This window comes from Streptomyces sp. NPDC059002 (assembly GCF_042740435.1).
Taxonomy (GTDB): domain Bacteria; phylum Actinomycetota; class Actinomycetes; order Streptomycetales; family Streptomycetaceae; genus Streptomyces.
Window position 1 is genome coordinate 118843 of the sequence record NZ_JBHYJI010000012.1, and the last position, 55140, is coordinate 173982.

Sequence of the window (55140 nt, forward strand, 5' to 3'; positions counted from 1 at the left end):
TGGCCCTGGGCGAGGACGACGGCGTCGAGCCCCTCGATGAGCGTGCCGTCGTCCAGCAGGACGCTCTGCGTGCCGCACCCCGCACCCTCCTGGCCCTTCGTACCGCCGGGCTCGTCCTCCAGGGCCATCGCGCGCGCCTTGTGCACGACGGTGGTCAGACGGCTCGGCGCGGTCTTCGCGACCCGCTGGAAGACCCACTCCAGGTAGTGGCCGTAGAAGGCGCGCGAGGGGTAGGAGTCGGGTCCGAGCGTGCGGGCCTCGGCGAGCACGTGCTCGCCGTACTGCCGGTCGTCCATCGGGCCGATCAGGACGAGGAAGCGCGCCCATTCGTACAGGCTCGGCCCCGGCGCGAGTTCCCCCTGGACCGCCACGCTTTCGTCGGTGAACATCGTGACCTGCGAGGCCACCGTGTTCATCAGCAGGTGTGCGGACTGGTCGCTGCGCCACACCTGACCGGCACCCGGCGGAAACGGGTCGACCACATGCACGGTGATCGCCGTCTCCGCCGGGGCCGACGCGGCGTTCGCGCACAGCCGTTCGAGGACCGAGAGCCCGCGGGGCCCCGCACCGATGAGGCAGACGTCGAGCCGTCGGCTGGTCATAATCAGTCTCTCCACTGAATCGAAAGTCGTTGTAGCCATGCCGCACGGCCCGGCGCCTGCACCTCAGGTACCGGCCGCCACACCGGTCAGGCGCAGTCCGCCCGGGGCGAGCCCCGGTATCCGGCCGCGCCCCTGCACTCCGCGCACCAGAGCCGTGGTCAGGTGCGCCCTGCTGGTGCCGTACCGCTCCGGCGGGACGGCGGGCGACGCCGCGCCCATGTCCCGCAGCGCGTCCACCACCGTGCCGAGTTCGACGGCGACGTCCGCGAGGACCTCCGCGACCGCCGTGGCGTTCGAGCCGAGGATGTCGGTCCACAGCTCGGCGTCGCCCCCGGCGATCCGGGTGACGTCGCGCAACCCCTGCCCGGCGAGCTGGAGTTGGGACTCGTCGCCCTCCAGGAGGCGCGCCGCCACCAGGCTCGCGAGCACGTGCGGCGCGTGCGAGGTGAGGGCCACCGCCCTGTCGTGCGCGGCATGGGCCATCACCAGCGGCCGTGCCCCGCAGAGCCCGGCGAGCTCCCGCACCCGCCGGACGGTCCCCGCACTGGTCTGCGCCGCCGGGGTGAGCACCCACGGTCTGCCGCGGAACAGGTCGCCCTGCGCCGCCAGCGGCCCCGACTGCTCCCGGCCCGCCATGGGATGGCCGCCCAGGTAGCGGGTCAGGTCGCAGCCCAGCTCCGCCGCCTCCTCCTGCGGCCGCACCTTGACGCTGGCCACATCGGTGAAGTCCCGCGCCAGTTCGCGCAGTTGGTACTCGTGCAGCGCCGCCGCGACATGCTGCGGGGGTACGGCGATGACGGCGAGGTCCACCGGCGTGCGCGGGAACCCCACCACGCCCGCCCCCAGGCCGGCCGCGGTGTGCGCCGCCTCGGGATCGCGGTCGATGAGGTGGAGGTGCACGCCCCGGCCCCGCAGGGCCAGGGCGATGGACGTACCGATCAGGCCGGTCCCGACCACGGCGGCACTGCGCATCAGCGGCTGCTCCACAACAGGGGCAGGTACTCGGGGTCGCTGTAGTCCGGGGTGCCCGCGGCGGACATCCGGACCAGCACGTCGTGGTTGTACGCGACCCGGGTGCCGTCCGAGCGGCGGAACTCGCGGTAGCGGTTCTCGCCGTCCTGGAGGTGGAAGGAGATGGCGCGGCGCGGGCGGTCGCTGACGTTCGCACCGCTGCCGTGGTAGGTGCGGCAGTGGTGGAAGTTGACGTGGCCCTTCGGGATGTGGACGGGGATCTTGACGACCTCGACGCCGTTGTAGCTCGCGTTCTCTTCCAGCATGGTGTCGAGTTCGCTGCGGTCGCGCTCGGCGAAGTGCAGCGACGTCGCGTCGTTCTCCGCGATCTCCTTCCACAGGTGGCTGCCGTCCACCATGGTGATCGTGCCCATCTCCTCGCCGCAGTCGTGGAAGGGGATGAACGCGGTCAGCATCCGCTCGGAGGTGGAGGTCGCCCAGTAGTGCCGGTCGAAGTGCCAGGGCACGATGTTCGACTGCTCCTCGGCCACCGGCGGCTTGAAGATCAGGGTGGACTGGAACACCCGTATCTGCTCGGCCTCGGCGAGCCGTGCGGCGACCGCGCCGAGCAGCGGCTTGCGCAGGATGCGGCCGATCGTGTCGTCCTCGTAGTGGATGTAGTCGTTGTGGCGCTGCACCGGGCCGTGCTCCGGCTCCCAGTAGGCGAGCTTGGGCGGGCGCACCGGCAGGGTCCGGTCGCGGTGCCCGGCGTAGAAGTTCTCGCTCGCGGACTCCAGGAGATCGATCTCCTCGTCCGTGAAGAGCTTCTTGGACAGGTACCAGCCGTGCTCGGCGTAGAAGAGCACGTCCTCGTCGGTGGGGAGGAGCGAGCGCTCCTCCTCCGTCAGGTCGAACAGCGCAGAATCTTGAACGGTCACGGTGTTTCCTTGTTTCCTTCTGTGCGAGTGCTGCGATGCGGATACTGCGGGTGCTTCCGTGCAGAGGTGCTGCCGTGCGGGTGGTACTGATGCCGGGGGTGCTGCGGATGCCGGGTGGTGCGGATGCCGGGGGTGCCGCGGGCCGGTGGCCCGGCGGGGCCTGTGCGGTCAGGCGGTCGCCTTCTCGCGGGCCACGGCCTCGTAGAGCGCCTTGATGTTGCCGCTGCCGAACGTCCGGGCGCCGTGGCGGTCGATGACCTCCCAGAAGAAGGTCTTCCTGACGTGCAGGGACTGGGTGAAGATCTGGAAGACCTGGCCCCAGTGGTCCTGGTCCACCAGGACGTTGGTGCGCCGCAGGTCCTCGATCTTCAGGTCCGGGCGGCCCAGGCGGTCCTCCAGCTCGTCGTAGTACGCGTCGGGGGTCTCCAGGAACCGCACGCCGCGCGCTTCGAGGGCGGGCACGGCGGCGACGATGTCGTCGGCGAGCAGCGCCAGGTGCTGCACACCGGCGCCGCCGTGCCGGGCGAGGAAGCCGTCGATCTGGCCGGGCTTGCGGTCGGTCACCGGCTCGATGAGCGTGAAAGTGACCTTGCCCGAGGGGCTCTGCACCACCTTCGAGTCCATGGCCTGCTCGCCGACCTCGATGAACTCCTCGAAGATCTGGCCGAACCCGAAGACCTTCTCGTAGAAGGCGACGGTGGGCCGCAGCTGGCCCGCGGGCAGGCAGATCGCCGCGTGGTCCACGGTGCTGAGCAGCTCGGCGCCCTCGTCCGGGTCGGCGGCGAAGATGTCCATGACGCCGGGCAGGAACTCGGCCCGGTCGCCGGTGCGCTGCACGAACCGGTGCGCGACGTCGCCGAAGCCGAGCACGGAGGCGGTGACCACCTCGGTGCCGTCCTTGGCGTGCGTGCGCGGCTCCTCGACCGCGGTGGCGCCGCGCTCGACCGCGAGGGCGAACGCCTTGGCCGCGTCGGGGACTTCGAAGGCGATGTTGGCCACGCCGTCACCGTGCTGGGCCACATACGCGGCCGCGGGGTGCTCGGTGGTCAGCGCGGAGGTGAGCACGACCTCGATGCCGCCCTGCCGGAGCAGCAGCGAACGCCGGTCGGCCTGGCCCGTCTCGGGGCCCGCCTGGCCGCACACCCGGAACCCGAACGCGGTGCACAGGAAGAACGCCGACTGCTGCGCGTCCCCGACGTAGAACTCGATGTGGTCTACAGCTCCGATGTTCACGATTCCCTTTCCTCTAGCGCTTCTTGCGGCTGCTGGCCGTGCCGAGCAGCAGGCTGACGTTGTGGCCGCCGAAGGCGAACGAGTTGGAGATCGCCGCCTGCACCTGCTGCCGCCTCGCCTCGCCCCGCACGTGGTCGAGGTCGCAGTTCGGGTCGACCTCGTCGAGGTTGTGGGTCGGCGGCAGGACACCCCGGGAGATGGCGAGGGCGCTGAAGGCCGCCTCCACCGCGCCGGATCCGCCGAGCAGGTGCCCGGTCATCGACTTGGTGCTGCTGATGGCGGGCGCGTCGTCGCCGAACACGGCCCGTACCGCCTTCGTCTCGGCGACGTCACCCAACTTGGTCGCGGTGCCATGGGCGTTGATGTAGCCGATGTCCTGGGGCGAGAGCCCCGAGGTGGCGAGCGCCCCGCGCATGCTGTGCGCGGCTCCGTCGCCGTCGGGACGGGGCGCCGTGGGCCGGTGGGCGTCCGTGGTGGCACCCCAGCCGAGGAGATCGGCGTAGCCCGCCGCGCCCCGGGCGTCCGCGTGGCCGACGCGCTCGACGACGAGCACACCGGAACCCTCGGCGAGCACGAAGCCGTTGCGGCGGCGGTCGAAGGGGCGGCTCGCCCCCTCGGGGTCGTCGCCCCAGCCCTGGGCCAGGGCCCTGGCGTGCGCGAACGCGAGGGCGGACGTCGGGTTGAGCGGGGCCTCCGAGCCGCCGCAGACCACCACGTCGGCCTCGCCGTAGCGGATGAGCCGCGCGGCCTCCACCACGGCGTGCGCACCGGCCGCACAGGCGGTGGCGATCGCCGAACTCCAGCCGCGGATCCCGTGCTTGATGGCGATGCGGGCGGCCGCCATGTTCGGCAGCATGCCGGGCAGCAGATAGGGGCTGACCGCGGTCGGGCCGCGCTGCACCCTGGCCTGCGCCTGCTGCTCGTACGTCGAGAGACCGCCCGCGCCGCTGGAGACGATGACGGCGACCCGGTGCGGGTCGACGTCACGGCCGACGACCAGGCCGGCGTCGGCCAGGGCGTCGTCCGCCGCGGCCAGCGCCATCAGGGCGTAGCGGTCGACGAGCCTGCCCTCGCTCGGCGGCAGGACCTCGCGCGCCTCGATGTCGGGGGCGATGCCCGCGACCTCCACGCTGCCGTCGAGGAGATGGCCCTCGGGCGGCCTGCGCAGGCCCGACTTGCCGTGGCACAGCGCGTCGAAGTTCTCCGTGGCGCCCCGGCCGAGCGGGGTGAACGCGCCGAGTCCGGTGATGACGGCGCCGTTGTCCGTGCCGGGCCGCGTCATGCCGCCACCCCCGCGGTCGCCGGGGCGGTGAGCAGTTCGCCGTCGAGGAAGCGCTGGCGCAGCAGGATCTTGCGGACCTTGCCGGTCGCCCCGAGCGGGATGCGGTCCGGGCTGACGACGAGCACGCGGTCGACGGTGGCGGCCACGTGGGGGTCGAGGGCGGCGAGGACCTCCGCGGTGCGGTCGGCCTCCTGGTCCGCCTTGGGGTCGAGGAAGAGAAGGACGGAGGTGACGACCTTCTCGTCCGTCTTCACGGCGACGACGGTGCACTCCAGGACGTCGGCGCAGTCCGCGAGCACCTGCTCCTCGCAGAGCATCGTGAAGAGCCGCTTGCCGTCGCCGAGTTCGACGGAGTCGACCATGCGGTCGACGTGGTAGTAGTAGCCGGCCTCGTCACGGAAGACGAGGTCACCGGTGAGGAAGTAGCCGTCCCTGCGCGTGCGGTAGGTGGTGACGGAGTCGTTCCAGTAACCGATCGACAGCGTGGGCGCATTGATGGCGAGCTGTCCCACCTGGCCGACGCCGAGCTTCTCGCCGTCGTCGTCGATGACCGCCACGTCGGAGAAGGCGTGCGGCTTGCCGATGCACCGGCCGTAGCGGCTGGTGTCGGGCGTGTGGGTGATGTGGAACTGGGAGTGCCCCATCTCCGAGGAGCCGAGACCGTCCACGAAGAACGAACCCTGCGTACGGACCCGGCCCTTGGCGGTGACGGACTCCCGGGTGCCGACGGCGATGAGCTTGCGGATGTGCGCCTCGTGCGCGCAGTCCCCGGTGTTCCACCAGGTGCGCACGGAGTCCATGTCGCGGGTCGAGAGGTCCTCGCCCGCCAGCTCCGACCAGGTGGTGGCGAAGCCGAGGACGGCGTGCGGCCGCCAGGACTCGATGGCGTCGAGCACCGGACCGCCGGACTGCTGGGAGAGCACGACCAGTTGCGTACGGTTGGTCAGCGCGAGGTTGACCGCGATGATGGTCGCCGCGTGCGCCGAGGGCAGCGCCCCCAGCATCCGCTCGATGCCCTGTCCCTTGGGCAGCGAGAGCCGGTGGCGGATGGCCGCGAAGAGGCTGTGGTGCGAGTGGGTCACGGCCTTGGGCAGGCCGGTGGTGCCCGATGAGTGGGTGATGACCGCGGGCTCGGTGCCGTGGTGGCGGTAGGGCTTGGGGGCCTTCGCCGGGTCGCCCTTGCCGAGGTCGGCCGGGTCCGCCAGGTGCGGCGTCTGGATGTCCAGGCCCGCGAGCGAGTCCCGGTGCGGGGCGTCGGCGATGACGCCGACGGCCCGCAGCCGCTTGATGTACTCGCCGGCCTGCTCGGCCGGGACCCTGCCGTTGACCAGGGCGGGGATCGCACCGATGCGGGTGAGGGCGAGATAGCTGAGCACCTGGTCGGCGCCGGCCGTCACGAAGACGGCGACGACGTCCCTGGGCTGCACGCCGAGGGCGTGCAGCGCGGCGGCCCGCGCCGTGACCCGCTCCCCCAGTTCGGCGAGGGTGAGGGCCTCCCAGGCGGGGTGCCCGTCGACCTCGGTGTCGAAGGTCAGGCTCGGCGCGTCGAGGCCGATGCCCCGCGCGAGGATCGTGGTCAGCACATTGCCGACACCGAGCCTTTGGTCGGTGGCGAGCTCTGCGCGCTCGTTCTTCGGATTCATTCCCCGGTGTCTCCACTCATCGGATCGTGCTCTTCGCGTACGGACGCTCGGTGGGAGCGAGGTGTGCGCGCTCTGCCCGCCTCGCTCACCGGCCGCAGGACGCTCCCTCCCGCCCGCTGCGCGTGGCACCGGGGCGGGGAGGGTTCGCCCGGCGTGCCAGGACGGTTCTTGGACTCACCCGGCCGTCGCAGCGGCGGCGGACGCGCGCTCGACGATCTCCTTGACGAGGCCCGAGACGGTCAGGAGCGCGACGGTCTCCATCTCGTCCTCCTCGAACTTCACGCCGTACGTGTCCTCGACCTGGATGGCTATCTCCGCGACGGAGAGCGACTCGAGGTCGAGGCCGGCCGGGCCGAGCGGGGTCTCACCGGTCACGTCGGAAACGTCGTAGTTCATGTTCTGCAGCGCCTCGATGATGAACTTCTCAACCTCAGCGGACATTTGATTGACTCCCTCTTCATGGACAGGCATCCGGGAGGTTCCCCGGACACGGTGACGGTGCTGTGGTGCACCACGGACGGCGACGAGCGGCGCAAGGCGCACACCTTGGTGGTGCGGGCCGCGGCCGGGACGCTCGGTGTCGCGCCGTCCGAGATCTGGTTGGAGCACGAGGCCGGGGGCCGCCCGGTGCTTGCCGGTGCCGGCAAGCCGCTGCACGTCAGCGTCACTCACGCTCGTGGGGCGCTGGCCGTCGCGGTGACCGGCCTTGCTCCCGTGGGTGTGGATGTGGAAGTGGTGCGGCAGCTGCGTGCCGCGGCGATGTCCCGGGCCTGGCTCGACCCCGCCGAGGCGGCGTGGGTCGCCGGACTGCCCGAGGACGACCAGTCGTTGGCGTTCTTGTGGCTGTGGACGCAGAAGGAGTCCGTCGGCAAGGCGCTCGGCCAGGGCCTGCGGCGCGGCGGCATGAGCCGCCGGGTGCCGTTGCCCGAGCAGTGGCCGCCGGGCGACGGGGCTCCTCCGGTGCCGCGGTCGCTGCCCGGGGATCCGGGCGTCGTGTCCGCGGCGGTCGTGGTGGACGGCGGTCGGCGCGTCATCGGTGTCGCGCTGCACGGCGGCACCGGGAGTGCCTCATGCGGAGATGACGTGCGTCTCGATGTGCGCAGGGTGTCCGCGGCGGCGTTCGGCTGAGCCGGTCACACACCGGCGGCCGACCGCGCGGCAGCGCGGAGGACGTCGGCGTTGCGCACGGGCTTGCCGGTCGCGGTGCGCGGGAGTTCGGGCAGCACGTGCAGGGTGCGCGGCCGCTTGTACGGGGCGAGGCGGGCGGCGAGACAGTCGGCGAGGCCGTCGAAGACGGCGGGCTCCTCGACCATCACGAAGGCCTCGATGCCGGTGCCGTGGACGACCACGGCCCCGGTGATGCCGGGCAGGGCGCTGATGGACGCCTCGACTTCCGAGAGGTCCACCTTGAGTCCGCCGACGGACACCTGTGAGTCGAGCCGGCCGAGCACCGTGAGCAGACCGGTGGCGTCGTCGAAGCTGCCCGCGTCCTTGGTGCGCAGCCAGCCGTCCACGAAGCGGGTGGGGTCGCTCGGTCCGACGTACGGAGTCTCGGGCAGGCCGAGCAGGATCTGGCCGTCCTCGACGCGTACCCGCATGCCGGGTGCGGGCTTCAGGCCGGGACGGTGGGTTCCGGTGAGGTCGGTGGCGATGACACCGGCCTCGGTCATGCCGTACATCACGCCGAGTTCGGCGTCGTATCCGGTGGTGAACCGCTCCCAGACGTCCGCCCTGACGAGCTCGCCGCCGGTGATCATGCGGCGCAGCTGGGGCAGCTCGGGCGGGTTCTGGGCGGCGGCGAGGACCGCCGCCTGGGACGGGACGCCCAGGATGGTCGTCGGCTCGTCCCCCGCGGCGACGGCCTTGAGGATGCCGTCGACGGTCTGTCTGGCGGGCAGGACGACCTGCGTTCCGCTGGCCAGGCCGTACAGCAGCCCGCCGACCAGGCCGAGCACATGGACGATCGAGGCGAGCACCACGGTGCGTTCGCCCCGGTGGGGGAAGCCGTCGAGCTGTCCGTACCGGTCGATCTCCGCGAGGAGGCTGCCGACGGTGCGGCCGATCACCTTGGAGGGTCCGGTGGACCCGGAGCTGAGCTGGAGCAGGATGTGCGGCGAGGCGGCCGGACGGCCGGTGCGCAGGGGGGTGACCCGGGTGTCCACGTCGAAGAAGCCGCGGAGTGTTCCGCTCACGTCGGCGACCGGCTCGACGACCAGCTGCGGCGTCAGCCGCGCGATCGCCTTGCCCACCTCGTGGGTGGTCAACCGGTAGTCGAGCAGGGCCACTTGGGCCCCCGCACGCCAGCCGGCGAGCATCGCGACGATACAGCTCAGCGAGGGCGGCAGCCGCACCGCGACCACTCCGCCCGCGGCGAGACCCGCGGCCTCGAAGCGGGCCTGCTCGGCGGCGACGAGCCCGCGGAGTTCCGCCCGGCTCACGGCTTCGCCCAGGTACAGGGCGACATCCCTCCCATCGCCCTGGAGCAATATGTCATCGACCCAGGCGCCCTCGGTGCACCTTTTCGGTGCCGTTTCCCCCATTGAAATCCCACCCATTCGAAACCCCATCGAACAACCCGAATGCCCCGTGACTACTCTGTCCATGGACATGTCGGGTAGGCAGTCGCCCTATCCCCTCGGCGGCAGATCCACCGTTATTCCCTTGGCGACGACTCCATCGTTACTTATTACTTTGGAGTAATCAAGGGATGATTTCTGTTAAATTACTACTTGCAAGTAGGCAAGTGATTCAGCCCACATTGCGATTTCGGGTACGCCAAAGATCCCATCCACCTCGGAGAATCCGATGAATGAGAATCGGCTGAATCGTTCAAAAGCGCAGTTCAGTGATGAACAATTCTTGAATTCCCGAAGTCCCCCACTCGAGGCGCCCCCATGAGCGCCATCACTTCTTCGAACTCGTCAAGCAGCACCCGGAGGACGCCGGAGACGCCCGCACTTCCGGAATGAGCCAGTCCCCACAGGGCCGGACGGCCGACGAATACCGCGTCGGCGCCCAGGCAGAGCGCCTTCGCGATGTCCGCACCATGCCGAATCGCCCCGTCGACGATCAGCCGACAGCGCCCGTCCACGGCATCGACGATCTCCGGGAGAGAGTCGATGGCCGGGACAGCGAAATCGAGCTGCCGGCCTCCATGATTGGAGACGACGATCCCGTCGACGCCGCATTTCACGGCGAGCTCGGCATCCTCGGGTGCAAGTACACCCTTCAATACGAGCGGCAGCGAAGTTCGGTTCCGAAGCCATTCAAGATCTTTCCATGTAATGGAAGAGTCGAACTGCTCCTTCGAATGCCGGGCAATGGCGGACTCGCCCGCCACGCCCCCATGAGATGCGGACATGACAGAAGGGTCGACATTCACCGCGCGGATACCCGCGGGAACGGCGAACCCATTGCGTGCGTCCCGCGGCCGATGCGCCACTCTCGGCGCGTCGACCGTCAGTACGAGTGCCCGATAACCTGCGCCTTCCGCCCGCCGGACCAGATCGGCGAGCGCCTCACGGCGTCTGAGCCAGTAGAGCTGCAGCCACAGGGGCCCGGTCGCCGCCGCCGCGATGTCCTCGACGGTCCGGCTCGCGAACATGCTCACGGTGAGCAGTACGCCCGCCGCGCCGGCCGCGCGCGCGGTCGCCACCTCGCCCTCGGGGTGCGCCAGTTGGTGGTACGCCATGGGCGCGATGCCGAGGGGAGCCGCCAACGGAGTGCCCAGCAGGGTCACGCCCGGGTCGCACGCGGAGACGTCGACGAGGCAGCGGGGGCGCAGCCGGATCCTGTCGAGCGCCGCACGCGCCGCCGGGAGCATCGACTCGGTGCCGCTGCCCCCCTCGAAGAAGTCCCACACGGGACCCGGAAGGCGCGCCTCGGCCCCGGCCCGGTACTCGCGCAACGTCAGCGCCGACACTGTTTCGTCTCCCCCGCACTCACCTAGATCCGTGCAGCAAACTAAACGCACGGCCGTTCAGTAACTGTACTCTTGCACAATGTCCGCACGGTCGTCCACTTTGTATGGTGAGCAGCCTGGACACTTGGACACCGACCCCCCGCGCAGGGAGATAGAGGAGGTGGTGCGTGACCACGACGACCACGCAGGTCCGCACCGACGGGCGGATCGCACGCGGAAACCAGACCCGGCAGTTGATCCTTCGGCGCGCCGTGGAGATCGCATCGGTGGAAGGCCTCGAGGGCCTTTCCCTGGGGCGTCTGGCAGGTGAACTCAAGCTCAGCAAGAGCGGAGTGTTCGCCCTGTTCGGCTCCAAGGAGGAGCTCCAGCTCGCGACCGTGCGCGCCGCCATCAAGATCTACATCGAGTACGTGGTGCAGCCCAACCGTGAACTGCCCGCGGGAATACACCGGTTGTGGAGCCTGTGCACCAGCTGGCTCACCTACTCCGAGCAGCGGGTGTTCCCCGGCGGCTGCTTCTTCTACTCGGTCTCGGCCGAGTACGACGCACGCGACGGCAAGGTCCACGACACGGTCGCCGGTGCCCACGGCAGCTGGTTCAAATATCTTGAGCAGACGATCGACGAGGCGCGGAGGGCGGGCGAGGTGCGCGACGACACCGACATCCCCCAACTCGCCTTCGAGCTGGTCGCCCTGCTCGAAATGGCCAACGCCGAATCCGTGCTCCACCACAACTTCACCTGCTACGCCAGGGCAGCCGAGGGCATCCTGCACCGCCTCCGCGGTGTCGCGACGGATCCCTCCCTGCTCCCCGACACACCTTGACACTCCCGCGGTCCGCCGGACCGCGGCCCCGGTCCGGAGGCACCATGGCATTCGATCCACAACTCCAGGCGCTGTACGACCAGCGCGCCGCGCAGGGGGTCCGCCCCCTGTACACGATGAGCCTCGCGGAGGCGCGGGCGGCCGATCTCGCCGCCATCCAGGCCGACTCGGGGACTCCCGAGCCCGTGGCGCAGGTGATCGACGAGTCGATACCCGGCCCGGCGGGACCGCTCCCCGTCCGCGTCTACCGGCCCGCGGGCGAGGGCCCGTTGCCGGTGCTCGTGTACTTCTTCGGCGGCGGCTGGACGCTCGGCTCCATCGAGACCAGTGACGCGATCTGCCGGAGCCTGGCCAATGCCGCGGGCTGCCTCACCGTCGCCGTGGGCTACCGGCTCGCGCCCGAGCACAAGTTCCCCGCGGCGCCGCAGGACTGCCTGGCGGGGGTGCGCTGGGCCGTCGAGCACGCCGGACGGTTCGGCGGCGACCCCGCGCGCGTGGCGGTCGGCGGCGACAGCGCGGGCGGCAACCTCGCCGCCGTGGTGTCGCTGATGGCGCGGGACGCGGCGGCCCCGGACATCCTGGCCCAGCTGCTCGTCTACCCGAACACGGACTACCTCGCGGACACCCCGTCGCGCCGCGAGAACACCGATCCGCTGCTCTTCAACGACAAGTCCGTGCAGTGGTATTGGGACAACTACCTGGCCTCGCCCGAGGACGGCGTGAGCCCGCTCGTCTCGCCGCTGCGGGCGGCCGACCACTCCGGCCTTCCGCAGGCCCTGGTGATCACCGCCGAGTACGACCCGCTGCGCGACGAGGGCGAGCAGTACGCCGAGCGGCTGCGGGAGAGCGGCGTGCGGGTCGAGGCGACCCGCTACCCGGGCGTGGCGCACGGCTTCTTCGCCATGGCAGGATCCCTCGACGCGGGCCGCCGCGCCGTCGAGCAGGCCGCCGCGTATCTGCGCACCGCCTTCGCCGGCGCCACGACGAAAGGCTGATCCCATGGCAGACACCACGGCCCACACCGGGGCGCTCGACCTCGGCGAGCTGCACGGCTCCCTGACCGATCCGGTGCTCGACGCGATGAACTTCCTCAACGAGGTCGTCGCGCGCTTCCCCGACGCCGTCTCCTTCGCGCCCGGCAGGCCCTCCGAGGGCACCTTCGAGCCGGAGGACCTGGCGCGCCATCTCCGGTCCTTCTCCGACCACTTGGAGCAGGAGAGCGGCTGGTCGCGCGACCAGGTGCGCACCCTGCTCTTCCAGTACGGACGCACCAACGGCATCATCCACGACCTGATCGCCCGCACCCTCGCCAACGACGAGGGCATCGAGGTCGCCCCGGAGTCGGTGGTCGTGACGACCGGCTGCCAGGAGGCGATGCTGCTCACCCTGCGCGCCCTGTTCGCACGGCCCGAGGACACCCTGCTCGTCAGCTCGCCCTGCTACGTCGGCGTCACCGGCGCGGCCCGGCTGCTCGACATCGCGGTACGCCCGGTCGCCGAGGGCACCGCGGGCCCCGACCCCGACGCGGTCCTCGCCGCCGTGCGGGAGACCAGGGCGCAGGGGCGGCGGCCGCGCGCCCTGTACGTGGTGCCGGACTTCGCCAACCCGTCGGGGGCGAGCATGACCGTCGCCGCCCGCGAACGGCTCCTGGAGATAGCCGTCCAGGAGGACCTGCTGATCCTGGAGGACGACCCGTACGGATTCTTCGTACGGGAGGGGTCGGCGAGGCCCACGCTCAAGGCCCTCGACCGCGAGCGCCGCGTCCTGCACCTGGGGTCGTTCTCCAAGACCGCGCTGCCCGGCGCGCGCGTCGGCTATGTGGTGGCCGACCAGGAGGTGGTGGGCCCCCGGGGCGAGCGGACGCTGCTCGCCGACCAGCTCTCCAAGATCAAGAGCATGACGACGGTCAACACGTCGGCGATCAGCCAGGCCGTGGTCGGCGGGCTCCTCGTCGAGTCGGGCTGCCGGCTCCGCGAGGCCAACGCCGACGCGATCGAGTTCTACCGCACCAATCTCAACACCCTTCTCGCGGAGCTGGAGCGGCACTTCCCCGCCGCGCGCCGCGAGGAGCTCGGGGTCGACTGGAACCGTCCCGACGGCGGCTTCTTCCTCGTCGTACGCGTCCCGTTCGTGGCCGACACCAAGGCTCTTGAGCGCTCGGCGCGCGCCTTCGGCGTGCTCTGGACGCCGATGAGCGACTTCTACCTCGACGGCGGCGGCGACCACCAACTCCGGCTCTCCTGCAGCGCCCTGAGCCCGGAACAGATCGTCGACGGCGTGGGCAGGCTGGCCGCCTTCATCGCCGAGCAGGCCACGGAGGCCACAGAGGCCACAGAGGCCGCGGAGGCCGCCGAGTAACCAGCCCGGACGGGCAGCACGCGCACGCGAGGCCGAGGGGCCCGGTCGGTCAGGACCGGGCCCCTCGGCCTTTTCCTGGCCCACTAACTAAACGTACGGTCGTGCTATTGTTTTTCTGTCCGCGCTCCCACGACAGCGACCGCGGCTCATGTCGCCGTGTCCCGACACCTACGGAAACGGCATCCCCGGCCCCGGCGCAGACCGCCCAACGGCCCCCCACCAGCGTGGGACAACCACTCGCCGAAAGGATCCGCATGGATATCCGGAAGCTCGACCGGACGGCAGTGCTGGAAACCGTACGCATCCTGGAACAGTCGTCTCCCGAACACTGGGAGGCCCCCACCCCCTGCGCGGACTGGAACCTCCGTGACCTGGTGGCGCACATGGCGGGCCAGCACATCGGCTTCGCCGCGGCCGCCGCAGGAGAAGGCGCGGACCTCGCCGTGTGGCGGCCCGCCGAACTCGGCGACGACCCGCTCAAGACCTATCGCGCCGCCGCCGACGCGGTCCTCGACGCGTTCGCCCAACCCGGCGTGCTCACCAGCGAGTTCGCCCTGCCCGAGATCAGCACGACCACCACCTTCCCGGCCCAGGTCGCCATCGGGTTCCACTTCCTCGACTACGTCGTGCACGGCTGGGACGTGGCCCGGACCCTGGGCCTCGACCCGCGGGTGGACGACGACATCGCCGAGGCCGCCCTCGTCTTCGCCCTGCGGGTGCCGGACGACGACCGCAGGCTCGGCCCCGAGGCGCAGTTCGAACCGGCCCTGACACCGGCCAAGGGGGCGCCCACGCTCGACCTCGCCCTCGCGGCACTCGGGCGCACACCCGGCTGGACCGCTCCGGCCGCCCCCGCGACATCACCGCAGCACTGACCCACAGGGAGACATCCATGCTTGCTGACCTCAGGACCAACGTCGCGCGCCGGCTCGGCCTGCCGCAGGAGGAGGTCTTCGACGGGCGGCCGCTCTCCGCCGTCCTGGTCGCCTCGCCCGACGCCATCAACTCCATCGACCTGCTCGACGCGTTCGCGGGCGCGCTCGCCGACGCCGGTGTCGACGACGACGTGGAACTGCCGACGATGACCCTCGACCACACCGCCGAGGACGTCGTCTCGGCCCTCGGCAAGCAGCTCGCCACCACCTCCTCCTGACCGGAAGGCGTCCCGACATGCTGATCATGACCGACATCGTCAAGGAGCTCCGCGCGGGTGCCACCGTCAGCGATGTGCTGCGCGTCCAGCAGAGCTACCACGAGCAGCGCCGCTGGGGCACGGACAAGCTCTTCGACGGCCGCAGGCTGAACCGGCCCGCCGCGGGCGACAAGGCCGCGCTCTGGCACGCCTCGCGCGCCGAACTCACCACCCAGCCCGCCGGCATCCGGCTCGCCGTGGACGGCGTCAAGCTCGCCAATGAGATCCGCGATGCCAACCCGCTCGGGGCCAACGTCCTGCACATCGCCGCCGCCTGGTCGGCGCGGTACTGGCTGGAGGAGGAGGCGCACCACGAGGTCGCCTTCGGCCGCCTCATGGAGATGGCGGGCGTCGACCCGATCGACGAGGACGAGGTCATCGAGCACCGGGGCGCGTTCCCCACCGACAACTACGCCCGGGTCTGCATCCTCCAGGCGTGCGTCGAGATCGAGGCCTGTGTGTCGTACGGCTGGCAGTCCCGCACCACCGAGGACGGCCTGGTCCGCGACGTCTTCCACACGATCATGAAGGACGAGGTGCAGCACCGGCAGTACTTCGCCTCGTTCGCCAAGGCCCTCGTCGAGTCCGGGGTCTACCCCATCAAGGACGTCCTCTCCATGGCGTACACCTGGATCCGCCCCGACGGCGGCGAGACGTTCGGCTCGGCCCGCGAGGCCCAGACCGAGCGCCAGGGCTTCGTCAACTGGTGGGAGCAGACCCGCACCGCCGAGGAGGAGTTCGGCCTCAGCGACGAGGCGCTGCACGAGGGCTCGGTCCACATGAAGAAGCTGACCAGCGTGTTCGCCCTGGTCCGCGAGGTGACCGGCATCCACACCCAGTCGTACGAGGACCTCAAGCGTGCCTACTTCGCCAGCCTCCGGACGAACGATGTCGACCGGATTCGATCTGCAGTCCGTGACGGAGCTGCGCGGGAAGCGGCACTTGCTCGATAGCGGCGCCCTGTTCACCGGGGGCGAGCGCGCGCACTGCGCGTCCCGCCCCCGCCCGGACGCCTCCCTGGCCGGTCTCTTCGCGGCCAAGGAGGCGTTCGTGAAGGCGCTCAGCTCCCTGGGCGGCGGCCCCGCGCACACCTTTCCCGAGGTCGAGGTCGTCCACGGCCCCGCGGGCCAGCCCCGGATACGCCTGCACGGCGAGATCGCCGCATGGTGCGCGGAGCGGCGCATCGCCGTCGAGTTGTCGATCAGCCACACCGGCGACCTGGCCGGTGCGGTGGTGGTGCTCCTGGCCGGGGCGGCCGGTGCGGAGCCGACGAGCCACGGAAGGGGCACCCCATGACCACCGGCACACTGCCGCGCCTTGAACACGCCTGCGAAGTCGCCCTGCGCCCCAACGACTTCGACTGGGCCGGGCACCTCAACAACAGCGTGTACGTGCAACTCCTGGAGACCGGCCGCTGGGAGTGGGGCCGGGCCTGCGGCGGCGACCTGAGCGACGGGACACCGGTCGCCGTGGTCCTCCAGCTCCAGCTGGACTACCTCAAGGCCGTCGACTGGGACCCGGTCGGCCGCCTGGTCGTGCGCACCTCGCTGGTGGAGCGGTCCGCGTACAGCTTCACGCTCGCCCAGGACGTCGAGCGCACCGACGGCACCGTGGTGGCAAGGGGCCGCGTCCGTCTGGGGCTCGTGGACCGCGAGACCAAACGCATCCGGCGGGCCGACCTGGACACCCTGCTGAACCTCCCCGGGAGGGCCTGATGATCGCGACCACGTTGCAGGAAGCCGTCGCAGGACAGGCCCACCGGGCGGAGGCCACCGTCACCTTCGGCACATCGGCGCGGCGGGTGAGCCTGACGTATCCCGAGTTCGCCGCGCAGATCGCGGCGGCGTCCTGCGGCTTCGCGGAGCAGGGCGTGCGCCGCGGGGACCGGGTGATGCTGCGCATCGGCAGCTCACGGGACGGCGTGCTCGCGCTGCTCGGCCTGATCCACCTGGGCGCGGTACCGGTCTCCGTCAAGCCGCACGTCCCCGGGGCGATCATCACGCAGTACTTCGCCACGGTCATGCGCCAGCAGGGCGCGACGCACGGCTACCGCGTGTCCGGACACGGCCTGAACGAACTCGAACTGGTCCTGCGCCCGTCGGGCGCGCGGGACCCCGCGCCGGGCGTCGCCGACGACATCGCGTTCGTCCAGTACACGAGCGGCTCCACCGGCATGCCGCGCCCGATCCCGCTCAGCCACCGGGCCGTCCTCGGCAACATCGAGGCGATCCGCGACGTCGCGGGCATGAAGCCGGGCCACGCCGGACTCATCGCGCTGCCGCTCCACCACGACATGGGGCTCATCGGGGTGCTGACCTCACTGGTCCAGGGCATCGACCTGGTCGTCGAGGAGCCCGGCACGTTCCTGCGCAGACCGCTCGCGGCACTGCGTCTCGTGCGGGACGCCGAGTCGGTGCACAGCGCCTTCCCGGACTTCATGCTGCGCTATCTCGCGGCGCGGATCGGTGAGGCGGCGGCCCACGAGACGCCCGACCCCGGTCTCTTCCGCGCCTGGCGCACGGTCTTCTGCGGCGCCGAACCCATCCGCAAGCCGTCCGTCGACACGTTCGTGGGCGCGACCCGCCGCTGGGGCTTCGACCCGACGGCACTGGTGTTCTGCTACGGCCTCGCGGAGGCCGCGCTGATGGCCACCTCGCACCGCTACACGGACCCCGCGACCGGCTTTCGCACCGAAGGCCCCGTCACCTCCGCCTGCCTGGGCACCACCATGCCCGAGCTCGATCTGCGGATCGTCGACGAGGCGGGCCGGGAGTGCGCGGAGACGGAGGTCGGCGCCGTCCAGCTGCGCGGCGCCACGCTGTTCAACGGGTACGACGGGGCCACCGACCACCGCACCGTCTGGTTCGACACGGGCGACCTCGGCTGTCTGCGCGCGGGACAGCTCTATCTGAGCGGCCGCAGGAGCGACCGCATCAGCGTCAACGGCGTGAACGTCTTCGCCGCCGACGTCGAGCTGTCCGCGACGGAGCTGCCCGGCGTCGCCGAGTGCGTGGCCCTGCCCTACGGCGAGTCCTTCGCCCTCGTCGTGGTGTCCGAGCGGGCCAGGGACATCGACACCACCGAGATCGCCCAGCACGTGGCGACCGACTTCGGACTCGCCCCGGGAACCGTCGTCGAGGTCGCCCACAGCGCCATCGCCCGGACAGCGAGCGGAAAGCCCGCCCGCAACCACATGGCCGCACAACTGGAGCAGGGCCTCTTGGGCTGACGAGCGCCTAGCCGGGGTACTGGGTCGTACCGCGCGAAACGTACGCCCCATGCCCTGCCCGCCCGGTGAACTCCCGCTGATCGATGACCAGTTCGCCCCGCGAGAGCACCGTCTCGACCCGCCCGGTGACCCGCTTGCCCTCGTACGCCGAGTAGTCGACGTTCATGTGGTGCGTCGACGCGGACATCACCTGCTCGGCCGCCGGGTCGTAGATGACCACGTCCGCGTCCGCGCCCGGCGCGATCGTGCCCTTCTTGCCGTACATGCCGAACATCCGGGCCGGGGCCGCGCAGGCGATCTCGATCCAGCGGCGGCGGGTGATGTGGCCGTCGACGACCGCCTGGTGGAGCAGGTCCATGCGGTTCTCGACGCCCGGCAGGCCGTTCGGGATCTTCGAGAAGTCGCCGCGGCCCAGCTCCTTCTGGCCGGTGAAGCAGAACGGGCAGTGGTCGGTGGAGACCACCTGGAGGTCGTCGGTGCGCAGCCCGCGCCAGAGTGCCGCCTGATGTTCCCTGGGGCGCAGCGGGGTCGAGCAGACGTACTTGGCGCCCTCGAAGTCCGGCTCGGCGAGGTTGTCCGTGGAGAGGAACAGATACTGCGGACAGGTCTCGCCGAACACCGGAAGTCCCTTGTCCCGCGCGGCCGCCAGCTCCGCCACCGCCTCCTCGGCCGAGACGTGCACGACGTACAGCGGCGCCTCGGCGACCCGGGCCAGCTGGATCACCCGGTGGGTCGCCTCCGCCTCCAGGAGGGCCCTGCGCACCTCACCGTGGTACCGCGGATCGGTCTCGCCGCGGGCGAGGGCCTGCTGGACCAGGACGTCGATGGCGATGCCGTTCTCCGCGTGCATCATGATCAGGGCGCCGTTCGTGGCGCCCTTCTGCATCGCGCGCAGGATCTGCCCGTCGTCGCTGTAGAAGACACCGGGGTAGGCGGTGAAGAGCTTGAACGAGGTCACGCCCTCGCCGACCAGGCCGTCCATCTCCTTGAGCGACGACTCGTTGACGTCGGAGACGATCATGTGGAAGCCGTAGTCGATCGCGCACTTCCCGTCGGCCTTCGCGTAGTAGGCGTCGAGCCCCTCGCGCAGGGAGTGCCCCGCCGACTGCACGGCGAAGTCGATGATCGTGGTGGTGCCGCCCCAGGCCGCCGCCCGGGTGCCGGTCTCGAAGGTGTCCGACGACGCGGTGCCGCCGAACGGGAACTCCATGTGCGTATGGGCGTCGACGCCGCCCGGGATCACGTACTTGTCCGTGGCGTCCAGGACGCGGTCCGCACGCCACTCCTGGGTCCCCGCCGAGGCGAGCGCCGCGATGCGGCCGTCTTCGATCAGCACGTCGGCGTGCATCTCCTCGGCGGCCGTGACGACGAGACCGCCGGTGATCAGAGTGCGGGTACTCATGGGGGTACTCCCCTTTCCTGTTCCTGCTTCCGGTACCTGCGGGGCTGGCGGGGACCCGGGCGTGAACTAGACGCCCCTGAGGGCCTGTTCGAGGATCGAGGCGCCCTCCTCCGCCTCGGCGACGGTCAGCGAGAGCGGCGGGGCGACCCGCAGCACGCTGGTGTTGTGCCCGCCTCCCTTGCCGATGAGGAGACCGCCCTCGCGGGCCGCCTCCAGGACGGCGCCGGCCGCCGCCGGGTCGGGCTCGTCCGTGCCGGGCCGCACCAGCTCGATGCCGATCATCAGGCCGCGCCCGCGCACCTCGCGCACGGCGGGCAGCTGGGCGCAGATCGCCCGCAGCCGCTCGATGAGCAGCCCGCCGACGCGCCGCGCGTTGCCCTGGAGGTCGTGTTCCAGGAGGTACGTGAGGTTGGCGAGGCCCGCCGCCATGGTGATCGGGGATCCGCCGAACGTCGAGATGGAGTTGGCGTCGAGGCAGTTCATGAGCTCGGCGCGGGCCACGACGCCGCCGATCGACATGCCGTTGCCGATGCCCTTGGCGAAGGTGAGGATGTCCGGCGGGCCGTTCTGTGCGTGGGCCTGCCAGCCCCAGAAGTGCTCGCCGGTGCGGCCGAGTCCGGTCTGCACCTCGTCCGAGATCCACAGGATGCCCTGCTCGTCGAGGACTTCACGGAACGCGGCGTACAGCCCGTCCGGCGGCGAGGTGAAGCCGCCCACGCCCTGGATGGGTTCGGCGATCAGCGCCGCCACTCCCCCGCGCGCCTGCCCGAGCACGTCCCGCAGATCGGCGACGCAGGCGGCCGTGAACTCGGCGTCGCTCAGGGCCGCGTAGGGTCCGCGGCTGCGCACGCCCCCGTGCACGTACAGCGTCTGGAGGGGCGAGAGGCTGGTCGGCGACCAGGCGCGGTTGCCGGTGATGCCGACGGCCGTGAAGGAGCGGCCGTGGTAGCTGTTGCGCATCGCCAGGACCTGGTTGGAGTGGCGGTGCGCGGTGGCGAGCATCAGTGCGGTGTCGTTGGCCTCGGTGCCCGACGTGGTGAAGAAGACCCGGGCGTCGGGGATTCCGGAGAGGGCGGCGACCCGCTCGGCGAGGTCCACCATCGGGCGGTTGAGGTAGAGGGTCGAGGAGTGGATGATCCGCCCGGCCTGCTCGGCGACGGCCTTGGTGACCTCGGGCAGGGCGTGCGCGGTGATGGTGGAGAGGATGCCGCCGAAGAAGTCGAGGTACCGCTTGCCCTCGGCGTCCCACACGTGCCGGCCCTCGCCGTGGGTGAGTTCGAGGGGGCGCCGGTAGTAGAGCGCGAGCCAGTCGGGCAGCACGGCCCGGTGGCGGTCGTACAGATCGGTCACGGCTCCACCAGCCCTTCGTAGGCGTCGGGACGGCGGTCCCGGTAGAACGCCCACTGTTGGCGTACTTCCTCGATGAGGTCGAAGTCGAGGTCCCTGACGAGGAGTTCTTCGGCCTTGTCGCTCGCGGGTTCGCCGACGAACCGGCCGCGCGGGTCGACGAAGTACGACGTTCCGTAGAAGTCGTTGTCGCCGTACTCCTCCTGGCCGACGCGGTTGATCGCGGCGACGAAGTACTCGTTGGCGACGGCCGCGGCGGGCTGTTCCAGCTGCCAGAGGTAGGCGGAGAGGCCGCGTGAGGTGGCGGACGGGTTGTAGACGATCTGCGCGCCGTTCAGGCCCAACTGCCGCCAGCCTTCGGGGAAGTGGCGGTCGTAGCAGATGTAGACGCCGACCTTGCCGACCGCGGTGTCGAAGACCGGCCAGCCCGCGTTCCCCGGCTTGAAGTAGTACTTCTCCCAGAAGCCCTTGACCTGCGGGATGTGGTGCTTGCGGTACTTGCCGAGATACGAGCCGTCGGCGTCGATCACGGCCGCGGTGTTGTAGTAGAAGCCGGACTGCTCGACCTCGAAGACGGGGACGACGACCACCATGCCGGTCTCGCGGGCGAGTTCCCGCATGCGTGTCACGGTGGGCCCGTCGGGGACGGGTTCGGCCCAGCGGTAGTGCTCGGGCTCCTGGACCTGGCAGAAGTAGGGGGCGTTGAAGACCTCTTGGAACCCGATGATCTTCGCACCCTGTCGTGCCGCCTCGCGGGCGTGCTCCTCGTGCTTGGCGATCATCGATTCCGTGTCGCCCGTCCAGGTCGCCTGGACCAGTGCGGCGCGTACGACGTTGACCATGAGCTGCTCCTTCACATGCCCTTGAGAGGACGTCAGAGAGCTTCTACGCACGTAGACTTGGTGCGTAGATAGGAGAACGTAAGCCTCCCCCGACGGGCTGAGCAAGACCATCGTCGTGAACCGGCTGAGTCGATCACGTTTCGCACCCGAGCGGGCGAGAAACGGACCGCGGCTGCGGGGAACGGACCGGTCAGGCGCTGAACCCCGCGACGCGCAGCGCGTGCACCAGGTCCCAGTGGTGCTCGTCGGAGACCGCCTTCGCCGTCTCCAGGAGCAGGGGTATGAGGTGGTTCGGATCGGTGTGCGCGCAGCGCGCCGCGTCCTCCGCGGTGCGTACGCGCAGGAACGAGTCGAGCAGCGCGCGGGCCTCGCGCTCCCGGCCCGCGTCGATCAATCCGAGGATCGCCTCCGCCATCTCGGGCGCGGGCCGCGCGACGCCCTGCCGCAGCAGCTTCCTGCAGTCGTCGGAGCGGCCCGCACCGGCCAGCGCGTCCGCCACGGCGACGAGGCGGTCGGGCGGCAGCGACGCGACCTCCCAGAGCAGCGTCGCCCAGTCGGCGCCGAGCCCCGCGCGGTGCAGCTCACCGGCGAGCTCGGGCAGCCGCGCCGCGGGCCAGCCCGCGGCCTCGACGAGTACGCCGTGCGCCTCGCCGCTGCGGCCCTCGCCGCGCAGCCGCACGAGGTCCCGCACGGCGGCGGCGGTGGCCCGTGCGTCCTCGTCCCCGTCCTCGAATCCGTCGCCGGGGCCCGGCACGGCGGCCTGCCCCGGCTCGTCGTCCAGGTGCGCGAAGCGGGCGCCGCGGGGAGCCGCGGCGGCCGGGGCCTGGGCCTCGGGCACACCCGCGAAGGCGTCGGGCCCGTCGCCGTCGCCTTCGATGCCCGCGTACCGGGCGCCGCCCCGCCGCCGGGGCCTCGCCCCGGGGGCGGCGGCCTGCGAAGGGACGCGCGGTTCGGGGGCCTCAGCGGGGCCGGTGTCCACGGCGAACGTTCCGCTCCCGCCCGGCGGGCTCAGGTCGGCCCAGGAGGGCCGTCCCGCGGCGTCGAGCCGGTCCATCCGTTCCTGGAGTTCCACGCAGCGCGCGGTGGCCCGCTCGTGGTCGTCGCGGACCCAGGCCAGGTCGAGGTTGATGCGGTCGGCCTCGTCGGGGCCGGCCGCCCCGGTCAGCTGCCTGCCGAGTTCGGCCTGGCGCTCCAGCGCGTACCGCTGCTCCCTGAGCATCATGTCGAGCCGCTCGCCGAGCAGCTCACGGCCGCCGGGGCGCGCGTCGTACGCGGTGAGCGAGGCGCGGTGCAGAAGGCGGGCGTGCCCCGTCTCCTGCTCGGCCGCGGGCACGCCTCGGTCCGCCGCGAGGTCGTGCAGCAGCGCCTGCACGACGTCCCAGGGCGGCACCTCCGCGCCGTCCAGGCAGGCGCGCATGCCGTCCGGGTCCCGTTGCCAGAACACGCCGCACCAGCCGGCGCTCTGATCGAGCCGCGCCAGCAGATCTCTCAAGTACTTCGCGAACTCCCTCACCTGATCCGGGAGTTGTCCCACTGCCATCCGACCAGCACCGCCCCGTGGAGACTGGAGTCTTCCGGTCCGGAAGATAACACCAGTCGTGTTACGGGACGACTACACGCAGTTTTCCGCCGCCGGGAGGCCACCTCGACGCGCCCCGGCGCGAGCCGCCGCGCCCCCGGCTCACACCGGCACGAGCTCGCACCGCACGACGATCTCGTCGAGCGAGAGCCCCAGGACGGCGGCGAGCGCCGCCACGGTGAACAGCGCGGGCGTGGGCGCCCTGCCGGTCTCGATCTTGCGGAGGGTCTCCGCGGAGACGCCCGCTTCCGCGGCCACCGCCACCATGCTCCGCGCGCCCCGCGCATCCCGCAGCAATTGCCCGAGGCGTTCGCCGCGCTCGCGCTCTTCAGGGGTCAAGGGATTCCGAACCATGGACCCATCGTAGCGGAACCCCATAGAAATACCGGTATAGTAATTGGCATGGTGGAACTCAAGACAGAACTCTCGATCGACGCGATGCGCGAAGCGGGCCGCATCGTGGCACAGGCCCTGACCGCCGCGCGCGAGGCGGCCGCGGTCGGCGTCTCTCTGCTCGACCTGGACAAGGTCGCGCACGCCGTGCTCCGCGAGGCGGGCGCCTCCTCGCCCTTCCTCGGCTACCGGCCGCACTTCGCGCCGACCCCCTTCCCCGCGGTCATCTGCGCCTCCGTGAACGACGCGATCGTGCACGGCATCCCGGACGGCTACCGGCTGCGCGACGGCGACCTGGTCTCCATCGACTGCGGCGCCACACTGGACGGCTGGGTCGGCGACTCGGCGATCAGCTTCACCGTGGGCACCCCGCGCCCCGAGGACGTCCGCCTCATCGAGACCGCGGAGCGCGCCCTGGCCGCGGGCATCTCGGCGGCCGTCGTCGGCAACCGCATCGGCGACATCGCGCACGCCATCGGCACCGTCTGCCGCTCGGCGAAGTACGGCATCCCGGAGGGCTTCGGCGGCCACGGCGTGGGCCGCAGCATGCACGAGGACCCTGCCGTGCCGAACGAGGGCCGCCCCGGCCGCGGCATGCCGCTGCGCCCCGGCATGGTGATCGCCATCGAGCCGATGCTCATCGCGGGCGGCGGCGACGGCTATCACCAGGCACCGGACGGCTGGACCCTGCGCACGAACGACGGCAGCCGCGCCGCGCACGCCGAGCACACGGTCGCGATCACCGAGGACGGTCCCAGGATCCTCACGGCACTGTGACCCCACGGGGACATACCCCGACGTAGATCATCCGTACGATTCACCGGTGACATCAGAGATCATCGACTACGGACAGTTCGCGGACCGCCTTCGGCAGTGGCAACAGGGCGGCTCCCGCTGGGAGTTGCTGGACGCGGTGCAGCGCGAATGGGGCTATGAGGACCCCGGCGGCGAGCCCGGCCACTCCCGGTGGGGCGGCGAGAACCGGCGCGACGGCATCGACTGGGAGCTGCCGGTCCCGCAGGCCCTCAACGAGTGGTGGGACTCGCCGCTCAACTCCTTCGCGTTCAACCCGCGCCTGTACTGGGTCCACACGCAGTGGCCGCCGACGATCTCCGACCTCGAGGTCGCCGCGGACAGCGACCTGCTGCCCGCGGGCGGCGACCGCCGCGTGTGCGTCTTCATGTCCGAGTACCACTACAGCCACGAGTGGGGCTATCTGGCCGCGGAGGCCGAACTGCCCGATCCCCGCGTCGTCGTGAGCATCGGCGGCGCGTGGGTCGTGCAGAGCCGCTCCCTCTCGGAGTTCCTCATGCAGCTGGCCTTCGAACGGATGCCCGCGCACTACGGCTGGACGCTCCGGATCCGCAGCACCACGGTCGACGCCGACCCGGAGATCGTCCGGCGGCTCACCTCCTCGTACCGCGAACTCGGCCTGCTGCCCTGGCAGGAGATGGGCACGGACGCACTCTCGTACGGCGCCCCCGACGCGGTCGTACGTCATGGGCGTGGCCCCGGCGCCGACTTCAGGATCGTCATCAACGCCCGCACCCGCGACGCCCTGATCGCGGTCGCCGAGACCCTCGGCGTCGACTGGTCGGGCGACAAGGCGATCCGGCAGCCCGCCGAGGTGCCCGCACCCCTGGAGAACCTCGGCCCGGTCTCCCTCGCGGAGGGCGACGCCGACCCCAGGGGGCGCTGGCGCGTCCTCTCCCGCGGCCCCTTCGCGCCGCCCGCGGTGCCGGACGCCGCCGCCGCGCTCGTCCCCGCCCCGGGCGCCCTGCGGTCGGTGGCCGCCGACCAGCACGGGACGACCCTCGTGGCGGGCGACGCGGACGGCTCCGTGCACGTCCTGGAGACCGACGACGAGTCCCCCGAGACCATCACGCTGTCCCTGCACCGCGCCCCGGTGACCGCGCTCGCCTGCGTCGGCCTCGGCAACGGCAGGCGCCTCGTGCTGAGCGGCGACGAGCACGGCGTGATCCGCTACTGGAGCACCCGCCGCAAGCCCCTGCGCGCCCCCTTCGCCCGCCGCGGCACGCCCGTACGGGCGCTGGCCGCCGCGCGGTTGGCGACCGGGCCCGCGCTCGCCGCCGCCTGGGCCGACGGTCTGGTCCGCGTCTGGGACATCGGTTCGGACGCGGTGGCGGGACTGCGCCTGGGCACCGGCATCCGCTTCCTCGGCCTCGACGAGGACGGCACCCTCCACGTCACCGACGGGGACGGCACGTCCGCGCTCCGCCTCGACCCGGCGAGGCTGTGGCCGCACCGCGACCTCCAACTGCGCCTGGAGGACGTCGACTGGGGCTCGCTGTGGACCGCCCGCGGGCCCGGCCACATGATCCCCGAGCTGATCGGCAAGGTCACCTCCGACGACAAGAAGACCGCCATGGACGCGGTCCACGACCTGTACCGCCTTCTCGTCTCCAAGGAGGCGTCCTCGACCGCGGCGGTCCCCGCGATCCCGTTCCTCGTCGAGCTGATGACGGACCCGGACAACACGTCCCGCAGCACCCTGCTGCTGCTCATCGCGGACCTCGCCGACGTCCGCCAGGCCCGCGGCGGCCGCGGCGACGCCCAGCTCGCCGCGGTCCGCGAGGCGCTGCCCACACTGCGGTATCTGCACGACGACCCGGAGTCGGCGATCCGCTGGGCGGCCAACGAGCTGGAGCAGAACTGCGCGGCGTCGCCCGCCTCGTAGCGACGCCGGTTCAGCTCACCCGGCGGGCCGCACCACCATCGCGGACCCGCCGCCCCTGCGGACCTTCTCCGCCGCCGCGAGCCACTTGCCGTCCGGCAGCCGCTGGACGCCGGTGGCCGCGCCGATCTCCGGGTTCTGCTTGAAGGAGTGCCCCAGCGACTCCAGGGAGCCCCTCAACGGGCTGTTCCAGAGCCCGGGTTCGAGCTCGGTCTGCGCGGCGTTGCGCTGGCTGGCGCGCGGCGCGGCGATCGCGTCGACCAGCGGCAGCCCGCGGTCGACGAAGCCCGTCAGGGTCTGCAGGACGGTGGTGATGATGGTCGCGCCGCCGGGCGAGCCGAGCGCCACCACCGGCTTGCCGTGCTTGAGCACGATCGTCGGCGCGAGCGAGGAACGCGGGCGCTTGCCGGGTCCCGGCAGGTTCGGGTCGTGCACGGCCGGGTCGGCGGGCGCGAAGGAGAAGTCCGTCAGTTCGTTGTTGAGCAGGAAGCCGCGGCCGGGGACGGTGATGCCGCTGCCGCCCGTCTGCTCGATGGTGAGGGTGTACGCGACGACGTTGCCCCACTTGTCGGACACCGTGAGATGCGTGGTGTTCTCGCCCTCGTACGTCGTGGGGGCCGCCTTGTCCGCCGCGGCGCACGCCTCGGGGTGGCGCGGATCGCCGGGCGCGAGCGGGCTCTTGAGGACCGCGTCGTCCTTGATCAGGCACTCCCGCGAGTCCGCGAACCGCTGCGTGAGGAGCTCCTTCGTCGGTACGTCCTCGAAGGCGGGGTCGCCCACCCAGCGCCCGCGGTCGGCGAACGCGACGCGGCTCGCCTCGATGTAGCGGTGCAGGTACTTCGCCTCGGACGCCTTCGAAAGGTCGGTCCGCTCAAGGATGTTGAGCGCCTCGCCGACGGTCGTGCCGCCGGAGGACGAGGGCGCCATGGAGTAGACGTCCAGGCCGCGGTAGGAGGCCTTCGTGGGCTTCTGGCGGTTCGCCTCGTACGCCGCGAGGTCCTCGGCGGAGAGGTCGCCGGGGCGCACCACGCGCCCCGAAGCCGGGTCGACCGGCGGCTTGTTCACCGTGCGCACGATGTCCTCGCCGATGCCGCCCCGGTACACCGCACCGATGCCCTTGCGGCCCAGTTCCTCGTACGTACGGGCCAGATCGGGGTTCTTGAACGTCGAGCCGACCACCGGCGGCTGTCCGCCCGGCAGGAACAGCTTCGCGGTGTCGGGGAAGTCCTTGAATCGTTTCTGGTTGGCCTCGGTCTGCGAGCGGAACGTCGGATCGACCGTGAAGCCGTCGCGGGCGAGGCGCTCGGCGGGCTTCAGGAGCGTGCCGAGCCGTCTGCTGCCCCACTGGTCGAGCGCCGACTGCCAGGTGGCGGGCGTGCCGGGGGTGCCGACGCCGAGGCCGCTGGTGACCGCGTCCTCGAAGGGGATGGGCTTGCCGTTCTCCAGGAAGAGCGCGGAGTCGGCGGTGCGCGGCGCGGTCTCGCGGCCGTCGATCGTGCTGACCTTGTGGGTCTTCGCGTCGTAGTGCACGAAGTAGCCGCCGCCCCCGACGCCCGCCGAGTAGGGCTCGGTGACCCCGAGCGCCGCGGCGGTGGCGACGGCCGCGTCCACGGCGTTGCCGCCCTTGCGCAGGACCTCGATGCCCGCCGCGGACGCGTCCGCGTCGACGCTGGCGACCGCTCCCCCATGGCCGACGGCGACCGGCACCTTCTCCGGTGCCGGTTCCGCTGAGCGCGTAGACGAAGGGGGCGCGGCCGCACCGACCGACACCAATACCCCTCCGACCGCCAATAGCGTCAGATTCCGTACGACAGCGCGACGCATTCGTACCTCCAGTCAACAGCCGTCTGCGCAGCGTAACTTCGCGCCCCCCGCCGCGTCAGGACCTCCTCGAACACCGGTCCGGCGGCCCGCTAGCATGCGCCCCCATGACTGAAGACGTGCGCAATATCGTCCTCGGCCTGATCGCGGTCGGCATCAGTGCCGTCCTTGGATGGCTGGCCCGCTCCTACCTGTGGAAGCGCAGGCTCCGCCGCAAGCAGGCCTTCTTCGGGCTGCCCGAGAACTCCGAGTCGCTGCTCGTGGTCAACCGCGACGCGGGCGGACCCGAGCTGACCGTGGTGCGCCACGACGTGTTCGCGCTGATCGAGCTGGCCGCGGTCATCAAGGAGTGCGGGGCGCACGCGCAGATCGTCGCGCACGACGCGGCCCAGCAGGGCTTCGGCGAACGCACCGAGTTCTGTGTGGGCAGCCCGGTGGCGAACCGCCGCATGGCCGCGCACATGCACTCACTGCTCCCCGGCGTCCGCGTCAACACCGAGCCGGAGCCGATACCCGACCGCGGCGCCTTCCAGATCGGCACCGAGCGCTACCGCCTGGAGTCGGGCCTCTCCGAGTACGTCATCCTCGCCAGGCTCACCGCCGACCAGGGCCAGGAGGCCCGCCCGGTCTTCCTCTTCTGCGGCCAGCGCGCCGTCACCAGCCAGGCGGCGACCCGCTATCTGGCCCGCCACCACGAGAAGCTCGCCCGCAAGCACGGCAACAACTCCTTCGTCCTGCTCCTGAAGGTCGTCAACTCCCAGGCGTACGGACCCGACGTCCTCGAACTCGTCGCGGACGTGACCCGCGCGGCACAGACCCCGCCGCCCGTCCCCTCGGCGCGCAACTCCCATCGCGCCAAGTGACACGCCGCTCACCGTGCGCCGACACCATCCGGGGCCTTCTGTGATCTAGCAGGCAATTTCCGGACATCGCGCAACCTGAAGGCGTCCTCAGGACTCTCTCCGTGCAGTCCACATTCGCACGGAGGTACGTTTCCTTGACCCCCCAGAGCTCTTCGAGCCGTCGACGCCCCCTTCGCACCCGCCACGTGGCGACCGCGGGAGTCGCGGTCCTTGCCGCCGCCCTGAGCGCCTGCTCGGGCGGCAGCGGCTCGTCCGGCGCCGACAAGGCCGCCGAGAAACCGAAGATCTCGGTGAACCTCTCGGGGCAGCAGGCGAAGGCGGGCGGCCCGGTCACGGTGAAGCTCGCCGACGGCAGGCTCAAGGACGTGACGGTCACCGGCGCCAAGGGCGCGAAGCTGCCCGGCAAGCTCTCGGCGAACGGCACCACCTGGACCTCGGACCGCAAGGCCGCGCCCGGCACGGCGTACCAGGTCGAGGCGGTCACCGACAAGGGCGGCAGCGCGAAGCACTCCTTCAAGACGGCCGCGCCCGCCAAGGTCAACAAGGTGACCCTCGCCCCGGGCAAGAACACCACCGTCGGCATCGCCCAGCCCCTGTCGATCACCTTCGACAACCCGGTGCGCAACAAGGCCGAGGTCGAGAAGCACCTCAAGGTGACGACCTCGAACAACACCGAGGGCTCCTGGGGCTGGATCAAGAACTACGACGGCAAGGACCGCGTCGACTGGCGCCCCAAGGAGTACTGGAAGTCCGGCACGAAGGTGAAGCTCGATGCCCGGCTCAACGGCATCGACTCGGGCGGCGACGACTGGTTCGTGCGCGACTACGCGACGAACTTCACCATCGGCAAGAACCAGGTCGTCAAGGTGAACCTGGACAGCAAGACGGCGACGCTGGTGCGCGACGGCAAGACCCTCAAGTCGCTGCCGATGTCGGCAGGCACCCCGGGCGGCGAGAAGGCGTCCTGGGGCGGCACCTCGGTCCTGATGTCGAAGGAGGGCACGATCAACATGCGCTCCGAGACCGTGGGCCTGGGCGACGCCTACGACAAGATGGTCGACTACTCGATGCGCCTCACCTGGTCGGGCATGTACGCGCACGCGGCCCCGTGGAACGCCTCGTACTTCGGCAACACCAACCACAGCTCCGGCTGCGTCGGCATGAGCGACGGCGACGCGGGCTGGCTCTACGGCCAGGTGCAGATAGGCGACCCCTTCGAGGTCACCGGCAGCGGCTCGAAGGGCGTCCCCGACCCGGGCAACGGCTACGGCGAGTGGAACATCGACTGGTCGGACTGGCAGGCGAAGAGCGCGCTGAAGTAGACGCGGCGAAGCCGCGCACCACGCTCGCCGGCACCAAGGAGAGCGGCACCCTCGTCGCGTACCTCTGCGACGGGGGCCCGCTCGGCCTTGGCAAGCTGGTCAGCGTACCGGCGGGCCACGAGCTCGCCCTGGTCGTCGACACGGTCGACCCGCTCTACATCGAGCACAACCCGTCCGGCGCGCAGCTGACCTTCTCCTCGCCCGGGGCGGACCCGTCGTACGTGTCCGTCCCGCTGCGCGAGCAGTGATCACCGGCTGCTGCCGGGTGGGCCTGGCCCTGCTTGGCTACTGCGTACCTGGCAGCAGCGTCCCTGGTTCGGCCGGCGCGACTTCCGCGGCCTCCGTCTTGGGATTCCGCCGCTGACGCCTGGACACCCACTGGGCGAACCACGACAGCAACATGCACATCCCGATGTAGATCGGTGAGATCACCATGACCACGGGGATGAAGGGCAAATCGTAGTCGAGATTCGACGCGATCAGCTTCCCCGCGTGGAGAAACTCCTCATAGGTGATCAGATAACCGAGCGACGTGTCCTTCAGGGCCACCACCAACTGGCTGATGATGGCGGGCAGCATGGCACGGACGGCCTGCGGGACCAGGACGTGACTCATGACCTGGGTCTTGCGCATGCCGAGCGCGTAGGCGGCCTCCTTCTGGCCGCGCTCCACGGAGTTGACGCCCGAGCGGAAGACCTCGGCGAGCACCGAGCCGTTGTAGAGCGTGAGTCCGGCGACGAGGGCGGGCAGCGGCTGCACCTTCAGCGCCACGAAGACGAAGAAGATCATCACCAGGACCGGCATCGCGCGGAAGAACTCCACGAGCAGCGTGGCCACCCAGCGCACCGGGCGGTGGTCGGAGAGCCGCCCCATGGCGAGCAGTCCGCCGAGCGCGAGCGCGAGGACCGCGGAGATCGCGAAGGCCTTGAGCGTGTTGCCGAGGCCGCGCAGCAGCAGTTCCTGGATGCCCTTGTACTCGAAGGGCGTCCACTTCGTGGCCGTGAACTGGTCGGTGTCGAAGAGCAGGTACAGGATCCAGCCGACGAGGCCGAGCACGACCAGCGTGGAGAGCACCCCGTACAGCTTGTGCCGCCGCACGGTCTTGGGTCCGGGGATGTCGTACAGGGCGGTGGAATCGTGGGAGAGGGCTTTCATCGGGCGACTCCCCAGCGCTTTTCGAGGACATTGAAGATCGCGCTGATGGCGAGGGTGATGATGAGGTAGCCGAGGGCGATCCAGACGAAGGTCCAGATGATGTTGTAGCCGAGCTCGCTGAGGGTCTTGTAGGTGCCGAGCAGCTCGGTGACGCTGAACGCCCCCGCGATCGCCGAGTTCTTGGCGAGCGCGATGAGGTTGGAGCCGACCGGCGCGATGACGGACCGGAAGGCCTGCGGCAGCACGACCTTGGACAGGGTCTGCCCGAAGGTCATGCCGAGGCTGCGGGCCGCCTCGCCCTGCCCCTTGGGGACGGTGTTGATGCCCGAGCGGATCGCCTCGCAGATGAACGCGGAGGTGTAGCAGCCGAGTGCGAGGACCGCGAACACCTTGAAGGGCAGCACGAGTCCGAACCGCGGAAGGCCGAGCAGCACGGCGAAGAAGAGCAGGGTGAGCGGGGTGTTGCGCAGGACCGTCACCCACACCGTGCCGAACACCCGGAAGGATCCGACGGGCGCGACCCGGAACGACGCCATGAGGAAGCCGAGCACGAGCGCGAGGACCGAGGCGTAGACGGTGAGTTCGACGGTGCCGAGGAAGCCCTCGCCGAACGTGGAGAAATTGTCTGTCAGTACGTCCACGACGCCTCCTCAGCTCGCCGGGTAGCGGTCGATGGCGGGCGGCTGCGGCGCCGGGACTCCGGAGAGGCCGAGCGTGGCGTCGTACGCCTTCTTCCAGTCGCCGTCCTTCTCGCGGGCCGCGAGGGCGTCGTCGATCGCGAACCGCAGGGTGTTGTCGCCCCGGGGGACGCCGATGCCGTACGGCTCCTTGGAGAACGGCTTGCCCACCACCTTCAGCTCGTCGGGCACCTTGGCCGCGTAGCCGATCAGGATCGCGTCGTCGGTGGTGACGGCGTCGACCTGATAGGTCAGCAGGTTGTCGACGCAGACCGAGTAGGTGTCGTACGCGACGAGGGTGGCCTTCGGGTAGTCCTGCTGGATGCGCTGGTAGGGGGTGGATCCGGCGGCCGAGCAGACGCGCTTGCCGTCGAGGTCCTGCGGCCCGTTGATGTCTTCTTCGTCGTGCCGCACCAGCAGACCCTGACCCGCCATGTAGTACGGGCCGCCGAAGCCGACGAGCTTCTTGCGGTTGTCGTTGATGGTGTAGGTGCCTACGTAGTAGTCGATCTGCCCGTTCTGCAGGGCGGTTTCGCGGTTCGCCGACGCGATGGTCTTGAACTCGATCTTCTGGGGGTCGAGGCCGAGCGACGCCGAGATCATCTTGGCGATCTCGATGTCGAAGCCCGAGTAGGTCCCGGTCGCCGGGTCCTTCTCGCCGAGGTAGGGCTGGTCCTCCTTGGCCCCGACGACGAAGCGGCCGCGGCTCTTGGCCTTGCGCCAGGTGCCGGAGTCGGGGAGCTGGAAGCCGGTCGCCACCCGGTACTTGGGGAGTTCCTCCGCCGCGGGGCCCTTGGTCGGCGGGCTGCCCTCCTTGCCGCAGGCGGTGGCGACGAGGGCGGCGACGGCGAGGGCCGCGAACAGCCGTGTCGTCCGCATGGTCTTTCTCTTCACGAGCACGTCACCCCCGTCAGTGCTTGAGGATCTTGGAGAGGAAGTCCCTGGCCCGCTCGCTCTCCGGGTGGGTGAAGAAGTCCTCGGGGGACCGGTCCTCGACGATGCGGCCGTCGGCCATGAAGACGACCCGGTTGGCGGCGGAGCGGGCGAAACCCATCTCGTGGGTGACCACGACCATGGTCATGCCGTCACGCGCGAGCTGCTGCATGACCTCGAGGACCTCGTTGATCATCTCCGGGTCGAGCGCCGAGGTCGGCTCGTCGAAGAGCAGGGCCTTGGGGTCCATGGCGAGGGCGCGGGCGATGGCCACGCGCTGCTGCTGGCCGCCGGAGAGCTGCGCCGGGTACTTGTCGGCGTGCGTGGACAGGCCCACGCGCTCCAGGAGTTCACGGGAGCGCTTGTCCGCCTCGTCCCTCTTGCGGCCCCGCACCTTGATCTGCGCCAGCGAGACGTTCTGCAGAACGGTCTTGTGCGCGAAGAGGTTGAAGGACTGGAAGACCATGCCCACTTCGGCGCGGAGCCTGGCGAGTGCCTTTCCCTCGTCGGGCAGCGGCTGCCCGTCGAGTCTGATCTCTCCGGACTGGATGGTCTCGAGCCGGTTGATCGTCCGGCAGAGCGTTGATTTGCCCGACCCCGAAGGGCCGATGACCACGACCACCTCCCCCTTGCCGACGGTGAGGTCGATGTCCTGGAGGACATGCAGCTCTCCGTAGTACTTGTTCACATCACGCAGCTCGATCAACGGATCGACGGCCATGGCAAGACCTGCCCACTCTCAGCTGTGTACGTCCGCGCAAACTATCCACGCTTAAACGGGACTTACGGGACGACACGCACGTATGGGCATTAACCGTATTTGAGGCAATTCTGGTTACGTCTCGGACGCCTCGGCATAGACCTGGGACAGCTCGGGCGCTCCCTGCACCGCCCAGTCGAGCCCGGCGTCGACCACCGGGATCTCACGGCCGGACGCGAGGCGCACCACGGGGCTGCCGCCCGGCCAGACGTGCCAGGAGGCGCCCGGCACCGTGCGCACGATGACGGTGCCCAGATAAAGGCCCGCGTCGTTGCCGAGCCACGGCAGCAGCTCCGGGTCGTCGCGCCAGAGCGGCAGGAGCTGGTCGAGCGCCGCCAACGACGCCGGGGAGTCGTCGAGTTCGAGCCCGGCCACGCCCGCCTGGGAGCGCAGCAGTTCGCACTCGGAGAGCAGCTCCGCCACGCCCTCGGGATCCTTGTCGAACGCGGCCGCGAGGCCTTCGGCCCGCTCTGCCACGGAGTGCCGCTTGCGCCACTTGTCGAGGAACGGAATGTTCATGATCGGCCTCTCCATCGGGTGGCACAGCCGGCTGCGCAGCTGGGCGCGCATGTCCGTATTTCCAAGAATGTATCTTGCATCAGTTGATCACGGAATCAGGTGAATCACGCCGCGCGGCCCGGCACCGCGGCGGCCCGGGGGTTGAGGACCGCGGCGGTGGCTGCAAATGTCGTTCGTACGGGGGGAGTTGCCTGCTCGGCGAGGAGAGCGGAGGAGACGCCATGGACCGTGACCGGGTGATCTCACGGGACGGCACGCCGATCGCGTACACCCGTGCGGGAGCGGGACCGGTCCTCGTCCTGGTGGGCGGGGGCCTCGACGACGGCGCGGAGAACGCGCCGCTCGTCCCGGAGCTCGCGGGTGACTTCACGGTCCTCAACTACGCCCGGCGCGGCCGCGGCGCGAGCGGTGACACCCCTCCCTACGCCCTTGAGCGGGAGTTCGACGACCTGGCGGCACTGATCGCGGGGGCCGGTGGGACGGCGCATCTGTACGGGGTCTCCAGCGGGGGCGCCCTGGCGCTCGAAGCCGCGGCCGCAGGGGTCGGCGGCATCGACAGGATCGCGGTGTACGAAGTGCCGTACAACCTCCGCGCCGACTGGCCGCCGCGGTGGCTGCGCTACCGCGACGAGCTGGCGGAGGAGCTGGGCCAGGGGCGGCTCGACGCGGCCTTCGCGGCGTTCCTGCGGGTCACCGGGACCCCCGAGCAGGAGATCAGGGCCTTCCTCGACTCCCCCGCCTGGCCGGGACTGCGCGACCTCGTCCCGTCCCTTGCCCATGACGCGGCGTGCCTCGGCGACGGGCGGCCGCCGGTGCAGCGGCTCGCGCGGATCACCCGGCCCGTCCTGGTGCTCACCGGAGGGGGCCATGGGCCGGACGCCCCCGAGTGGGTCGTCGGCCTCGACGCGGCCGCGGACGCGATCGCGGCGGGCCTGGCCCACGCGGACCGCCTGACCCTCGCGGGCCAGACCCATGTGGCCGACCCGAAGGCGGTCGCCGATGTGCTGCGCCGGTTCCTCGCGGGCTGAGCTGGCGGCGGTGTCGGTCGGCGGGCGATGACGTGGTGGCCGGGGCGCCGGAGGTCAGGGGGTGAACGTGTCCGGGTCCGCGGCGTCCCAGGCGCGGTACCAGTCCGTGGGCAGGGACTTCGCGGTCAGGAGCTGACCGGGTTCGAGCCAGGTGAAGAGTTCCGCGTACGACCGCACCGCGTCGTGCGAGACGCGCCGCCGCAGCATGTGGGGGCGCAGCCGCGCCGGGTCGGTCACACCGAGGGAGGCCATGATCTCCATCGCGCTGTGCACCGTCGCCCGCTGGAACCGGGCCACCCGCCGGTACTTGTCCTCGACGTCCAGTGCCTGCCCGCGCCGCGGGTCCTGGGTGGCCACGCCGACGGGGCAGCGGTTGGTGTGGCAGCGCTGCGACTGGATGCAGCCAACCGCGAACATCATCGCGCGGGCCGCGTTGGTGTAGTCCGCCCCCTGGATGAGCCGTTTGACGATGTCGGCGCCGGTGGCCACCTTGCCGCTCGCGCCGATCCGGACGCGGTCGCGCAGGCCGGTGCCGACCAGCGCGTTGTGCAGGATGGTCAGTCCTTCGGTGAGCGGGGTGCCGACGTGGTCGACGAACTCCATGGGGGCCGCGCCCGTGCCGCCCTCGGCGCCGTCGACGACGATGAAGTCGGGGGTGACGTCCTCCTCCAGCATGGCCTTGCACAGGGCGAGGACGTCCCTGCGGCTGCCCACGCAGAGCTTGAATCCGGCCGGTTTGCCGCCCGCGAGCTGCCGCATGCGGGCGATGAAGCGGACCAGTTCGCGGGGCGTGGAGAAGACCGCGTGGAAGCTGGGTGAGATGACGGTGCGGCCCTCGGGCACCTCGCGCACCCGGGCGATCTCCGCGTTGACCTTGGCCCCGGGCAGCACCCCGCCCATCCCGGGCTTCGCCCCCTGCGACAGCTTCAGGGACACACAGCGCACGGTGTCGCCCGCGGCCTTGCGCGCGAACTCGTCCGCGTCGAAGCCGCCGTCGGGCGTACGGCAGCCGAAGTAGCCGGTGCCGATCTCCCAGACCAGGTCGCCGCCGTGCCGCAGGTGGTACTCGGAGATGCCGCCCTCGCCGGTGTCGTGCGCGAAGCCGCCCTCGGCCGCGCCCCTGTTGAGGGCGAGGACGGCCTGCGCGGAGAGCGAGCCGAAGCTCATCGCGGAGACGTTCAGGAGGGCCATCTCGTACGGCCGCCCGCAGCCGGGCCCGCCGATGTGCGCGGTCGGCGGGTGCTCGGGCACCGGGCGGGGCGCCATCGAGTGCGTGAAGAACTCGTACCCCGGCTCGTAGACGGAGAGTTCGGTGCCGAAGGGGTCCTGGTCGGCGACGCCCTTGGCCCGCTCGTACACCGTGGACCTGGTGTCCTTGTCGTAGGGACGGCCGTCGTAGTCCCGCTCGATGAAGTACTGCTGGATCTCCGGACGCACGGCCTCCATGAGGTAGCGCAGATGCCCGACGACGGGGTAGTTGCGCAGTACGGAGTGGCGGCGCTGGGTCACGTCGTACGTCCCCACGGCGCCCGCCGCGAGGAGCGGTCCCGCCGCGGCCCACCACCACGGGGCGGACGTCACGGCGAGGACCGCCGCCGCCAGTGCCACGATCACCAGGACGGCCACCAGGCCTCTGCGCACCACGGTCTCTCCTCGCTGTCCGCCGCCCGTCGGCGGCTACCGGACGGTGTCGGCCTCTCCCCTTCTTCGGCGCGGTGCCGCGCGCACCTGAGCGGCTCTGGCGAGGGCACGGCCACCGGCCGCGTACCACTGCAGGGCGAGCAGTGCCGCGAGGGCGATGCCGGTCAGGTCGCCGCCGTAGTACATGACGCGGGACGCCGTGTGGAGATCGGTCTCCGTGATCTCCGTGCCGGGGAGTCCCGGTGGGCCCGTGACGTACAGGGACTTGGCGAGGATGCCGTGCGCGGCGGCCGCGGCGAGCAGGGCGCCGCCGCGCAGCGCATGGGTCGAGCGGTGTCGCAGCGGCTCCACGGCGAGCACCGCGAGGGTGAACAGCGCGCCGGACAGCAGGAAATGGACGTAGACGAGGGCGTGCAGCCAGGGGCGGTGGTGGGCGGCGGCGAACAGCGGGGTGCGGTAGACCGCCCACAGCCCGCCGATGTGCACCGCGGCGGCGACCGGCGGCCAGAGCGGCACCGCGGCCGCGCGGGACCGTACGCAGGACAGGAGCCGTCGCCGGGGTGCCACGAGAAGCACCCGCAGGGCCAGCGTGACCGGCCTGCCGAGCACCAGGAGCAGCGGCGCGGCCATCCCCGCGGCGAGGTGGGAGACCATGTGCCCGGTGAACGGCGGCCAGCCGTGCCAGGGGGCCGCCCAGCCGGTGACGAGGACCGTGCCGCCCGCACAGAACGCCAGGTCGCGGCCGAGCGGCCAGCGGTCGCCGCGGGCGCGCAGCCGGCGGGCCGCCGCCAGGTAGGCGAGGCAGCAGACGGTCGTGGCGACCAGGAGGGCCGCCGTCATCGGCGGCCGCCGCCGCGGGCCCGGCGCCTCGCCCGGACCAGCAGGGCCGCGCCGATGAGCAGGAACACGACGGCGATGACGTTCCAGGTCCAGTCGTAGGGCGCCAGCTCCACGCCGTAGCGGATCTGGTGGAGGCCGAGGGCCTTGTGCTGGAAGGTGCCGTCGTACAGCTGGAAACCGCCGAGGCCGAGGCAGAGCCCGGACCACCAGGCGGCCGGTTCGAACGTGTTCCTGCGGCGCAGGTCCGCGTAGCCGAACAGGCCCGCCACCACCGCGAGCCAGCCGAAGGCGTGGAACAGGCCGTCGGAGACGAGGCCCGCGTCGTCGGAGGCCTTGTCGTAGAAGTGGTGCCAGTGCAGCAGCTGGTGGAAGACGACCTCGTCGACGAAGGCCGCGAGCCCGATCCCCACCAGCGCGCCGCTGGGCAGGGACCGCGCCTTCGCGGGTCCCCGCCCTCGCGGACGTCCCCTCCGGTCATCCGTCATCCGGACCTCCTCCACGTGCGGGCGAGCAGGGAGGCGCCGGGTACCCGCCGCGCGCGGGCCCAACCCATCGGCGCCGCCGCTCACACGTCGCGGCGGTCCCCGGCGAACACCGCGACGGCGGCCGCGCCGAGCGGCCAGAGGGCGAGGACGAGCCATGACCCGCCGGTCGTGGCCGGGTAGGGGGACTGCGCCGCGCCGCCCGTCTCGACGAGCCGCAGCCACGCCTTGCAGGGCAGCCTGTGCCCCGCGGCGGCCGACCAGCGGCGGTCGTCATTGAGCACCAGGGGCAGCAGGATCAGGAGGACAACGGTGGCGACCACGCCGCTGCCCGCGTGCCGCAGGAGGGTGCCGAGCGCCAGGCCCGCCAGCGCGGCGACCGGGGCGAGCAGCGCGGAGGCGATGACGACGCGCCACGCGCCGGGGTGGCCGATGGAGACCCCGGCGTCCCTGCCGGACAGGATCGCCTGGGTCAGCCAGAAGGAGGTGCCCGCGACGACCGCGCCGAGGACGGCCGCGACCGCAGCGACGACCAGGGCCTTGGCCGCCAGCACCGCGCGGCGGTCGGGCACGGCCGTGAAGGTCGTACGGATCAGTCCGCTGCGGCACTCCCCCACGATCGCGAGGGTGCCGAACGCGCCGGCCGCGAGCACCAGGATCATGGCGGCGTTCGCCGTGAACGCCTCCTGGAGCGGGATGCCGTCGCGCAGGAAACGGGCCCGGTCGCCGGGGCCGTCCTCCGTCCAGTAGCGGTAAGTGTCGTACGCCTGCCCGGCGTTCGACGACGAGTACGTCTACGCCGCGCTGCGCGCCGGAGCCTCGGGATTCCTCGTGAAGGACATGGCCCTGGACGACATCCTCTCCGCGATCCGCGTGGTTGCCGCCGGGGACGCCCTGATCGCGCCGAGCGTCACCCGGCGACTCATCAAGGAGTTCGCGGAACGACCCACGGCCGCGCCCGCGCGCGACGTGACCGTCGAGGGGATCACCGAGCGGGAGCGCGAGGTGCTGACCCTGGTCGGCGGCGGCCTGTCCAACACGGAGATCGCCGAGCGGCTGTGCATCAGCGTGGCCGCGGCCAAGACGTATCTGACGCGGCTGCTCGCCAAGCTCGGGGCCCGCGACCGGGTGCAGCTCGTGATCATCGCGTACCGCTCGGGACTGGTGTCGGCGGACCGTTGAGCGGGGCCGGGCATCACCAGGTGACAGGGCCGGGGAAGCTGCGCAGCAACGCGGGGTGCGGCGGGCGGCAGGGCGACGCCCTCGCCCGCGCGGATGACCCGGCCCGCCACCTCCACGTCGTCGGTGGCGACCCTGCGGCGCCCGGCGTGCGTGATGCTCAGCCTGCGCAGCAGCTCGTCCACGGCCGACTCGACGAACGCCGGGTCGTCCGCGTCACGCAGCTGCGCCAACTGTACGGGGTGGCGCCGGAGTTCAAGGGTTCCGAGCGCGAGCTGGTGCGGATAGCCGGGGACGGTGGGGTCGGCGCTGAAGCGGTCGTCGGGCAGGACGGCCCGCTGGTCCTCGTAGCGCACGACGAGCCAGACGGTGTCGCCGTTCCACAGCCGGAGCCTGGACACCGGCTCCTCGGCCCGCAGCCGCGCCTAGGCGGGCGGCGTGTCGAGGGGGAAGTCGGGGACGCCGTCGCGGAGTTACCGGGTCCGGCCGGGCTGCTCGCTCGCGTCGGCCCGGTCGGCCTCAGCCCGATCGGATCGGTCCGTCGTGGGTCCTGTCTCCTTGCGCAACGTTCAGGGAGCGCTCCTGTCGTCCTCGTCCAGCCCTCGGGCCGGGCTCGGCAGGGGCTCTTTCGGCGGGGATTCCTTCGGCAGCGGCTTCTTCGGCAGGAAGAAGGCGGGCAGATAGATGAGCGCGACGAGTCCGAACGCCGTCCAGAACGTCTCGGCGAACGCCGTGGCGAGCGGCCCCTCGACCCGCTCGCGGACGGAATCGGGCAGGTCGCCCGCCCCGCCGCCGCCTCCCGAACCACCAGCGCCCGCAGGCAGGTTGGCGTTGATGCGGCTGCTGAGCACGACGCTCAGGACCGCGCTGCCGATCGAGCCGCCGATCTGCTGGACGATGGTGAGGGTGCTGCTCGCGCGCGGCACGGCGTCCTTGGTGAGTGTGGCGTACGCGGAGGACAGTGCCGGGGCCATGGTCGCCCCGAGGCCGAAGCCGCGGACCATCAGGGACACGGCGAGCAGGGTGTACGAGGTGTCGGGGTCGACCTGGGTGTAGAGGAAGGTCCCCGCGAGGGCCAGGGTCACCCCGGCCGGCACGATGCGGCCCGCGCCGAGGCGGTCGGTGAGCACCCCGGCGACGGGCATGGCGAGCGCGGCCCCGAAGCCCTGCGGCGCGAGGAGCAGGCCCGCGGTGAGCGCGCTCTCGCCCTTGGCCGTCTGGTAGAAGAGCGGCAGCAGCAGCATCGAGCCGAACAGGCCGATGCTGAACAGGAAGGTGGTGAGCGAGGCGGCGCCGAAGGTGCGGTTCGCGAAGAGCCGTACGTCGATGAGCGCGTCCGCGCCGCGCCGCCCCGCCGCGACGGCGAAGACCGTGACGAGGAGCGCGCCGGCCGCGAGGGCGACGAGCGCGATGCCGTCGCCGAAGCCCTCGGCGCCGGCGCGCGACAGGCCGTACAGCAGGGCGACGAGCCCCGAGGAGAGCAGCGCGAGTCCGCGGGTGTCGAGGCGGCTGCCGCCGTCCTGCTGTCCCGGGGTGCGCGGCAGCCACTTCACGGCGGCGGTCACCGCGAGGACGCCGAGCGGGATGTTGACGTAGAAGATGAGCCGCCAGTCGATGCCGACGAGCCAGCCGCCGAGCACGGGGCCGAGGACCGGGCCGAGGAGCATCGGCACCCCGATGATGCTCATCACGCGGCCCATCCGCTGGGGTCCCGCCGCGGTCGCGAGGATCGTCTGGGCCAGGGGCATCAGCATGCCGCCGCCGAGGCCCTGGAGGACGCGGAAGGCGATCAGGCTCTCGATCGACCAGGCGGCGCCGGAGAGTCCGGAGCCGAGGACGAAGAGGGTGAGCGAGAGCAGCCACAGGGGTTTGGTGCCGAAGCGTTCGACGGCCCAGCCGACGAGCGGGATCACCATGCCCATCGCGAGGAAGTAGCCGGTCACGACCCATTGGAGCGTGGTGAGGCCGGTGTCGAGGTCCTCGCTGAGGGTGCTGAGTGCGACGTTGACGATGGTGGTGTCGAGCACGGCCATGATCGAGCCGAGGACGACCACGCCCGCGAGGACCCAGATCTCCTTTCCCAGGCGTTCGTCGGATGCCGGTTTCGGTAACTCGTTCGCGGCTGCGGTGCCCACGGCGGCCTCCCGAATTGCCTCTGATTCGCATTGGCTTGATGTTCAATGCATCTTGCAGTACAGCACCGGACGTGCTGGACTTCAAGCCATGGCCGTACGTCCCGCCGGCAGTGAACCGGCCGCAGCTGACACCGAGTTGGGCAATGACGGGCTGGAAGGGGACGTGCTGGACGACGACGTGAAGGACCTCGTCCGGCTCGTCACCCGCTTCGCCCGACGCGTCAGGGACCCCGGCGGGGCGGCACCGGAGGCGATGCGTGCGCTGCTCGGTGACGCCGGGCTCGCCAACCGCCATATGGAGCCGCTGATCTCCCTGGCGATGGACGGCCCGGCGTCGGTGGGCGAGCTGGCCGCGCGGCTCGGGCTCAGCCCGACGACCACGAGCCAGCTCGTCAACGAACTGCACCGGGGCGGGCTCGTCGGACGCGTGGAGGACGACGCCGACCGGCGGCGCACGATCGTCAGCGTCCTGGAGCCGCACCGCTCGCTGATCGAACAGTGCGCGCGGCTCAGGCTCGCCCCGCTGCTCGACGCGCTGGCCCGGCTCTCGCCCGCGGCCCGCAAGGACTTCATCCGTACGTGGCAGCTCGTCGTCGCGGCGTGCGAGCGGTGAGCACCGCGGCCGCGAGGGCGCACAACTCCTCCTCCCAGTCGGCCGGTTCGGCGAACGGCACGAGCACGAAGGTGGACAGGCCGGCCGCCGTGAGCTCGCGCAGCCGGTCGGGCAGCCGGTCCAGGGTGGGCGCGAACTCGTCGACGCCCCCGACCACGCGCTCGGCGCGCAGCCGGTCGAGGACCATCTGCTGCACGGGGCCGAGCGGCGCGTCCCGGTAGCGGTAGGGCACCACCGAGCCGTAGCCGTCGTCGCCGATGGCGCGGTCCGCGCGGGCGGCGGCCGCGGCGATCACGGCGCGGGCCCGCTCGGCGGCGCGCGGCGTGGTCGTCGACGCGCCGAGCCAGCCGTCGGCGATGCGGCCCGCGCGGCGCAGCTGGGCGTCGCTCGCACCGCCCAGCCACAGGGCGGGGCCCGCGCCGTGCGGCTTGGGCAGCACGTCGAGACCTTCGTAGTGCGCGGCGGCGCCGTCGTGGGTGACGGGGCCCTCCCGCCACAGCCTGCGCAGCAGCGGCAGCGCCTCATCGAACAGGGCGGCCCGCTGGGCCCGTTGGACCCCGAACGCCTGCTGCTCCCCCGGGTCGGCGCGGCCGAGTCCGAGGGCGACCGTGAGCCTGCCGCCGCTCATCCTGTCCAGGCTCGCGAGCTGGGTGGCGAGCAGTGCGGGCGGCCGTCCCGGCAGGGTGAGCACGGCCGTGCCGAGCCCGATCCGAGCGGTGACGGCCGCCGCGTGGGCGAGGGCGACGACCGGGTCGGCGACCAGGCCGGTGACCCGCTCGGGCACCCAGAACCCGTCGAACCCCTCCCGCTCGGCGACCTGCGCCGCGGTGGTGAGGACGGCCGGGTCCGGGGGCAGCGAACTGCCGGGGTAGAAGCCGGGGAACAGCACGCCCACCCGGCTCACGGCCGCCTCCCGTTGCGCTCCGCCGTGCCCGGCCGGTCGTACAGCCTGCGCAAGGCGTCGGTCAGGACGGTCCGCGGGTGGTCGGGCAGTGTCGGGTTGCGCCAGGCGACGAAGCCGTCGGGGCGGATCAGGGTCGCGCCCCGGCCGGAGACGCCGTACGCCTGGGCCCAGCGGCCCGACGGGTCCGCCAGGTCCGCGTCGCCGCCGGGCGGGCCGACCCGGTGGGCGGGCAGCGCGATGCCGAGGTCGGCGGCGGCCTCGCGCGCGGCGGTGATCCACTGCTCGCCCTGCTCCCCCACGAGCAGGACGCAGCTGTCCTGCCACAGGTCGAGGGTGGAGATCCGGGCGGCGTTCCGGTCCTCCAGGACGACGTGGGCCGCGCGGGTGCCGGGGCGGCCCGTGGGTTTGCGCGGGTCCTCGACGGGGTCGCCGTCGTCCTCGTCGAGGAGGACGGCGGCCGAACGGTAGCGGTAGCCGAGGGAGACGGTGTTGTGGTCGGTGGCGGGCGGCATGCCTCCGGCGGGGGTGGGTCCGCCGGTCGCGGGCAGGCCGTGCGGACCGCCGTCCGCCTTGTCGCCGACCCAGGAGGCGGGGAGCCTGCTCGCCGTGGCGGCGACGGTGAGTTCGGAGACGGCGCGCCGCTCGGGCCCGTAGGTGTCGAGCAGCCCGGGGCCCGCCGCTTCGGTGAGGACGGCGGCCAGCTTCCAGGCGAGGTTGTGCGCGTCCTGGATCGCGGAGTTGCCGCCGAACCCGCCCGTCGGCGGCATCACATGGGCGCTGTCGCCGACGAGGAAGACCCGGCCCTCCTGGAAGCGCTCGGCGACGAGCATCGCGATCTCCCACGGGGAGGTGCTGTACAGGTCGGCCCGCGCGTCGTCCCTGCCGATCGCGGCCCGCACCAGGCTCCGGCACCGTTCGGGGGTGAAGTCGTCCGGGGTCTCGCCCTGTTCGGGGTGGTAGGGCACGGAGAGCTGCCAGAACCCCGAGTCGCGGGGCAGCAGGCTGGCGCCCATGCCCTCGATGAAGCAGGCGGAGAACCTGCGGCCGTCCAGTTCGGGGCGCAGGTCCGTGTCGAAGTAGATGCTGATGCGGTGGCCGAGCAGGCCGGGCCCCTGCCGGGTGATGCCGAGGCTCTCGCGCACGGCGCTGTGCGTGCCGTCGGCGGCGATCAAGTAGGCGGCGCGCACGGTGCGTTCGGTGCCGGACGCGCGGTCGCGGAGCACGGCGGTGACGCCGTCCGCGTCCTGCTCGAAGCCGGTGAGTTCGGTGCCGAAGCGGATGCCCGCGCCCAGCTCCCGCGCCCGGTCGAGCAGCAGGGGTTCGAACTTGTCCTGGTCGCAGGCGCAGGCCACGGTGGGACTCACGCCGCTGAGGTCCTCCTCCCAGGGTTCCACGTTCCAGCGGACCTCGGGGTCCTGGAGGCTGTCGCCGACCCAGGCGATGCCGCCGATGTCGCGGTCACTGGTGCCCACGGCCTGGACGCGCTCCGCGAGGCCGACGCCGCGCATCAGTTCCATCGAGCGGATCGTCGGCCCGCGGAAGCGCGGCTGGTACGACATGGTGTCGTGGCGTTCCGCCAGCAGGACGGGGACGCCGGCGCGGGCGAGGAAGAGGGCCGACGACAGCCCTCCGAGCGCCCCGCCCACGACGAGTACGGATACGTGGTCGGTCATCGTCCTTCCTCACTCCTGGGGAACGGCTTCGACGAGATGGAGGCGCGGCGCGGCGACGGTGCCGATCGGCTGCGCGCCCGCGAGGGCGAACCGTGCGTCACCGAGCAGCGCCTCGTATTCGGAGAGGGTGCGTTCGCGGCCGCCGATGAGCATCATCACCAGGTCCGAGTAGCCGGCCGTGGCGGTGACGGGTCCGTCCGGCACGACGTCCTCGACGATCAGCAGTCGGCTGCCTTTGGGCGTCGCGTCGCGCACCGTGCGCAGCAGCGTGCGGGCCGTGTCGTCGTCCCAGTTGTGCAGGCAGCGGGCGATGCAGTAGACGTCGCCGCCCGTGGGCACGTCGGTGAAGAAGCTGCCGCCGACGAGGGTGCACCGGTCGGTGAGGTCCGCCTTGCGCATCCTCTCCCGTGCGGCGGAGAGCATGGCGGGCCGGTCGAGCAGGGTGGCCGTCAGGCGCGGATGTCTGCGCAGCGCCATCTCGACGAGGGTGCCGTCGCCGCCGCCGAGGTCGACGAAGTGCTCCGCGCCGTCCAGGTCCATCCGGTCCAGGGCGGTGTCGAAGAAGGCGGCGGCGCTGCGGCCGAGGGACCTGGTGAACTCGCGGTCGGCATCGGGGTGGCTGTCGAGATACTCGAAGTACGGCATTCCGTAGATCTTCTCGGCGGCGGGCCTGCCGGTCCTGAGGGTGTGCTCCAGCTCGGAGAAGAGCGGAAGCACCCGCTCGATCCCGACCGAGAGGAAGGCCCGCAGCGGTGCCGGCGAGTCGGCGCGCAGCATCCGCGCCGCCTCGTTCAGGGCGAAGTGCCCCCGCGGGCCCTCGGTGAAGAAGTCGAGGGCCGACAGGGCCCGCAGGGTTCTGCCGAGGGGGTCGGGGTCGGCCCCCACCTCGTCGGCGAACTCCTCGACGGGGCGCGGCTCGTCGCCCAGGACGTCGGGCACGCCGAGCCGCGCCACGGCGTCGAGCGCGTGGATGAGCCAGCTTCCGGTGGAGACCCGCATCAGGAGTGCGCTCTGCTCCTCCGGCGTCACCGGCCCCGCTCCACGGTCATGGGCGGCGCGGAGACCCGGCCGCGCAGCTTCTCCAGGAGCTCCCACCGGTCCTCGGGCGGGGCCTCGAAGAAGTCGCCGCCGTCGGAGAGGCCCGACACCAGGGTCACGAAGTCGACGTTGGCGGGCAGTCCTTCGCCGCGGTCCAGGATCTTCTTCGCGTCCTCGTAGTACTCGCTGCGGTTCTTGCGCTGGTCGTAGAAGGCGCGGACGAAGTCGAGGATGCCGGTGAGGAAGCGGCGGTAGCTGTCCTCGTACCGCTGGCCGGTCTCGTGTGCGGTGGCGGGGGTGTCCAGGATCATCCCGGCGGCGGTGGACGCGGTGGCGCCGCCGCGCAGGGCGAGGGTGACGCCGGTGGAGAGCAGCGGGTCGACGAAGCAGGCGGCGTCGCCGACGGCGAGCCAGCCGGGGCCGTGGAAGCGCTCCAGGTTGTACGACCAGTCCTTGATGGTGCGGAAGCCGCTGACGCGTGTCGCGGGCTCCATCATCCGGGACACCTCGCGGGAGTCGCCGGTCTGTTCGGCCCAGAGTTTCTCTGCGGTCAGGCCCGATTCGGCGAGGGTTGCGGTGGGGGTGACGTAGCCGATGCTGGTGGTGCCGTCGCCGAGCGGGATGAACCAGAGCCAGCCGCCGGGGCGGTACTCGATGAGGATGTTGCCCGCCTGGTCCCCCTCGTACCTGCGACAGTTCTGGAAGTACGCCCATACGGCGATGTTGCGCAGGTCCTCGTGCCAGCGGATGAGGTCGAAGTGGCGGCCCAGCCACCGCTGTTGGCCGGAGGCGTCGACGACCAGCTTGGCGTAGGCGTCCACGGGGTCGCCGCCGCGCGGCTGGTAGCGCACGCCGATCACGCGCTCCCCGTCGAAGAGCGGCTCCTTGACGGTGGCGTCCTCCACGACGTGGGCGCCCAGTTCCCTGGTGCGGGTGAGCAGGAGCGCGTCGAAGTCGGCGCGGCGCACCTGGTAGGCGTACGGGTAGGGGCCGCCGTCGGCGAAGGAGAAGGTCCACTGCGGCAGGTCGCGGCCCCACACCAGGGTGCCGCCGTACTTCTTCACGAGCCCCATGTTCTCCATGCGTTCGCGCAGCCCGAGCCGGTCGAGGGTGGGCCACACGCCGGGGATGAGGGATTCGCCGATGTGGTAGCGGGGGAACTTCTCGCGCTCCAGGACGAGGACGCTGCGGCCCTCGGTGGCGAGCAGTGCGGCGGTCGACGCGCCCGCCGGGCCGCCGCCGACCACCACGACGTCGTAGTGCCGTTGTTCGTCACTCATCGCCGTTCCCCTTCCCGGTGTCGCCGGTCCCTTCGACGACATGCGTGTAGACGACGTCGTACGCGCCCTGCTTGCCCTGGGTGAGTTCGCCGATCGGCATGAAGTGCGGGGCGGACGCGGGGTCCCGCACCATCGCCTCGAAGTCCTCGCGGCGGCGCCACTGCGTGTAGTCGACGACCTGGTAGCCGTCGACGCTGCGGTGCACGTTGCCGGAGATGTAGCCCGGGCGGTGCCGTATCAGCTCCTCGTGCGCCTTGACGATCAGATCGACCAGCTTCTGCTGGTCCCGCGGCTTGGTCGGAAACAGATTGATGAACGTGGCGAACTCGTTGTCGGCGGAGATCTCGGCCATGTGGAGGGGCCCTCACTCTCTTGGTTGCCTCTTGCGCGACTTGAGCCATTATGTAGAGTCGTTGATTGAGTAAGTCAATGGATTGGTCCCCAAATTGCTTCACCGGAGGAGTACCTCACCATGACGTCAACTCCCTTGCGACCCACGCCCGAAGCCGCCACGAAACTCCGTGAGCTGGGCATGAGCCTCGGCTTCGCGGGCGCCCTGCGGGCCGCGGTCACCCTCGGCGTCCCGGACGCACTCGACGAAGAACCCCGCACCGCGGCCGAGCTCGCACCCCACATCGGCGCGCACGCCGGGACGTTGGAGCGCCTGCTGCGTGCCCTTGGCACGCACGGCGTCTTCGAGGAGCAGGACGGGCGCCGCTTCGCGCACACCGACCTCTCCCGGCTGCTGCGCGAAGACGCCCCCGGCGGCATGCGGTTCATCGTGCTGTGGGCCACCGCGCCCTGGACCTGGCAGGCCTGGCCGCTCCTCGCCGACGCCGTGCGCACCGGCGAGCGCGTCTTCGACACCCTCTTCGGCAAGGAGTTCTTCGCGCACCTCGCCGAGGACGACCCGGAGGCCGCCCAGACCTTCGACCGGGCCATGACCCAGTCGAGCCGCATCACCTCGGTGCCGGTCGCCGACGCCCTCGACCTCACCGGCATCGACTCCGTCGTCGACATCGGCGGCGGCCAGGGCCACCTCGTCCACACCCTCCTGGAACGCCACCCCGGCCTGCACGGCACGCTGTTCGACCTGCCGGGCGTGGTCGCGGGCGCGCTGCCCGAGCTGCGCGAAGGACCGCTCGCCGAGCGCTGCGAGATCGTCGGCGGCGACTGCCGCGCGTCCGTGCCCAAGGGCAAGGACCTCTACCTCTGCAAGAACGTCCTGGAGTGGGACGACGAAAGCTCGCTCGCCGCGCTGCGCGCCATGGCCGCGGCCGGCCGCCCCGGCTCCCGTGTCGCGCTCGTGCAGAACCTCGTCGAGGACAGCACCGAGCTGAAGGTGACCACCGCCATGGACCTCTTCCTGCTGCTCAACGTCGGCGGCAAGAAGCACACCGCGGCGGGCCTCGCCGACCTCTTCGCCCAGGCCGGGCTGACCTACCACGGCTACCGCCCCGTGCCGGGCACCAGCCTGCACGTGGTGGAGGGCACCGTATGAGCGAGGAGGAGCCGCGCCTGCGGGTGCTCTTCCTCGTCCGCGTGGAGAGCGGCGGCGCCGACCGGTTCGTCTCCGCGTACGAGCGGATACGCCATCAAGTCGCCCGCGCCGAAGGGCATCTGGGCGACGAGCTCTGCCAGTCCCTCACCGACCCCGACGAGTGGCTCATCACCAGCGAGTGGGTCTCGGCCGCGCACTACCGCGCCTGGGCCGAGAGCCCCGGACAGCCGGACCTCGCCGCACCCATCACGGCCGCGTCGGCCGGCTACGTCCACAAGCCCTTCGCGGTGCGCCTGCACACGGCCGCACCGCTCTGATCCGACCCAACGGGGACAAGGAGAACCATGACCACGCACACCGTGCGCGTCGTCGACGCCCACGATGCCGTGCCGAACACCCGGCGCGGCGGCGAACTGCGCACCCTGCTCACCCCGACGGCCGTGGGGGCCACGTCCGGCTTCATGGGCGTCGCCCGCATCGCGCCCGGCGACTGGATCGCCGAGCACTACCACCCGTACTCCGAGGAGTTCCTCTACGTCGTGCAGGGCGATGTCATCGCCGAACTCGACGATGTGCCGCACCGGCTCGGCCCCGACCAGGCCCTGATGGTGCCCATCGGCGTACGCCACCGGGTGCGCAACGCCGGCAACGTCGACGTGCGCATCGTCTTCCACCTCGGCCCGCTCGCGCCCCGGCCCGACCTCGGGCACGTGGACACCGAACAGCGGGACGGGACATGACCCGGCAGGTCGCCGTCACCGGAGTGGGTGTCGTCGCGCCCGGCGCCATCGGCACGGACGCCTTCGTCGACCTGCTCGGCTCCGGGCGGACCGCCACCCGCGCCATCACCCTCTTCGACCCGACCGGCTTCCGCTCCCGCATGGCCGCCGAATGCGACTTCGACCCGGCGGCCCACGGACTCCTGGAGCGCGAGGCCGAACGCATGGACCGCTACGTCCAGTTCGCCGCCGTGGCCGCCCGCGAGGCGCTCGACGAGGCGGGACTCGACATGACCGGCGAGGACCCCTGGCGCACCGGCGTCTCGCTGGGCAGCGCGGTCGGCGGCACCACCCTCCTGGAGTCCGACTACATCCGCGCCTCCGAGCGCGGCAGCACCTGGGAGGTCGACCACGAACTCACCTCGCCCGCGCTGCACCGCGTCTTCTCGCCCGCCCCGCTGGCCGGTGAGATCGCCGAACTCAGCGGCGCCCAGGGCGTGGTGCACACCGTCTCCACCGGCTGCACGTCCGGGCTCGACGCGGTCGGCTACGCCTTCCAGGCCATCACGGAGGGCCGCGCCGACGTCATGATCACCGGCGCGTCGGAGTCGCCCGTGTCCCCGATCACCGTCTCCTGCTTCGACGCGATCAGGGCCACATCCGAGCGCAACGACGAGCCGGAGCGTGCCTCGCGGCCCTTCGACCGGGACCGCGACGGCTTCGTGCTCGGCGAGGGCGCCGCCGTCCTCGTGCTTGAGGAACTGGAGCACGCCTGGCGGCGCGGCGCCCAAGTGCACTGCGTCGTCAGCGGGTTCGCCACCCGCAGCAACGCGTACCACATGACGGGCCTGACCAGGGAGGGCATCGAACTGGCCGAGTCCATCGAGCGCGCCATGGAGCAGGCGGGCCGCGGACCCGACGCGATCGACTACATCAACGCGCACGGCTCGGGCACCAAACAGAACGACCGGCACGAGACCGCCGCCTTCAAGCTCGCGCTCGGGGAACGCGCACGGGCGGTACCGATCAGCTCCATCAAGTCGATGATCGGGCACTCGCTCGGCGCGATCGGCGCCATCGAACTGGCCGCCTGCGTCCTTGCGATGGACGAGTCGCTCGTCCCGCCGACCGCCAACCTGGAGCACGCCGACCCCGAGTGCGACCTGGACTACGTGCCGGTGACGGCACGTCAGGAGCGCCTGGACACCGTGCTGTCCGTCGGCAGCGGGTTCGGCGGCTTCCAGTCGGCCGTCGTCCTCGACCGGAGGGAGCTGCGGTGACACGTCGCACGGTCATCACGGGGGTCGGCGCCATCGCGCCCACCGGAATCGGCATCGACCTGGTGTGGAAGGCGGCGCGGGAGGGACTGTGCGTCATCGGCCCGCTCACCCGTTACGACCCGCGGGGCACACCGCTCGCACTCGCGGGAGAGATCAAGGGATTTGAACCGCTCCACCATCTGGAGGGCCGGATCGTCGCCCAGACCGACCGGTTCACACATCTCGCGCTCGCCGCCTCCGACATGGCGCTGCGCGACGCGGGCCTGTCGCCCGGCGAACTCCCCCCGTACGCCTTCGGGGTGGTCACGGCGAGCTGCGCGGGCGGCGTCGAGTTCGGCCAGCAGGAGATCCAGCGGCTGTGGAGCAAGGGGCCGCGGCATGTCGGGCCCTACCAGTCCATCGCCTGGTTCTACGCCGCGAGCACCGGCCAGATCTCGCTGCGACACGGCCTCAAGGGGCCCAGCGGCGTCCTGGTCACCGACGAGGCGGGCGGGCTCGACGCGGTGGCGTACGCCCGCAGGGAGATCGGCCGCGGCGCGGCCGCGATGCTCGCGGGCGGCGCGGAGGCGCCGCTCTCCCCGTTCTCCATGGCCTGCCAGTTCGGCCACGGGCTGCTCAGCGCGGAACGCCGCCCCGGGCGCGGCTATCTGCCCTTCACCGCGCAGGCCCCCGGGTTCGTGCCCGCCGAGGGCGGCGCGATGCTCGTCGTGGAGGAGGCCGGTGCGGCGGCCGCCCGCGGCGCCGAACCGCAGGCCGAAGTGCTCGGGCACGGCACGACGTTCACCGGCGCGCGCCGCTTCGACCGGTCCGCCGACGGGCTCGCCGCGGCGGCCCGGATCGCGCTGGCCGAGGCGGGCCTCGGCCCGCGCGAGGTGGACGTGGTCTTCGCCGACGCGCTCGGCGTGCCCGAGGCCGACGCCGCCGAAGTGGCGGCGCTGCGGTCGGTGTTCGGGTCACGGCTGCCCGCGGTGCCGGTGACGGCGCCCAAGTCCGGTACGGGGCGCGCCTATTCGGGCGCCGCGGCACTGGACGTGGCCGTCGCCGTGCACTGCCTGCGGCACGGCGTGATCCCGCCGACACCCCGGGTCGGCGCCACCGACCCCGCCCTGCACGACCTGAATCTCGTCACCGGACGGGCGCGCACCGTCCCTGTCCGTACCGCGCTGCTGCTCGCGCGCGGCCTCGCGGGCAACAACTCCGCGCTGGTACTGGGCCGTTCGCCCTCGGAAGGAGACCCCTCATGACCAATGGAAACCACCTCACGTACGAGACGCTCGCCGCGCTGGTCCAGCAGTGCGCAGGAGTGACGCTGCGCCCCGCCGAACTCGAGGAGCCCGACGCCGTGTTCAAGGACCTCGGCGTCGACTCGCTGGGCACCCTCGGCATCGTCGCGGAGCTGGAGAACCGCTACGGCGTACAGCTCGGCAAGGACGCCGAGGAGGCGACGGCCCCCGGCGAACTCCTCGACATCGTCAACCGCCGCATCGCCGAGGAAGCAGGAACACCGAAGGGAGCCTGATCGTGCCCGAACTCACCGAGAACGAGATCGTCATCAACGCACCGTTCGACGTCGTGTGGCGGCGCACCAACGAAGTGGAGCGCTGGACCGAGCTGTTCAGCGAGTACAAGGCGGCCGAGGTCCTGGAACGCGACGGCGACCGGGTCCTCTTCCGCCTCACGCTGCACCCCGACGACGACGGCAAGGAGTGGAGCTGGGTCTCCGAACGCGTCATGGACCGCGCGGAGCGCACCGTACGGGCGCACCGCGTGGAGACGGGCCCCTTCCGCTTCATGAACATCCACTGGACGTACGAGGAGGTGGCGGGCGGCACCCTGATGCGCTGGCGGCAGGAGTTCGCCATGAAGCCGGAGGCCCCGGTCGACGACGCCTGGATGCGGGACAACATCAACCGCAACAGCAAGGTGCAGATGGCGCTCATCCGGGACCGCATCGAGGCCGAGACCCCGCGCGAGACCGTATGAGCGACACGGAGACCGACCCCGACGCCCGCGGCGACACCGCGGGCGACACCGGCCTCGACGCGCTGTGCCGCAGCGCGGAGCGTCTCGTCCGGCTCGCCGGGCCCGGGCTCAGCCGCCTCCAGGTCACCTCGGGCGGCACCGCGGTGGTCGTGGAGTGGAACGGGTCGCCGGCGGCGGAACAGCCGCCGGCGGCCGCCGGGAGCCGCACCGCGGGCGAGGCCGATGCCGATGCCGAGGCGGAACGGCCGGAGGAGGACAGCCGGGCCCGGGTCCTCGCCCCGTGCGTCGGCACCTTCTACCACCGCCCGCAGCCCGACGCGCCGCCCTTCGTCCGCCCCGGCGACTCGGTGAGCCAGGGCCAGCAGATCGGCGTCGTCGAGGCGATGAAGCTGATGACGCCGGTGGAGACGGACACCGCGGGCCTGGTCGCCGAGATTCTCGTGCCGGACGGGACGGCGGTCGAGTTCGGTCAGCCGCTGCTCGCCCTCGAACCCGCCTGATCCGCCCGCGAACCCGCTAGACCCGCCCGCCGATCCGGCCCGGGCACGCCTTCCGGCCCCTCTGGTCCACCCCTCAGCGGCCGTCCCGCTGAGGGGTGATCAGAGAGGCCGCGATGGCCTTGTTGACCGCGTCGATCCGCGACGTGGCGCCCAACTTGGCGAAGATGTTGCGCAGATGGTGCTTGACGGTGCCCTCGGCCACCGCGAGCTGGCGGGCCGTCTGGCCGTTGGTCATGCCCTGCGCGACCAGGGTCATGACCTCGCGCTCCCGGGCGGAGAGCAGCCCCGGCTCGGACGGCGCCGGGGTGTGCACCTGCGCCATGCTCGCCCGGGAGACCGAGAGCACGACCCGTTCGTCGTCGGCGACCACGGCCCGCACCGCGGAGACCAGATCCTGGCGGGAAACCGTCTTGAGCAGATAGCCGCGCGCCCCTCCCCTGAGCAACTCCTGGACGGTGCGCGGCTCGTCGTACACGCTCACCATGATCACCCGCACCCCCGGGGCCACGTCGAGGATGCGCCGCAGCGTCCCCGCGGCGTCGCCGTCCGGCAGCCCGACGTCGAGCAGCACCACGTCCGGGGGCCTTGCCGCGATCACGTCGACGGCGCGCGCCCCGTCCCCCGCCTCGCCGACGACCAGGAACTCCGGTTCCGCGTTGAGCATTTCGATGAGTCCGTCGCGTACGAGCGTGTGGTCGTCGACGATCACGATGCGGGTCACCACGTTCTGCGCCCCCACGTCATCTGCTCTTCGTGGGGAGCAGGAACTCGACGAACACGCCCCGGCCCGTGTGGCTGGAAATGGCGACCGAGCCGCCGAGCCGTTCGATGCGCTCCCGCATCGAGGCGAGCCCGACACCGCCCGGCCGCTGTGCCACCTCGAAGCCGACCCCGTCGTCCTCCACCACGGCCCGCGTCTGGTGCGGCGCGATGTCGACGCGCACCGTGACGGTGCTCGCCATGGAGTGCGCGAAGGCGTTGCGCAGCGCCTCGCGCAGCGCCTGGAAGAGCTCGTCCATCGTGTCGTCGGAGAGCCAGCTCTCGTGCCCCGTGACGACGATGTCGAAGGCGGCGTCCGGCGCCCGCAGCGCCTGTGCGCAGTGCCTCAGCGCGTTCTCCAGGCCCTCGATGCGGGCGTGCACCCGCAGTTCGGACGCGAGCTGCCTGACCTCTTCGAGGGCGGTGCGCAGCGAGTCCTCCGCCTCCACCAGCTTGGCGTCCGCCGACGGTGCGTCCAACGCCCGGTAGAGACGCACCAGTTCGACGTTCTGCTTGGCCACGCTCACCGCGTAGCCGACCCGGTCGTGCAGGTCGCGCGAGATGCTGCGGCGGTTCTCCAGGAAGCTCTGGGCCGTCTCGTGGAGCATCTCCCTGGTCTTGGTCTCCAAAGCGGCCTGGAACCGCCACATGATGCTGTGGTGCAGGCTGACCGCGGCCTCCACCGTGCACCGGCAGGTCTCGGGGTGGTGCCGCATGGACGCCGACACCGCCTCCACGACCACGTCGAAGAGCAGCTTGATGGCGGTGCGCGGGTCCTCCAGGCGCCAGTTGGCCTGGTACGGGAAGGTGACGGTGCGGTTGCCGCGTTCGGCGTCGACCGACCGCATCCGGTCCAGCGGCCGGCGGCTGCCGAGCGCCTGCAACGAGTCCTCTATCACGGCCCGGGCCTGCAGGCTGCAGAACCGCAGCACGCGCGGGTCGTCGACCCCCACGCCCGAGGCGAGCAGGCGCTGTTCATAGTGGTGGAGCACGGACTCGAGACGGGCGCCGAGCACCTCGGCGATCTCGGGTCCGCGGTGTAAGTGGTCAGTGGCAGCCTCGTTCACACAGCCTCCCCGCTTCGGTCACGCGGTCACGCGGTC

56 protein-coding genes and 2 pseudogenes (1 of these 58 only partly in view) are annotated in these 55140 nt (G+C 71.5%); 26 read left to right on the forward strand and 32 right to left on the reverse strand.

Going from position 1 to position 55140, the window contains the following annotated elements; all coding sequences use genetic code 11:
* From ACFWZ2_RS14110 to ACFWZ2_RS14140, 7 genes are all read right to left on the reverse strand, one after another.
* Window positions 1–602, reverse strand: partial view of an FAD/NAD(P)-binding protein gene (locus ACFWZ2_RS14110; protein ID WP_384545347.1) — the start only. 1420 nt of this gene lie to the left of the window's left edge; 602 of the gene's 2022 nt are visible here — the first part of the coding sequence; it begins with the start codon at window positions 600–602; the stop codon falls past the left edge of the window.
* Window positions 603–665: 63 nt separating this feature from the next.
* Complete coding sequence (locus tag ACFWZ2_RS14115; protein WP_384545348.1) at window positions 666–1574, reverse strand: prephenate dehydrogenase; 909 nt, start codon at window positions 1572–1574, stop codon at window positions 666–668.
* Complete coding sequence (locus ACFWZ2_RS14120; RefSeq protein WP_384545349.1) at window positions 1574–2491, reverse strand: phytanoyl-CoA dioxygenase family protein; 918 nt, start codon at window positions 2489–2491, stop codon at window positions 1574–1576. Before ACFWZ2_RS14120 ends, ACFWZ2_RS14115 begins: the two co-directional genes overlap by 1 nt.
* 168 nt (window positions 2492–2659) lie before the next feature.
* Window positions 2660–3724: a 4-hydroxyphenylpyruvate dioxygenase gene (gene hppD / locus ACFWZ2_RS14125; protein ID WP_384545350.1), complete on the reverse strand. Its 1065-nt coding sequence runs from the start codon at window positions 3722–3724 to the stop codon at window positions 2660–2662.
* 13 nt (window positions 3725–3737) lie between these two features.
* Window positions 3738–5006, reverse strand: coding sequence for a beta-ketoacyl-[acyl-carrier-protein] synthase family protein (locus ACFWZ2_RS14130; protein ID WP_384545351.1), 1269 nt, complete (start codon window positions 5004–5006; stop codon window positions 3738–3740).
* Window positions 5003–6649, reverse strand: a complete 1647-nt coding sequence (locus tag ACFWZ2_RS14135) for a class I adenylate-forming enzyme family protein (RefSeq protein ID WP_384545352.1) — start codon at window positions 6647–6649, stop codon at window positions 5003–5005. Before ACFWZ2_RS14135 ends, ACFWZ2_RS14130 begins: the two co-directional genes overlap by 4 nt.
* Before the next feature lie 174 nt (window positions 6650–6823).
* Window positions 6824–7090 carry an acyl carrier protein gene (locus ACFWZ2_RS14140; RefSeq protein ID WP_384545353.1) on the reverse strand — a complete coding sequence of 89 codons (267 nt, stop codon included), beginning with the start codon at window positions 7088–7090 and terminating at the stop codon, window positions 6824–6826.
* 18 nt (window positions 7091–7108) lie between these two features.
* Between ACFWZ2_RS14140 and ACFWZ2_RS14145 the strand changes: the two genes are divergently transcribed.
* Entirely contained in the window at window positions 7109–7777 is a 669-nt protein-coding gene (locus tag ACFWZ2_RS14145) for a 4'-phosphopantetheinyl transferase family protein (RefSeq protein WP_384545354.1), read from the forward strand.
* Window positions 7778–7782: 5 nt separating this feature from the next.
* Here the strand turns inward: ACFWZ2_RS14145 and ACFWZ2_RS14150 are convergent, their stop codons facing one another.
* Window positions 7783–9216, reverse strand: a complete 1434-nt coding sequence (locus tag ACFWZ2_RS14150; protein WP_384545355.1) for a class I adenylate-forming enzyme family protein — start codon at window positions 9214–9216, stop codon at window positions 7783–7785.
* A gap of 275 nt (window positions 9217–9491) precedes the next feature.
* Entirely contained in the window at window positions 9492–10571 is a 1080-nt protein-coding gene (locus ACFWZ2_RS14155) for an alpha-hydroxy acid oxidase (protein WP_384545356.1), read from the reverse strand.
* A 167-nt stretch (window positions 10572–10738) separates the two neighbouring features.
* On the opposite strand from ACFWZ2_RS14155, the gene ACFWZ2_RS14160 reads away from it, so the two are divergent.
* The 9 genes from ACFWZ2_RS14160 to ACFWZ2_RS14200 all read left to right on the forward strand — a co-directional run bounded on the left by ACFWZ2_RS14160 (window position 10739) and on the right by ACFWZ2_RS14200 (window position 18174).
* The gene (locus tag ACFWZ2_RS14160; RefSeq protein ID WP_384545357.1) at window positions 10739–11395 is read left to right on the forward strand and encodes a TetR/AcrR family transcriptional regulator; all 657 of its coding nucleotides are present in this window, start codon (window positions 10739–10741) and stop codon (window positions 11393–11395) included.
* Window positions 11396–11439: 44 nt separating this feature from the next.
* Entirely contained in the window at window positions 11440–12390 is a 951-nt protein-coding gene (locus ACFWZ2_RS14165; protein ID WP_384545358.1) for an alpha/beta hydrolase, read from the forward strand.
* Window positions 12391–12394: 4 nt separating this feature from the next.
* The gene (locus ACFWZ2_RS14170) at window positions 12395–13753 is read left to right on the forward strand and encodes a PLP-dependent aminotransferase family protein (protein WP_384545359.1); all 1359 of its coding nucleotides are present in this window, start codon (window positions 12395–12397) and stop codon (window positions 13751–13753) included.
* Window positions 13754–14007: 254 nt separating this feature from the next.
* On the forward strand, window positions 14008–14628 hold the full coding sequence (locus ACFWZ2_RS14175) for a TIGR03086 family metal-binding protein (protein ID WP_384545360.1): 621 nt from the start codon (window positions 14008–14010) through the stop codon (window positions 14626–14628).
* A gap of 17 nt (window positions 14629–14645) precedes the next feature.
* Entirely contained in the window at window positions 14646–14906 is a 261-nt protein-coding gene (locus tag ACFWZ2_RS14180) for a hypothetical protein (RefSeq protein WP_384545361.1), read from the forward strand.
* Window positions 14907–14923: 17 nt separating this feature from the next.
* Entirely contained in the window at window positions 14924–15898 is a 975-nt protein-coding gene (locus tag ACFWZ2_RS14185) for a hypothetical protein (protein ID WP_384545362.1), read from the forward strand.
* Window positions 15888–16241 (forward strand): holo-ACP synthase, encoded by a 354-nt coding sequence (locus ACFWZ2_RS14190; RefSeq protein WP_384545363.1) that lies wholly within the window; start codon window positions 15888–15890, stop codon window positions 16239–16241. The genes ACFWZ2_RS14185 and ACFWZ2_RS14190 overlap by 11 nt, the downstream gene beginning before the upstream one ends.
* On the forward strand, window positions 16238–16660 hold the full coding sequence (locus tag ACFWZ2_RS14195) for an acyl-CoA thioesterase (protein ID WP_384545364.1): 423 nt from the start codon (window positions 16238–16240) through the stop codon (window positions 16658–16660). The genes ACFWZ2_RS14190 and ACFWZ2_RS14195 overlap by 4 nt, the downstream gene beginning before the upstream one ends.
* Entirely contained in the window at window positions 16660–18174 is a 1515-nt protein-coding gene (locus tag ACFWZ2_RS14200) for an AMP-binding protein (protein WP_384545365.1), read from the forward strand. Before ACFWZ2_RS14195 ends, ACFWZ2_RS14200 begins: the two co-directional genes overlap by 1 nt.
* 7 nt (window positions 18175–18181) lie before the next feature.
* Here the strand turns inward: ACFWZ2_RS14200 and hydA are convergent, their stop codons facing one another.
* From hydA to ACFWZ2_RS14225, 5 genes are all read right to left on the reverse strand, one after another.
* Entirely contained in the window at window positions 18182–19576 is a 1395-nt protein-coding gene (hydA, locus tag ACFWZ2_RS14205) for a dihydropyrimidinase (RefSeq protein WP_384545366.1), read from the reverse strand.
* 66 nt (window positions 19577–19642) lie between these two features.
* Entirely contained in the window at window positions 19643–20926 is a 1284-nt protein-coding gene (locus tag ACFWZ2_RS14210) for an aspartate aminotransferase family protein (protein ID WP_384545367.1), read from the reverse strand.
* Window positions 20923–21765: a nitrilase-related carbon-nitrogen hydrolase gene (locus tag ACFWZ2_RS14215; protein ID WP_384545368.1), complete on the reverse strand. Its 843-nt coding sequence runs from the start codon at window positions 21763–21765 to the stop codon at window positions 20923–20925. The genes ACFWZ2_RS14210 and ACFWZ2_RS14215 overlap by 4 nt, the downstream gene beginning before the upstream one ends.
* 190 nt (window positions 21766–21955) lie before the next feature.
* The gene (locus ACFWZ2_RS14220) at window positions 21956–23257 is read right to left on the reverse strand and encodes a hypothetical protein (protein WP_384545369.1); all 1302 of its coding nucleotides are present in this window, start codon (window positions 23255–23257) and stop codon (window positions 21956–21958) included.
* Between the two features lie 189 nt (window positions 23258–23446).
* On the reverse strand, window positions 23447–23698 hold the full coding sequence (locus tag ACFWZ2_RS14225; RefSeq protein ID WP_384545370.1) for a helix-turn-helix domain-containing protein: 252 nt from the start codon (window positions 23696–23698) through the stop codon (window positions 23447–23449).
* A 48-nt stretch (window positions 23699–23746) separates the two neighbouring features.
* Between ACFWZ2_RS14225 and map the strand changes: the two genes are divergently transcribed.
* Both map and ACFWZ2_RS14235 read left to right on the forward strand, forming a co-directional pair.
* Window positions 23747–24514 (forward strand): type I methionyl aminopeptidase, encoded by a 768-nt coding sequence (gene map / locus ACFWZ2_RS14230; protein WP_384545371.1) that lies wholly within the window; start codon window positions 23747–23749, stop codon window positions 24512–24514.
* Between the two features lie 46 nt (window positions 24515–24560).
* Window positions 24561–26435, forward strand: a complete 1875-nt coding sequence (locus ACFWZ2_RS14235) for a WD40 repeat domain-containing protein (RefSeq protein WP_384545372.1) — start codon at window positions 24561–24563, stop codon at window positions 26433–26435.
* 15 nt (window positions 26436–26450) lie between these two features.
* On the opposite strand, the gene ggt is transcribed toward ACFWZ2_RS14235, so the two are convergent.
* Complete coding sequence (ggt, locus tag ACFWZ2_RS14240) at window positions 26451–28256, reverse strand: gamma-glutamyltransferase (protein WP_384545373.1); 1806 nt, start codon at window positions 28254–28256, stop codon at window positions 26451–26453.
* A 104-nt stretch (window positions 28257–28360) separates the two neighbouring features.
* On the opposite strand from ggt, the gene ACFWZ2_RS14245 reads away from it, so the two are divergent.
* The 3 genes and pseudogenes from ACFWZ2_RS14245 to ACFWZ2_RS14255 form a co-directional block, all read left to right on the forward strand.
* Window positions 28361–29116: a hypothetical protein gene (locus tag ACFWZ2_RS14245; RefSeq protein WP_384545374.1), complete on the forward strand. Its 756-nt coding sequence runs from the start codon at window positions 28361–28363 to the stop codon at window positions 29114–29116.
* Between the two features lie 185 nt (window positions 29117–29301).
* Window positions 29302–30438 carry an Ig-like domain-containing protein gene (locus tag ACFWZ2_RS14250; RefSeq protein WP_384545375.1) on the forward strand — a complete coding sequence of 379 codons (1137 nt, stop codon included), beginning with the start codon at window positions 29302–29304 and terminating at the stop codon, window positions 30436–30438.
* A gap of 5 nt (window positions 30439–30443) precedes the next feature.
* Window positions 30444–30686, forward strand: a pseudogene (locus ACFWZ2_RS14255) (acyl esterase); the annotation flags it as partial.
* 37 nt (window positions 30687–30723) lie between these two features.
* Here the strand turns inward: ACFWZ2_RS14255 and ACFWZ2_RS14260 are convergent.
* The 5 genes from ACFWZ2_RS14260 to ACFWZ2_RS14280 form a co-directional block, all read right to left on the reverse strand.
* The gene (locus ACFWZ2_RS14260) at window positions 30724–31593 is read right to left on the reverse strand and encodes an amino acid ABC transporter permease (RefSeq protein ID WP_384545376.1); all 870 of its coding nucleotides are present in this window, start codon (window positions 31591–31593) and stop codon (window positions 30724–30726) included.
* Window positions 31590–32234, reverse strand: coding sequence for an amino acid ABC transporter permease (locus tag ACFWZ2_RS14265; RefSeq protein WP_384545377.1), 645 nt, complete (start codon window positions 32232–32234; stop codon window positions 31590–31592). The genes ACFWZ2_RS14260 and ACFWZ2_RS14265 overlap by 4 nt, the downstream gene beginning before the upstream one ends.
* A gap of 9 nt (window positions 32235–32243) precedes the next feature.
* Entirely contained in the window at window positions 32244–33149 is a 906-nt protein-coding gene (locus ACFWZ2_RS14270; RefSeq protein WP_384545378.1) for a glutamate ABC transporter substrate-binding protein, read from the reverse strand.
* Window positions 33150–33180: 31 nt separating this feature from the next.
* A complete protein-coding gene (locus ACFWZ2_RS14275) occupies window positions 33181–33924 on the reverse strand; it encodes an amino acid ABC transporter ATP-binding protein (protein WP_384545379.1) in 744 nt (247 codons plus the stop codon).
* 114 nt (window positions 33925–34038) lie between these two features.
* Window positions 34039–34482 carry a DUF6278 family protein gene (locus ACFWZ2_RS14280; protein ID WP_384545380.1) on the reverse strand — a complete coding sequence of 148 codons (444 nt, stop codon included), beginning with the start codon at window positions 34480–34482 and terminating at the stop codon, window positions 34039–34041.
* 221 nt (window positions 34483–34703) lie between these two features.
* Between ACFWZ2_RS14280 and ACFWZ2_RS14285 the strand changes: the two genes are divergently transcribed.
* Complete coding sequence (locus ACFWZ2_RS14285) at window positions 34704–35510, forward strand: alpha/beta fold hydrolase (protein WP_384545381.1); 807 nt, start codon at window positions 34704–34706, stop codon at window positions 35508–35510.
* Between the two features lie 54 nt (window positions 35511–35564).
* On the opposite strand, the gene ACFWZ2_RS14290 is transcribed toward ACFWZ2_RS14285, so the two are convergent.
* The 4 genes from ACFWZ2_RS14290 to ACFWZ2_RS14305 all read right to left on the reverse strand — a co-directional run bounded on the left by ACFWZ2_RS14290 (window position 35565) and on the right by ACFWZ2_RS14305 (window position 39135).
* A complete protein-coding gene (locus tag ACFWZ2_RS14290) occupies window positions 35565–37154 on the reverse strand; it encodes an FMN-binding glutamate synthase family protein (RefSeq protein ID WP_384545382.1) in 1590 nt (529 codons plus the stop codon).
* A 33-nt stretch (window positions 37155–37187) separates the two neighbouring features.
* Entirely contained in the window at window positions 37188–37991 is an 804-nt protein-coding gene (locus ACFWZ2_RS14295; protein ID WP_384545383.1) for a cytochrome c oxidase assembly protein, read from the reverse strand.
* Window positions 37988–38476: a DUF2243 domain-containing protein gene (locus tag ACFWZ2_RS14300; protein WP_384545384.1), complete on the reverse strand. Its 489-nt coding sequence runs from the start codon at window positions 38474–38476 to the stop codon at window positions 37988–37990. Before ACFWZ2_RS14300 ends, ACFWZ2_RS14295 begins: the two co-directional genes overlap by 4 nt.
* Window positions 38477–38556: 80 nt before the next feature.
* Window positions 38557–39135, reverse strand: coding sequence for a hypothetical protein (locus ACFWZ2_RS14305; RefSeq protein ID WP_384545385.1), 579 nt, complete (start codon window positions 39133–39135; stop codon window positions 38557–38559).
* Between the two features lie 118 nt (window positions 39136–39253).
* Between ACFWZ2_RS14305 and ACFWZ2_RS14310 the strand changes: the two are divergent.
* A pseudogene (locus ACFWZ2_RS14310) lies at window positions 39254–39655 on the forward strand (LuxR C-terminal-related transcriptional regulator); the annotation flags it as partial.
* A gap of 566 nt (window positions 39656–40221) precedes the next feature.
* On the opposite strand, the gene ACFWZ2_RS14315 reads toward ACFWZ2_RS14310, so the two are convergent.
* On the reverse strand, window positions 40222–41787 hold the full coding sequence (locus ACFWZ2_RS14315; protein WP_384545386.1) for a DHA2 family efflux MFS transporter permease subunit: 1566 nt from the start codon (window positions 41785–41787) through the stop codon (window positions 40222–40224).
* 88 nt (window positions 41788–41875) lie between these two features.
* Here ACFWZ2_RS14315 and ACFWZ2_RS14320 point away from each other — a divergent pair, with 88 nt between their 5' ends.
* Window positions 41876–42400, forward strand: a complete 525-nt coding sequence (locus ACFWZ2_RS14320; RefSeq protein WP_384545387.1) for a MarR family winged helix-turn-helix transcriptional regulator — start codon at window positions 41876–41878, stop codon at window positions 42398–42400.
* Here the strand turns inward: ACFWZ2_RS14320 and ACFWZ2_RS14325 are convergent.
* Genes ACFWZ2_RS14325 through ACFWZ2_RS14345 form a run of 5 tightly spaced genes read right to left on the reverse strand, consistent with a single transcriptional unit; the run spans window position 42357 to window position 47647 of the window.
* Window positions 42357–43304 carry an LLM class flavin-dependent oxidoreductase gene (locus ACFWZ2_RS14325; RefSeq protein WP_384545388.1) on the reverse strand — a complete coding sequence of 316 codons (948 nt, stop codon included), beginning with the start codon at window positions 43302–43304 and terminating at the stop codon, window positions 42357–42359. The genes ACFWZ2_RS14320 and ACFWZ2_RS14325 overlap by 44 nt on opposite strands.
* The gene (locus ACFWZ2_RS14330) at window positions 43301–44977 is read right to left on the reverse strand and encodes an FAD-dependent monooxygenase (protein WP_384545389.1); all 1677 of its coding nucleotides are present in this window, start codon (window positions 44975–44977) and stop codon (window positions 43301–43303) included. Before ACFWZ2_RS14330 ends, ACFWZ2_RS14325 begins: the two co-directional genes overlap by 4 nt.
* A 9-nt stretch (window positions 44978–44986) precedes the next feature.
* The gene (locus ACFWZ2_RS14335) at window positions 44987–46006 is read right to left on the reverse strand and encodes a methyltransferase (protein ID WP_384545390.1); all 1020 of its coding nucleotides are present in this window, start codon (window positions 46004–46006) and stop codon (window positions 44987–44989) included.
* Window positions 46003–47295: an NAD(P)/FAD-dependent oxidoreductase gene (locus tag ACFWZ2_RS14340; RefSeq protein WP_384545391.1), complete on the reverse strand. Its 1293-nt coding sequence runs from the start codon at window positions 47293–47295 to the stop codon at window positions 46003–46005. Before ACFWZ2_RS14340 ends, ACFWZ2_RS14335 begins: the two co-directional genes overlap by 4 nt.
* Window positions 47288–47647: an antibiotic biosynthesis monooxygenase family protein gene (locus tag ACFWZ2_RS14345; RefSeq protein WP_384545392.1), complete on the reverse strand. Its 360-nt coding sequence runs from the start codon at window positions 47645–47647 to the stop codon at window positions 47288–47290. Before ACFWZ2_RS14345 ends, ACFWZ2_RS14340 begins: the two co-directional genes overlap by 8 nt.
* Before the next feature lie 120 nt (window positions 47648–47767).
* Here ACFWZ2_RS14345 and ACFWZ2_RS14350 point away from each other — a divergent pair, with 120 nt between their 5' ends.
* Genes ACFWZ2_RS14350 through ACFWZ2_RS14385 form a run of 8 tightly spaced genes read left to right on the forward strand, consistent with a single transcriptional unit; the run spans window position 47768 to window position 53278 of the window.
* A complete protein-coding gene (locus ACFWZ2_RS14350; RefSeq protein WP_384545393.1) occupies window positions 47768–48796 on the forward strand; it encodes a methyltransferase in 1029 nt (342 codons plus the stop codon).
* Window positions 48793–49113, forward strand: coding sequence for an antibiotic biosynthesis monooxygenase family protein (locus ACFWZ2_RS14355; protein ID WP_384545394.1), 321 nt, complete (start codon window positions 48793–48795; stop codon window positions 49111–49113). Before ACFWZ2_RS14350 ends, ACFWZ2_RS14355 begins: the two co-directional genes overlap by 4 nt.
* A gap of 27 nt (window positions 49114–49140) precedes the next feature.
* On the forward strand, window positions 49141–49536 hold the full coding sequence (locus tag ACFWZ2_RS14360) for a cupin domain-containing protein (RefSeq protein ID WP_384545395.1): 396 nt from the start codon (window positions 49141–49143) through the stop codon (window positions 49534–49536).
* Window positions 49533–50795 (forward strand): beta-ketoacyl-[acyl-carrier-protein] synthase family protein, encoded by a 1263-nt coding sequence (locus ACFWZ2_RS14365; protein WP_384545396.1) that lies wholly within the window; start codon window positions 49533–49535, stop codon window positions 50793–50795. Before ACFWZ2_RS14360 ends, ACFWZ2_RS14365 begins: the two co-directional genes overlap by 4 nt.
* The gene (locus ACFWZ2_RS14370; RefSeq protein ID WP_384545397.1) at window positions 50792–52039 is read left to right on the forward strand and encodes a beta-ketoacyl synthase N-terminal-like domain-containing protein; all 1248 of its coding nucleotides are present in this window, start codon (window positions 50792–50794) and stop codon (window positions 52037–52039) included. The genes ACFWZ2_RS14365 and ACFWZ2_RS14370 overlap by 4 nt, the downstream gene beginning before the upstream one ends.
* Window positions 52036–52314 carry an acyl carrier protein gene (locus ACFWZ2_RS14375; RefSeq protein ID WP_384545398.1) on the forward strand — a complete coding sequence of 93 codons (279 nt, stop codon included), beginning with the start codon at window positions 52036–52038 and terminating at the stop codon, window positions 52312–52314. Before ACFWZ2_RS14370 ends, ACFWZ2_RS14375 begins: the two co-directional genes overlap by 4 nt.
* 2 nt (window positions 52315–52316) lie before the next feature.
* Complete coding sequence (locus tag ACFWZ2_RS14380) at window positions 52317–52778, forward strand: SRPBCC family protein (RefSeq protein WP_384545399.1); 462 nt, start codon at window positions 52317–52319, stop codon at window positions 52776–52778.
* Entirely contained in the window at window positions 52775–53278 is a 504-nt protein-coding gene (locus ACFWZ2_RS14385; RefSeq protein WP_384545400.1) for an acetyl-CoA carboxylase biotin carboxyl carrier protein, read from the forward strand. The genes ACFWZ2_RS14380 and ACFWZ2_RS14385 overlap by 4 nt, the downstream gene beginning before the upstream one ends.
* A 73-nt stretch (window positions 53279–53351) precedes the next feature.
* Here the strand turns inward: ACFWZ2_RS14385 and ACFWZ2_RS14390 are convergent, their stop codons facing one another.
* Both ACFWZ2_RS14390 and ACFWZ2_RS14395 read right to left on the reverse strand, forming a co-directional pair.
* On the reverse strand, window positions 53352–54017 hold the full coding sequence (locus ACFWZ2_RS14390) for a response regulator (protein WP_384545401.1): 666 nt from the start codon (window positions 54015–54017) through the stop codon (window positions 53352–53354).
* Window position 54018: 1 nt separating this feature from the next.
* Complete coding sequence (locus ACFWZ2_RS14395) at window positions 54019–55104, reverse strand: sensor histidine kinase (protein WP_384545402.1); 1086 nt, start codon at window positions 55102–55104, stop codon at window positions 54019–54021.
* Window positions 55105–55140: the final 36 nt, after the last annotated feature.

Coding starts and splice junctions, on each gene's coding strand:
- ACFWZ2_RS14115 (WP_384545348.1), bottom strand. CDS start 1,574: ATGCGCAGTGCCGCCGTGGTCGGGACCGGCCTGATCGGTACGTCCATC.
- ACFWZ2_RS14285 (WP_384545381.1), top strand. CDS start 34,704: ATGGACCGTGACCGGGTGATCTCACGGGACGGCACGCCGATCGCGTAC.
- ACFWZ2_RS14340 (WP_384545391.1), bottom strand. CDS start 47,295: ATGAGTGACGAACAACGGCACTACGACGTCGTGGTGGTCGGCGGCGGC.
- ACFWZ2_RS14140 (WP_384545353.1), bottom strand. CDS start 7,090: ATGTCCGCTGAGGTTGAGAAGTTCATCATCGAGGCGCTGCAGAACATG.
- ACFWZ2_RS14200 (WP_384545365.1), top strand. CDS start 16,660: ATGATCGCGACCACGTTGCAGGAAGCCGTCGCAGGACAGGCCCACCGG.
- ACFWZ2_RS14175 (WP_384545360.1), top strand. CDS start 14,008: ATGGATATCCGGAAGCTCGACCGGACGGCAGTGCTGGAAACCGTACGC.
- ACFWZ2_RS14300 (WP_384545384.1), bottom strand. CDS start 38,476: ATGACGGATGACCGGAGGGGACGTCCGCGAGGGCGGGGACCCGCGAAG.
- ACFWZ2_RS14150 (WP_384545355.1), bottom strand. CDS start 9,216: ATGGGGTTTCGAATGGGTGGGATTTCAATGGGGGAAACGGCACCGAAA.
- hydA (WP_384545366.1), bottom strand. CDS start 19,576: ATGAGTACCCGCACTCTGATCACCGGCGGTCTCGTCGTCACGGCCGCC.
- ACFWZ2_RS14365 (WP_384545396.1), top strand. CDS start 49,533: ATGACCCGGCAGGTCGCCGTCACCGGAGTGGGTGTCGTCGCGCCCGGC.
- ACFWZ2_RS14275 (WP_384545379.1), bottom strand. CDS start 33,924: ATGGCCGTCGATCCGTTGATCGAGCTGCGTGATGTGAACAAGTACTAC.
- ACFWZ2_RS14350 (WP_384545393.1), top strand. CDS start 47,768: ATGACGTCAACTCCCTTGCGACCCACGCCCGAAGCCGCCACGAAACTC.
- ACFWZ2_RS14180 (WP_384545361.1), top strand. CDS start 14,646: ATGCTTGCTGACCTCAGGACCAACGTCGCGCGCCGGCTCGGCCTGCCG.
- ACFWZ2_RS14245 (WP_384545374.1), top strand. CDS start 28,361: ATGACTGAAGACGTGCGCAATATCGTCCTCGGCCTGATCGCGGTCGGC.
- ACFWZ2_RS14165 (WP_384545358.1), top strand. CDS start 11,440: ATGGCATTCGATCCACAACTCCAGGCGCTGTACGACCAGCGCGCCGCG.
- ACFWZ2_RS14225 (WP_384545370.1), bottom strand. CDS start 23,698: ATGGTTCGGAATCCCTTGACCCCTGAAGAGCGCGAGCGCGGCGAACGC.
- ACFWZ2_RS14280 (WP_384545380.1), bottom strand. CDS start 34,482: ATGAACATTCCGTTCCTCGACAAGTGGCGCAAGCGGCACTCCGTGGCA.
- ACFWZ2_RS14270 (WP_384545378.1), bottom strand. CDS start 33,149: ATGCGGACGACACGGCTGTTCGCGGCCCTCGCCGTCGCCGCCCTCGTC.
- ggt (WP_384545373.1), bottom strand. CDS start 28,256: ATGCGTCGCGCTGTCGTACGGAATCTGACGCTATTGGCGGTCGGAGGG.
- map (WP_384545371.1), top strand. CDS start 23,747: ATGGTGGAACTCAAGACAGAACTCTCGATCGACGCGATGCGCGAAGCG.
- ACFWZ2_RS14260 (WP_384545376.1), bottom strand. CDS start 31,593: ATGAAAGCCCTCTCCCACGATTCCACCGCCCTGTACGACATCCCCGGA.
- ACFWZ2_RS14320 (WP_384545387.1), top strand. CDS start 41,876: ATGGCCGTACGTCCCGCCGGCAGTGAACCGGCCGCAGCTGACACCGAG.
- ACFWZ2_RS14305 (WP_384545385.1), bottom strand. CDS start 39,135: ATGATCCTGGTGCTCGCGGCCGGCGCGTTCGGCACCCTCGCGATCGTG.
- ACFWZ2_RS14360 (WP_384545395.1), top strand. CDS start 49,141: ATGACCACGCACACCGTGCGCGTCGTCGACGCCCACGATGCCGTGCCG.
- ACFWZ2_RS14345 (WP_384545392.1), bottom strand. CDS start 47,647: ATGGCCGAGATCTCCGCCGACAACGAGTTCGCCACGTTCATCAATCTG.
- ACFWZ2_RS14330 (WP_384545389.1), bottom strand. CDS start 44,977: ATGACCGACCACGTATCCGTACTCGTCGTGGGCGGGGCGCTCGGAGGG.
- ACFWZ2_RS14185 (WP_384545362.1), top strand. CDS start 14,924: ATGCTGATCATGACCGACATCGTCAAGGAGCTCCGCGCGGGTGCCACC.
- ACFWZ2_RS14375 (WP_384545398.1), top strand. CDS start 52,036: ATGACCAATGGAAACCACCTCACGTACGAGACGCTCGCCGCGCTGGTC.
- ACFWZ2_RS14145 (WP_384545354.1), top strand. CDS start 7,109: ATGGACAGGCATCCGGGAGGTTCCCCGGACACGGTGACGGTGCTGTGG.
- ACFWZ2_RS14355 (WP_384545394.1), top strand. CDS start 48,793: ATGAGCGAGGAGGAGCCGCGCCTGCGGGTGCTCTTCCTCGTCCGCGTG.
- ACFWZ2_RS14295 (WP_384545383.1), bottom strand. CDS start 37,991: ATGACGGCGGCCCTCCTGGTCGCCACGACCGTCTGCTGCCTCGCCTAC.
- ACFWZ2_RS14195 (WP_384545364.1), top strand. CDS start 16,238: ATGACCACCGGCACACTGCCGCGCCTTGAACACGCCTGCGAAGTCGCC.
- ACFWZ2_RS14385 (WP_384545400.1), top strand. CDS start 52,775: ATGAGCGACACGGAGACCGACCCCGACGCCCGCGGCGACACCGCGGGC.
- ACFWZ2_RS14135 (WP_384545352.1), bottom strand. CDS start 6,649: ATGAATCCGAAGAACGAGCGCGCAGAGCTCGCCACCGACCAAAGGCTC.
- ACFWZ2_RS14130 (WP_384545351.1), bottom strand. CDS start 5,006: ATGACGCGGCCCGGCACGGACAACGGCGCCGTCATCACCGGACTCGGC.
- ACFWZ2_RS14215 (WP_384545368.1), bottom strand. CDS start 21,765: ATGGTCAACGTCGTACGCGCCGCACTGGTCCAGGCGACCTGGACGGGC.
- ACFWZ2_RS14170 (WP_384545359.1), top strand. CDS start 12,395: ATGGCAGACACCACGGCCCACACCGGGGCGCTCGACCTCGGCGAGCTG.